The sequence below is a fragment of the Saccharopolyspora sp. NPDC002578 genome, assembly GCF_053592695.1.
Genome location: NZ_JBSFWJ010000019.1, coordinates 1 through 56,291, shown reverse-complemented (window position 1 = coordinate 56,291; position 56,291 = coordinate 1). Strand labels below are relative to the sequence as shown.

The 56,291-nt window shown below is 69.9% G+C and carries 54 protein-coding genes and 3 tRNA genes; 27 read left to right on the top strand and 30 right to left on the bottom strand.

The window, feature by feature from the left end; all coding sequences use genetic code 11:
• Window positions 1–45: 45 nt before the first annotated feature.
• The 8 genes from ACWD38_RS12225 to ACWD38_RS12190 all read right to left on the bottom strand — a co-directional run bounded on the left by ACWD38_RS12225 (window position 46) and on the right by ACWD38_RS12190 (window position 9,616).
• A complete protein-coding gene (locus ACWD38_RS12225; RefSeq protein ID WP_184475973.1) occupies window positions 46–726 on the bottom strand; it encodes a response regulator transcription factor in 681 nt (226 codons plus the stop codon).
• Complete coding sequence (locus ACWD38_RS12220; protein ID WP_184475971.1) at window positions 723–2,033, bottom strand: ATP-binding protein; 1,311 nt, start codon at window positions 2,031–2,033, stop codon at window positions 723–725. Before ACWD38_RS12220 ends, ACWD38_RS12225 begins: the two co-directional genes overlap by 4 nt.
• 270 nt (window positions 2,034–2,303) lie before the next feature.
• Window positions 2,304–3,050, bottom strand: a complete 747-nt coding sequence (locus tag ACWD38_RS12215; protein WP_184475969.1) for a phosphoglyceromutase — start codon at window positions 3,048–3,050, stop codon at window positions 2,304–2,306.
• Window positions 3,051–3,823: 773 nt separating this feature from the next.
• Window positions 3,824–4,339: a YbjN domain-containing protein gene (locus ACWD38_RS12210; RefSeq protein WP_184475967.1), complete on the bottom strand. Its 516-nt coding sequence runs from the start codon at window positions 4,337–4,339 to the stop codon at window positions 3,824–3,826.
• On the bottom strand, window positions 4,336–5,625 hold the full coding sequence (gene mshA / locus ACWD38_RS12205; protein ID WP_184475965.1) for a D-inositol-3-phosphate glycosyltransferase: 1,290 nt from the start codon (window positions 5,623–5,625) through the stop codon (window positions 4,336–4,338). The genes ACWD38_RS12210 and mshA overlap by 4 nt, the downstream gene beginning before the upstream one ends.
• Window positions 5,626–5,896: 271 nt before the next feature.
• Window positions 5,897–7,066: a L,D-transpeptidase gene (locus ACWD38_RS12200; RefSeq protein WP_343071151.1), complete on the bottom strand. Its 1,170-nt coding sequence runs from the start codon at window positions 7,064–7,066 to the stop codon at window positions 5,897–5,899.
• 297 nt (window positions 7,067–7,363) lie between these two features.
• Entirely contained in the window at window positions 7,364–8,377 is a 1,014-nt protein-coding gene (locus tag ACWD38_RS12195; protein WP_184475962.1) for a chymotrypsin family serine protease, read from the bottom strand.
• Between the two features lie 132 nt (window positions 8,378–8,509).
• Window positions 8,510–9,616, bottom strand: a complete 1,107-nt coding sequence (locus ACWD38_RS12190; RefSeq protein ID WP_184484548.1) for a UDP-N-acetylmuramate dehydrogenase — start codon at window positions 9,614–9,616, stop codon at window positions 8,510–8,512.
• A 37-nt stretch (window positions 9,617–9,653) separates the two neighbouring features.
• Between ACWD38_RS12190 and ACWD38_RS12185 the strand changes: the two genes are divergently transcribed.
• The 3 genes from ACWD38_RS12185 to purU all read left to right on the top strand — a co-directional run bounded on the left by ACWD38_RS12185 (window position 9,654) and on the right by purU (window position 12,103).
• Window positions 9,654–10,172, top strand: coding sequence for a DUF2505 domain-containing protein (locus tag ACWD38_RS12185; RefSeq protein WP_184475960.1), 519 nt, complete (start codon window positions 9,654–9,656; stop codon window positions 10,170–10,172).
• Window positions 10,173–10,207: 35 nt separating this feature from the next.
• On the top strand, window positions 10,208–11,074 hold the full coding sequence (locus ACWD38_RS12180; RefSeq protein ID WP_450124076.1) for a class I SAM-dependent methyltransferase: 867 nt from the start codon (window positions 10,208–10,210) through the stop codon (window positions 11,072–11,074).
• A 162-nt stretch (window positions 11,075–11,236) separates the two neighbouring features.
• Window positions 11,237–12,103 carry a formyltetrahydrofolate deformylase gene (purU, locus tag ACWD38_RS12175; RefSeq protein ID WP_184484543.1) on the top strand — a complete coding sequence of 289 codons (867 nt, stop codon included), beginning with the start codon at window positions 11,237–11,239 and terminating at the stop codon, window positions 12,101–12,103.
• Between the two features lie 12 nt (window positions 12,104–12,115).
• Here the strand turns inward: purU and ACWD38_RS12170 are convergent, their stop codons facing one another.
• The 6 genes from ACWD38_RS12170 to ACWD38_RS12145 form a co-directional block, all read right to left on the bottom strand.
• Window positions 12,116–12,685: a YbaK/EbsC family protein gene (locus ACWD38_RS12170; RefSeq protein ID WP_184484541.1), complete on the bottom strand. Its 570-nt coding sequence runs from the start codon at window positions 12,683–12,685 to the stop codon at window positions 12,116–12,118.
• A gap of 33 nt (window positions 12,686–12,718) precedes the next feature.
• Window positions 12,719–13,495, bottom strand: coding sequence for an alpha/beta fold hydrolase (locus ACWD38_RS12165; RefSeq protein ID WP_184484539.1), 777 nt, complete (start codon window positions 13,493–13,495; stop codon window positions 12,719–12,721).
• An 11-nt stretch (window positions 13,496–13,506) separates the two neighbouring features.
• A complete protein-coding gene (locus ACWD38_RS12160; protein ID WP_416309375.1) occupies window positions 13,507–13,824 on the bottom strand; it encodes a DUF2516 family protein in 318 nt (105 codons plus the stop codon).
• A gap of 109 nt (window positions 13,825–13,933) precedes the next feature.
• On the bottom strand, window positions 13,934–14,644 hold the full coding sequence (locus tag ACWD38_RS12155) for a hypothetical protein (protein WP_184484537.1): 711 nt from the start codon (window positions 14,642–14,644) through the stop codon (window positions 13,934–13,936).
• Between the two features lie 5 nt (window positions 14,645–14,649).
• Complete coding sequence (locus ACWD38_RS12150) at window positions 14,650–15,069, bottom strand: helix-turn-helix domain-containing protein (RefSeq protein WP_184484535.1); 420 nt, start codon at window positions 15,067–15,069, stop codon at window positions 14,650–14,652.
• Window positions 15,070–15,206: 137 nt separating this feature from the next.
• A complete protein-coding gene (locus ACWD38_RS12145; protein ID WP_184484533.1) occupies window positions 15,207–15,596 on the bottom strand; it encodes a VOC family protein in 390 nt (129 codons plus the stop codon).
• A 228-nt stretch (window positions 15,597–15,824) separates the two neighbouring features.
• Here ACWD38_RS12145 and ACWD38_RS12140 point away from each other — a divergent pair, with 228 nt between their 5' ends.
• Window positions 15,825–16,367 (top strand): CGNR zinc finger domain-containing protein, encoded by a 543-nt coding sequence (locus ACWD38_RS12140; RefSeq protein WP_184484531.1) that lies wholly within the window; start codon window positions 15,825–15,827, stop codon window positions 16,365–16,367.
• On the opposite strand, the gene ACWD38_RS12135 is transcribed toward ACWD38_RS12140, so the two are convergent.
• Window positions 16,368–17,576: a DUF445 domain-containing protein gene (locus ACWD38_RS12135; protein ID WP_184486122.1), complete on the bottom strand. Its 1,209-nt coding sequence runs from the start codon at window positions 17,574–17,576 to the stop codon at window positions 16,368–16,370. It lies immediately after the preceding gene.
• Window positions 17,577–17,780: 204 nt separating this feature from the next.
• Here ACWD38_RS12135 and ACWD38_RS12130 point away from each other — a divergent pair, with 204 nt between their 5' ends.
• Complete coding sequence (locus ACWD38_RS12130) at window positions 17,781–18,950, top strand: pyridoxal phosphate-dependent aminotransferase (RefSeq protein WP_450124075.1); 1,170 nt, start codon at window positions 17,781–17,783, stop codon at window positions 18,948–18,950.
• 105 nt (window positions 18,951–19,055) lie between these two features.
• Here the strand turns inward: ACWD38_RS12130 and ACWD38_RS12125 are convergent, their stop codons facing one another.
• The 4 genes from ACWD38_RS12125 to ACWD38_RS12110 form a co-directional block, all read right to left on the bottom strand.
• On the bottom strand, window positions 19,056–21,680 hold the full coding sequence (locus ACWD38_RS12125) for a CHAT domain-containing protein (protein WP_450124074.1): 2,625 nt from the start codon (window positions 21,678–21,680) through the stop codon (window positions 19,056–19,058).
• Entirely contained in the window at window positions 21,677–22,165 is a 489-nt protein-coding gene (locus tag ACWD38_RS12120) for a hypothetical protein (protein ID WP_450124073.1), read from the bottom strand. The genes ACWD38_RS12125 and ACWD38_RS12120 overlap by 4 nt, the downstream gene beginning before the upstream one ends.
• Window positions 22,162–22,755, bottom strand: coding sequence for an RNA polymerase sigma factor (locus ACWD38_RS12115; protein WP_221315976.1), 594 nt, complete (start codon window positions 22,753–22,755; stop codon window positions 22,162–22,164). The genes ACWD38_RS12120 and ACWD38_RS12115 overlap by 4 nt, the downstream gene beginning before the upstream one ends.
• A 73-nt stretch (window positions 22,756–22,828) precedes the next feature.
• Entirely contained in the window at window positions 22,829–23,956 is a 1,128-nt protein-coding gene (locus tag ACWD38_RS12110) for a S8 family peptidase (RefSeq protein WP_450124072.1), read from the bottom strand.
• Window positions 23,957–24,222: 266 nt separating this feature from the next.
• Between ACWD38_RS12110 and ACWD38_RS12105 the strand changes: the two genes are divergently transcribed.
• Window positions 24,223–25,092 (top strand): hypothetical protein, encoded by an 870-nt coding sequence (locus ACWD38_RS12105; RefSeq protein ID WP_450124071.1) that lies wholly within the window; start codon window positions 24,223–24,225, stop codon window positions 25,090–25,092.
• Window positions 25,093–25,342: 250 nt separating this feature from the next.
• On the opposite strand, the gene yczR is transcribed toward ACWD38_RS12105, so the two are convergent.
• Window positions 25,343–26,779, bottom strand: a complete 1,437-nt coding sequence (yczR, locus tag ACWD38_RS12100; RefSeq protein WP_450124070.1) for a MocR-like transcription factor YczR — start codon at window positions 26,777–26,779, stop codon at window positions 25,343–25,345.
• Window positions 26,780–26,840: 61 nt separating this feature from the next.
• Here yczR and yczE point away from each other — a divergent pair, with 61 nt between their 5' ends.
• The 7 genes from yczE (at window position 26,841) to ACWD38_RS12065 (ending at window position 32,654) form a co-directional block, all read left to right on the top strand.
• Window positions 26,841–27,476 carry a membrane protein YczE gene (gene yczE, locus ACWD38_RS12095; protein WP_184484521.1) on the top strand — a complete coding sequence of 212 codons (636 nt, stop codon included), beginning with the start codon at window positions 26,841–26,843 and terminating at the stop codon, window positions 27,474–27,476.
• 7 nt (window positions 27,477–27,483) lie between these two features.
• Entirely contained in the window at window positions 27,484–28,323 is an 840-nt protein-coding gene (locus ACWD38_RS12090) for a protein phosphatase 2C domain-containing protein (protein ID WP_184484519.1), read from the top strand.
• Window positions 28,324–28,635: 312 nt separating this feature from the next.
• The gene (locus tag ACWD38_RS12085) at window positions 28,636–28,857 is read left to right on the top strand and encodes a hypothetical protein (protein ID WP_184484517.1); all 222 of its coding nucleotides are present in this window, start codon (window positions 28,636–28,638) and stop codon (window positions 28,855–28,857) included.
• Window positions 28,858–29,257: 400 nt separating this feature from the next.
• Window positions 29,258–29,656 carry a hypothetical protein gene (locus ACWD38_RS12080; RefSeq protein WP_450124069.1) on the top strand — a complete coding sequence of 133 codons (399 nt, stop codon included), beginning with the start codon at window positions 29,258–29,260 and terminating at the stop codon, window positions 29,654–29,656.
• 912 nt (window positions 29,657–30,568) lie between these two features.
• Entirely contained in the window at window positions 30,569–30,835 is a 267-nt protein-coding gene (locus ACWD38_RS12075; protein WP_450124068.1) for a DUF1883 domain-containing protein, read from the top strand.
• Window positions 30,836–30,969: 134 nt separating this feature from the next.
• Entirely contained in the window at window positions 30,970–31,332 is a 363-nt protein-coding gene (locus tag ACWD38_RS12070) for an effector-associated constant component EACC1 (RefSeq protein WP_450124067.1), read from the top strand.
• On the top strand, window positions 31,329–32,654 hold the full coding sequence (locus ACWD38_RS12065) for a caspase family protein (protein WP_450124066.1): 1,326 nt from the start codon (window positions 31,329–31,331) through the stop codon (window positions 32,652–32,654). Before ACWD38_RS12070 ends, ACWD38_RS12065 begins: the two co-directional genes overlap by 4 nt.
• Window positions 32,655–32,803: 149 nt before the next feature.
• Here ACWD38_RS12065 and ACWD38_RS12060 read toward each other — a convergent pair whose 3' ends face one another.
• Together ACWD38_RS12060 and ACWD38_RS12055 are read right to left on the bottom strand one after the other, a co-directional pair.
• A complete protein-coding gene (locus ACWD38_RS12060; protein WP_450124065.1) occupies window positions 32,804–33,685 on the bottom strand; it encodes a phosphotransferase enzyme family protein in 882 nt (293 codons plus the stop codon).
• Entirely contained in the window at window positions 33,682–34,998 is a 1,317-nt protein-coding gene (locus ACWD38_RS12055; RefSeq protein ID WP_450124064.1) for an XRE family transcriptional regulator, read from the bottom strand. Before ACWD38_RS12055 ends, ACWD38_RS12060 begins: the two co-directional genes overlap by 4 nt.
• A gap of 1,223 nt (window positions 34,999–36,221) precedes the next feature.
• On the opposite strand from ACWD38_RS12055, the gene ACWD38_RS12050 reads away from it, so the two are divergent.
• Window positions 36,222–37,115, top strand: a complete 894-nt coding sequence (locus ACWD38_RS12050; RefSeq protein WP_450124063.1) for a phosphotransferase enzyme family protein — start codon at window positions 36,222–36,224, stop codon at window positions 37,113–37,115.
• Window positions 37,116–37,195: 80 nt separating this feature from the next.
• Window positions 37,196–38,644, top strand: a complete 1,449-nt coding sequence (locus ACWD38_RS12045; protein WP_450124062.1) for a pentapeptide repeat-containing protein — start codon at window positions 37,196–37,198, stop codon at window positions 38,642–38,644.
• A 31-nt stretch (window positions 38,645–38,675) separates the two neighbouring features.
• Here the strand turns inward: ACWD38_RS12045 and ACWD38_RS12040 are convergent, their stop codons facing one another.
• Window positions 38,676–40,064 (bottom strand): hypothetical protein, encoded by a 1,389-nt coding sequence (locus ACWD38_RS12040; protein WP_450124061.1) that lies wholly within the window; start codon window positions 40,062–40,064, stop codon window positions 38,676–38,678.
• A gap of 219 nt (window positions 40,065–40,283) precedes the next feature.
• Between ACWD38_RS12040 and ACWD38_RS12035 the strand changes: the two genes are divergently transcribed.
• The gene (locus ACWD38_RS12035) at window positions 40,284–40,487 is read left to right on the top strand and encodes a hypothetical protein (RefSeq protein ID WP_450124060.1); all 204 of its coding nucleotides are present in this window, start codon (window positions 40,284–40,286) and stop codon (window positions 40,485–40,487) included.
• Here the strand turns inward: ACWD38_RS12035 and ACWD38_RS12030 are convergent.
• Window positions 40,484–40,813: a helix-turn-helix domain-containing protein gene (locus ACWD38_RS12030; RefSeq protein ID WP_450124059.1), complete on the bottom strand. Its 330-nt coding sequence runs from the start codon at window positions 40,811–40,813 to the stop codon at window positions 40,484–40,486. The two genes, ACWD38_RS12035 and ACWD38_RS12030, sit on opposite strands and share 4 nt — an antisense overlap.
• Before the next feature lie 107 nt (window positions 40,814–40,920).
• Between ACWD38_RS12030 and ACWD38_RS12025 the strand changes: the two genes are divergently transcribed.
• The 10 genes from ACWD38_RS12025 to ACWD38_RS11980 all read left to right on the top strand — a co-directional run bounded on the left by ACWD38_RS12025 (window position 40,921) and on the right by ACWD38_RS11980 (window position 49,648).
• Entirely contained in the window at window positions 40,921–41,235 is a 315-nt protein-coding gene (locus ACWD38_RS12025) for a hypothetical protein (RefSeq protein WP_450124058.1), read from the top strand.
• A gap of 133 nt (window positions 41,236–41,368) precedes the next feature.
• Complete coding sequence (locus ACWD38_RS12020; RefSeq protein WP_450124057.1) at window positions 41,369–41,608, top strand: hypothetical protein; 240 nt, start codon at window positions 41,369–41,371, stop codon at window positions 41,606–41,608.
• On the top strand, window positions 41,605–42,465 hold the full coding sequence (locus tag ACWD38_RS12015) for an ABC transporter permease (protein ID WP_450124056.1): 861 nt from the start codon (window positions 41,605–41,607) through the stop codon (window positions 42,463–42,465). The genes ACWD38_RS12020 and ACWD38_RS12015 overlap by 4 nt, the downstream gene beginning before the upstream one ends.
• The gene (locus tag ACWD38_RS12010) at window positions 42,462–44,639 is read left to right on the top strand and encodes a cell division protein FtsK (RefSeq protein WP_450124055.1); all 2,178 of its coding nucleotides are present in this window, start codon (window positions 42,462–42,464) and stop codon (window positions 44,637–44,639) included. Before ACWD38_RS12015 ends, ACWD38_RS12010 begins: the two co-directional genes overlap by 4 nt.
• 140 nt (window positions 44,640–44,779) lie before the next feature.
• Window positions 44,780–45,037: a hypothetical protein gene (locus ACWD38_RS12005; RefSeq protein WP_266087158.1), complete on the top strand. Its 258-nt coding sequence runs from the start codon at window positions 44,780–44,782 to the stop codon at window positions 45,035–45,037.
• 86 nt (window positions 45,038–45,123) lie between these two features.
• Entirely contained in the window at window positions 45,124–45,723 is a 600-nt protein-coding gene (locus tag ACWD38_RS12000; RefSeq protein WP_450124054.1) for a GGDEF domain-containing protein, read from the top strand.
• Between the two features lie 11 nt (window positions 45,724–45,734).
• On the top strand, window positions 45,735–46,745 hold the full coding sequence (locus ACWD38_RS11995; RefSeq protein WP_450124053.1) for a bifunctional DNA primase/polymerase: 1,011 nt from the start codon (window positions 45,735–45,737) through the stop codon (window positions 46,743–46,745).
• 29 nt (window positions 46,746–46,774) lie between these two features.
• Entirely contained in the window at window positions 46,775–48,025 is a 1,251-nt protein-coding gene (locus ACWD38_RS11990) for a DUF3631 domain-containing protein (RefSeq protein WP_450124052.1), read from the top strand.
• Entirely contained in the window at window positions 48,022–48,321 is a 300-nt protein-coding gene (locus ACWD38_RS11985) for a helix-turn-helix domain-containing protein (RefSeq protein ID WP_450124051.1), read from the top strand. The genes ACWD38_RS11990 and ACWD38_RS11985 overlap by 4 nt, the downstream gene beginning before the upstream one ends.
• A 10-nt stretch (window positions 48,322–48,331) precedes the next feature.
• On the top strand, window positions 48,332–49,648 hold the full coding sequence (locus ACWD38_RS11980) for a tyrosine-type recombinase/integrase (RefSeq protein WP_450124050.1): 1,317 nt from the start codon (window positions 48,332–48,334) through the stop codon (window positions 49,646–49,648).
• Window positions 49,649–49,715: 67 nt separating this feature from the next.
• Here the strand turns inward: ACWD38_RS11980 and ACWD38_RS11975 are convergent.
• The 6 genes from ACWD38_RS11975 to ACWD38_RS11950 all read right to left on the bottom strand — a co-directional run bounded on the left by ACWD38_RS11975 (window position 49,716) and on the right by ACWD38_RS11950 (window position 55,368).
• Window positions 49,716–49,789: transfer RNA gene (locus ACWD38_RS11975), tRNA-Phe, on the bottom strand.
• Between the two features lie 28 nt (window positions 49,790–49,817).
• Window positions 49,818–49,894: transfer RNA gene (locus ACWD38_RS11970), tRNA-Asp, on the bottom strand.
• 16 nt (window positions 49,895–49,910) lie between these two features.
• Window positions 49,911–49,983: transfer RNA gene (locus ACWD38_RS11965), tRNA-Glu, on the bottom strand.
• A 314-nt stretch (window positions 49,984–50,297) separates the two neighbouring features.
• The gene (locus ACWD38_RS11960) at window positions 50,298–50,909 is read right to left on the bottom strand and encodes a ScbR family autoregulator-binding transcription factor (RefSeq protein WP_184484513.1); all 612 of its coding nucleotides are present in this window, start codon (window positions 50,907–50,909) and stop codon (window positions 50,298–50,300) included.
• Between the two features lie 493 nt (window positions 50,910–51,402).
• A complete protein-coding gene (locus ACWD38_RS11955; RefSeq protein WP_184484511.1) occupies window positions 51,403–51,642 on the bottom strand; it encodes a hypothetical protein in 240 nt (79 codons plus the stop codon).
• 684 nt (window positions 51,643–52,326) lie between these two features.
• Window positions 52,327–55,368: an arabinosyltransferase domain-containing protein gene (locus ACWD38_RS11950; protein ID WP_450124049.1), complete on the bottom strand. Its 3,042-nt coding sequence runs from the start codon at window positions 55,366–55,368 to the stop codon at window positions 52,327–52,329.
• 180 nt (window positions 55,369–55,548) lie between these two features.
• Between ACWD38_RS11950 and ACWD38_RS11945 the strand changes: the two genes are divergently transcribed.
• Window positions 55,549–56,034, top strand: coding sequence for a hypothetical protein (locus ACWD38_RS11945; RefSeq protein WP_184484507.1), 486 nt, complete (start codon window positions 55,549–55,551; stop codon window positions 56,032–56,034).
• The last annotated feature ends 257 nt before the right edge of the window (window positions 56,035–56,291 follow it).

Below are 56,291 nucleotides of genomic sequence, written 5' to 3'. Positions count from 1 at the left end.
GCGCCCCGTGCCGGGGTCGCTACTCGCCCCGGGCGGGCGAGGCGCTCACACCTCGAACTTGTAGCCCAGGCCGCGCACCGTGACCAGGTACTGGGGTTCGGCCGGGTCCGGCTCCAGCTTGGAGCGCAGCCGCTTCACGTGGACGTCGAGGGTCTTGGTGTCGCCGACGTAGTCCGCGCCCCACACCCGGTCGATCAGCTGCCCGCGGGTCAGCACCCGGCCCACGTTGCGCAGCAGGTATTCGAGCAGGTCGAATTCCTTGAGCGGCAAGCTGATCTCCTCGCTCGCCACCGTCACCACGTGCCGCTCCACGTCCATCCGCACCGGACCGGCCTCCAGCGCCTGCGGCTGCAGGTCCTCGGCCTCGCCGCCGCGGCGCAGCACCGCGCGCACCCGCGCGATCAGCTCCCTGGCCGAGTACGGCTTGGTGACGTAGTCGTCGGCGCCCAGTTCGAGCCCGACCACCTTGTCGATCTCGCTGTCCCGCGCCGTCACCATGATCACCGGGACGGCGGAGCGCTGCCGCAGCTGCTTGCACACGTCGGTGCCGCTCATGCCGGGCAGCATCAGGTCGAGCAGCACGATGTCCGCGCCGTTGCGGTCGAACTCGTCCAGCGCCTCCTGGCCGGTCGTTGCGACCGCCGCGGTGAACCCCTCCTTGCGCAGCAGGAACGCCAATGGGTCGGCGAAGGACTCCTCGTCCTCCACGATCAGCACCCTGGTCACCGGACTCCTCCCGTTTCGACGGTTGCGACCCCGTCCGCACTATCGGTCTCGGGCCGGGTGTCCGCCCGGCCCGGTTCGGCGGTACCCGCCGCGGCGTCCGACCGGGCCTCGCCCCCGGACTGCTCGGAGCCGGCGAGCTCCGAACCGGTCGCCGCGTTCTGCTCGCCGGTACCGCCCACCTCCGCGTCGGCACCGTGCCGAGGCACCCGGAGGGTGAACGTGGAGCCGGTTCCGAGCCTGCTCCACAACTTCACCTCGCCGCCGTGGTTGGCGGCGACGTGCTTGACGATGGCCAGCCCGAGGCCGGTCCCGCCGGTGGCCCGCGAGCGGGCCGGGTCGACGCGGAAGAACCGCTCGAACACCCGCTGCTGGTGCTGCGGGTCGATGCCGATGCCCCGGTCGGTGACGGCGATCTCCACGAAGTCGCCGACCATCCGGCGGCTGATGGACACCGGCGACCCCGGCGGGGAGTACGACACGGCGTTGTCGATGAGGTTGCTCAGCGCGGTCACCAGCAGCGTCCGGTCCCCGTCGAGCAGCAGGTCGCTGGGATCGTCGAGGGTGATCTCGATGCCCGCGGACTCGGCCGCGATGCGGGAGCGCCCCAGCGCCTCCTCGACGACGACGTCGACTTCGACGGTGGTCAGCTCGGGCAGCCGTTCGGCGCCCTGCAGCCGGGACAGCGCGATGAGCTCGGAGACGAGCGTGCCCAGCCGGGTCGACTCGTGCAGGATCTTGGTGGAGAACCGGCGGACCTCGTCGGCGTCGTCGGAGGCGTCGATCACGGCTTCCGCCAGCAGCGCGAGCGCGCCGACCGGGGTCTTGAGCTCGTGCGAGACGTTGGCCACGAAGTCCCGCCGGGTCGCCTCCAGCCGGACGGCGTCGGACTCGTCGCCCGCGTCGATCACGGTGAACCCGTCGCCGAGCGGTCGCACTTCGCCGAGCACCGCGGCCGGTCCGCGACCGCGCAGCGACGTGCGGTTCAGCGGGGACAGGTCCACGGTCACCGGTTCGCCGGTTTCCAGCGCCTCCTCGGCGGCCTTGCGGGCGCGGGGGTCGGCCTGGTTGTCCCGGACGAAGCCGAGCTCGTCGGCGCGCGGATTGTTCAGCACCACGTCGCCGAACCGGTTGAGCACGACGATGCCGTTGTTCGTCCGGTGCACGAGTCGCTGCAGCAGTTCCGCGACGGTCGGCCCCTCGGGCCGACGGCGTTCGCGGTGCCGCGCCGTCCGCGCGGCCAGGTACCCGGCCGCCACACCGATCGCCAGCAAGCCGATGATCAGGGCGGTATAGCCCAATGCGGTCACAGCAGCATCGTAAGCAGGGAGATGCGGTGCTGGACCAGCCCGCGAGCGCGATCCGTGACACCCGCGACATGAATCGGAGGGTTCTTCACCTCTGATTCACTCGAAAGTGGAGCCGGGTTCAGCTGCGGACCGTTGCCGCGCTCCCCGCGTGAACAGGGAGCGGACGTAGAACGGGCGACACCTTCGCTCAGGTGTCGCCCGGTGAGACTACGGCCGGTGATCGCCTCGCCACCGGGCGCCGCTGCGCACCGGTGGCGAGGCGATCTCGGATCAGCGCCCTTGGTTGGCCACCGCCGCCGCGGCCGAGGCGGCGGCGTCCGGGTCCAGGTACGTGCCGCCCGGGTTGGTCGGGGCCAGCTGCTCGTCGAGGTCGTAGCGCAGCGGGATGCCCGTCGGGATGTTCAGCCCGGCGATCTCCTCGTCCGAGATCCCGTCGAGGTGCTTCACCAGCGCCCGCAGCGAGTTGCCGTGCGCGGCCACGAGCACGGTCCGGCCGGCCCGCAGGTCCGGCACGATCGCGTTCTCCCAGTACGGCAGCAGCCGCGCCACGACGTCCTTGAGGCACTCGGTGCGCGGCATGTCGGCGCCGAGGTCCGCGTAGCGCGGGTCGCCTTCCTGGCTGAACTCGTCGGTCGGCTCGATCTCCGGCGGCGGCGTGTCGTAGGAGCGGCGCCAGAGCATGAACTGCTCCTCGCCGTACTCGTCCAGGGTCTGCTTCTTGTTCTTGCCCTGCAGCGCGCCGTAGTGCCGCTCGTTGAGCCGCCAGTCCCGGCGCACCGGGATCCAGTGCCGGTCGGCACCGTCCAGGGCGATGTTGGCGGTGGTGATGGCCCGGCGCAGCAGCGAGGTGTGCAGCACGTCGGGCAGCACCCCGGTTTCGCGCAGCAGCTCGCCGCCGCGGCGCGCCTCGGTCGTGCCCTTCTCGGAGAGAGGAACGTCGACCCAGCCGGTGAACAGGTTCTCGGCGTTCCAGGTGCTTTCGCCGTGTCGCAGCAGTACCAGAGTCCCGACAGTCATGGGCTCAGGCTATGACAAGCCGTCCGCGCCGCGTGCCCGGCCGCCGCGGGCGCGCCCGCGAACCTCCGGGCCCTGACGCGAGGGGCGGCGACGAGCTCGCGAGGCCCTCGGGGGGGCCACCCGATCGCACTGGACATCGTCCCCGTCCCCCGAACGACGCAGTACCAACCGGAACTGGGCCGATCGGGTCAGCCTCCACTGCTCCACGACTGAGTGACCATGCATGAAACATGAGGATTTTTCAGTTGTGCGACACAACGACCACCCCGTGGTCGATCACTCAGAGCAGTGCGCCACCGTATCGAGTGATGATCTTCGGGGGAACGCAGCCGCTGGCAGTGACCCCGCAAATCGGTTGTGGTCGTCACCCGACGGTTATCCATTCACCGTGCCACCGTGACACGAAAGTGTCGCCAGTCACAAACGTGCACACTATTCCTTGATGATTAATCCGCAGCGTTACCCCTAGTGTGGAAGATCACTCGAATGGAGTAATAGATCGGACTTGTGGCCAGTGCGTGACTCTGCGAAGTTGACACTGCTCTCGCGGATCGGCTCCCACGCACTCCCCGGTCCGGACGAGAGCAACAAAAAGAGCGTGGTTCGTCTCCCCCGTCGAACCACGCCCCGCCGGGCCCCGGGTGCCCCCCGCCCACTGGGCCCGCAGGCGGGACCTCACGCGTGGGGCGGTTCGAGCTCGCGACTCCCCCTCTCTCCCGAGCCGCCCCTCGCGTCCGCCGGTCCGACCAGCGGACGCACGCAGGAGCAGGGGATCAGGCCCGTTCTTCGTCCGCCGGCGCCAGCGGACCGTCCCGGCGCACCAGCTGCTCGAACGGCCGCAGGTTCGCCAGCGACTCGCCGCGCGACTCCCGCCAGCCCCACTCCCGGCGGATCGCGGTGCCGAACCCCAGTTCCAGCAGCGAGTTGAAATCCCCGTCCGCGGCCTCCAGCACCTGCCCGAGCACCCGGTCGATCTCCTCCGCCGTCACCGCGTGCAGGCCGATCCGGCCCACCAGGTAGATGTCCCCGGTCCCGTCGATCGTGTAGTGCACGCCGTAGAGCCGCGCGTTGCGCCGAAGCAGGTACCGGTAGACGTCCTCGTGCGCCTCGTCCGGCTGCCTGCACACGAAGGCCTCCACGACCACCGCGTGCTCGGCCACGACCAGCCAGCAGTTCGTCTGCAGCTTCTTCGTGCCCGGCAACGTCACGAAGAACCGGCCGTCGGCCTCCTGCCGGTAGTCCAGTTCGCTCGCGTCCAGCGCGGACTCGATGGTCTCCACGACGGTCACGCCGTCACCTCCAAGCTGAACTGCGAGTGGAACGCGTGCTTCGCCCGCGCGTAGGTGTCCAGCAACGCCTCCGTGGTGCGGTCCCAGGAGAACGTCTCCGCGTGCTCCACCGTCCCCGCCGCGAGCCGGGTGCGTAAACCGGCGTCGGCCACCGAGCTCAACGCGTCCGCCCACTGGTCCGTACCGTGCCCCGCGACCAGCAGCCCGGACCGGCCGTCGGCCACCGCCACCGGCAGGCCGCCGACCGCGGCCGCCACCACCGGCGTGCCGCAGGCCTGCGCCTCCAGCGCGACCAGGCCGAACGATTCGTTGTAGCTGGGCACCGTCACCACGTCCGCGGCCCGGTAGACGTCGGCCAGCGCCTCCCCGCCCTGCGGCGGCAGGAAGCGCACCACATCGGCGATGCCGAGTTCCCGCGCCAGCTCCTGCAGCGCCTCCGGGCGTTCCAGCCCGCTGCCCGACGGGCCGCCGACGACCAGCACCGCCAACCGCGGGCGCAGCTCGGGACGCCGGGCCAGCAGCTCCGCGGTCGCGCGCAGCAGCACGTCCGGTGCCTTCAACGGCTGGATGCGGCCGACGAACGCGAACACCAGCGCGTCCCGCGACAACCCGAACCGGGCGCGCGCCGCGGCCGAATCTCCCGGCGTGAACCGGCGCAGGTCCACGCCCGGCGGGATGGTCGCCACCTCCGCCGGGTCGGCGCCGTAGAGCCGGACCAGGTCGGACGCCTCCACCTCGGTGTTCGCGACGAGGCGGTCCGCCTCGGCGACCACCTGCTCCTCGCCGAGCACCCGGACCCGCGGCTCGGGGGTGTCGCCCGCGGCCAGCGCGGTGTTCTTCACCTTCGCCAGGGTGTGCGCGGTGTGCACCAGCGGCACTCCCCAGCGTTCCCTGGCCAACCAGCCGACCTGCCCGGACAGCCAGTAGTGCGAGTGCACGACGTCGTAGAACCCCGGCTCGTGCCGGGCCTCCGCGCGCAGCGCGCCCGCGGCGAACGCGCACAGCTGCGCGGGCAGCTCGTTCTTGTCCAAGCCCTCGAACGGACCGGCCACGACGTGGCGCACCGTGACGCCCGGCGCGAGCTCCGCGACCGGCGGCACCTCGGAGGACGTGGCGCGGGTGAAGATCTCCACCTCGGTGCCGAGTTCGGCCAGCCGGGTCGCGGTCTGCGCGATGTAGACGTTCATCCCGCCCGCGTCACCGGTGCCGGGCTGCTCCAGCGGCGAAGTGTGCAACGAGAACACGGCGGCGCGGCGGGGCCGCATCCGGGCGGTGCCAGAAGTCATCGACTAGCCCTATCGCAAACCTTGTCGGGGACGTCCGCGCGGACGTCCGATCCGTTTCGGACGCTGTAGAAGCTCGACGCCGGTGCGGGGGAAAACATTCCTGCGCCGCCGAGCACAGCCCGCTGACGCTACCCCGGAGCCCGCGGCGACCGGCTCGAACGCCGAGCGGCTGGTGACGCTGTTCACAGCCGGGGATCGGCACCGGGCATGAAAAAGTCCCGCGAGGGCGGATCGAACCGCCCTCGCGGGACCGGGAAAGCGCAGCGCTAGATCACAACGCGGACTTCTGCTGCCACTGCTCCCAATCGATCATCCAGTCGAAGACGTCGAAGCGCGGTTCCATCGTGGTGACCGCACCGGTGACCTCGATCGGGTCGCCGATCAGCGCGCCGTCGAAGTAGGCCTTCGCGTCCGCCTCGGACAGGTTGATGCAGCCGTGCGAGGTGTTGACCTTGCCGAGGTTGGCGCGGTTCTCCTCGTTCTCGTGGATGAACTCACCGTGGTTGGACATCCGCACGGCCCACTTCTTCTCCACGTCGGTGTAGCCGTAGCGGGGGTTGTCCATGATCTCGACGGGGTTCTTCTGCATCACCATGTAGGTGCCGTTGGGCGTGTTCAGCTCCGGATCGTGGTCCTTGCCGTAGCTGGCCGGGTAGCTCGCGATCTGCTTGCCGTCCTGCTCGACGATCATCTGGTGCGTGGACGCGTCCGCCTTGACGATCTGCGAGCGGCCGACGGAGAACTTCGTGGTCAGGTCGGAGCGCCCGTACTCGCCCTCGCCGTAGTGCACGCCGTAGAGGTTGGCGTCGACCTCGACCTGGGTTCCCGCGGGCCAGTACTCCTTCGGCCGCCAGTCCACCTGCTTGTCCGACAGCCACGCCCAGGCGCCCTCGACGGGCACGGACGGCCGCACCTGCAGCGCGCGTTCCGCGGCGGCCTTGTCGGTGACGGGCTGGTCGAACTTGACGCTGATCGGCATCGCGACGCCGACCTCGGTGTGGTCGGTCGGGTTGACGGTGGCGCGCACCGTCTTCGCCGGGGACACGGTGGTGAAGCTGCCCTGGACCGGGACGCTCTGCCCGTCGGTGCCGGTGGCCTCGCCGGACCAGGTGTAGGTCTTGCCGTAGCCGAGCTGCTCGCCGGCGGTCCAGCTGAGGCCGTCGGCTGCCAGTTCGCCCTCGACCTCCTTGCCGTCGCCGTTGGTCAGCGCGACGTCGTCGAGCTTGCCGCGTTCGACGCTGACCTTCACCGGCGCGGCCGGGTTGACGTCGCCACCGCCGCCGGGTTCGAGGTGCACCTTGGCCGCGGGCGCCTGCGCCTGCGCGCCACCCCCGGTGCCACCTCCGCCCGAGGACTGCGACCCGCAACCCGATATCAGCAGCACGGCCGCCAACGCGCCCGCCAGCGCAGTCCACAGCAGCCGTACCCGCGACCGACCCACCCTGCTCAGCACTCCTTGACCCCGATCCGTTCCGACATGGTTCTCACTACTCGAAGACGTCCGGCGACCAGAAAAGATGTCGCCGATCAACAGTGTGTCGGGTCACAGCATCGCCGCTGCGAGCGCCCCCGGGCCGCGCGAACCGCACGATCGGGCGGGACCGGCTCACTCGACAGGGCCATGACCAGGGGGAAGGGCGCTCGCCGACCGTGATCGACATCGGGCGCGCGCGGTCGCCGCGAGAACTCGATCGCGCGAACGATCACATCCGTGGGCTAACTCACCGCACATCCGCGATCACACTTGGAGCTGGCGGTGCAGCACGCACAGCTCCACGTCGAGCTCGGCCAGCACGTCCACGATGGGGCTGGCGAAGCCGGTCATCCCGCTGCGGGTGCCCGCGAACAGCAGCCCGACGACCCGGCCGTCGTGGTTGACCACCACACCGCCGGCGTCCCCGGGACGCAGGAAGCACCCGGCGGAGGCGGGGCAGTCGATGCGGATCTGCTCGCGCAGCACCCGCACGCCCAGCGCCGCGCCGTGGTCCACCCGCAGCGTCACGTCCACCGAGGTGACCACTCCGCTGGTGACACCGCTGCCGTAACCGCACTTGCGCACCGGCTCACCCGGATAGGCGGCGCACTGCCCCGTCACCGGACCGATGCCGGGAATCACCGGGGAATGGCCGACGCCCCTGCCCAAGGTGACGGCCGCCGCGTCCACCCGGCCGGACAGCGCGCCGCGGGCCAGGTCCGCGTACACGTGCCCGGTGTCCGGGTCGACCATCCGATCGCCGACCGCCCAGCCGTCGTCGAGGCAGGCCACGTCGAACGTGGTCAGGCCCATCGTCGCCACCGCGGGCGGATGCCCGACGACCAGCGCGCCCAGCGTCCCGGTGCGCCGGTACCGGCCCGCGTAGCGGGCGTCCGGCGGCGCCAGCTGCACCGAGCGGCACGGCGCCAGCCCGTCCCCGCCGGTGACCGCGCCGTCGTGCGCGAAACCGCGCCCGCGCAGCGCCACCGATTCCTCGGCGCAGGTGTGCGCGTGCTGCAGCAGCGGCTTTTCCTCGATGACGTCGGTGGGGATGCCGAGCACGTCCGGGGGGACGTGCGTGCCCGGCCACACCCGGTCGGGAGGACGTTTGCGCGCGACGGACACGACGATGCCCTGCTCACCGGTGAACCGGCCGGCGGTGCGCTTCTCACCGATGTCGACCGCGGTGACGCCTGGGAGGTCCAGCAGCTGGTCCTCGACCGCGCGCTTGATCGGCCTGATGACCGCTCTGTCCCGAAGTTCCCTGATGCTGAGCATGGCGGCCCCCTCCAGCAACCATTTAACACTCAGGGTTAATCAATAGTCACGAAGAGTCACTCTTCCGGCCGGTCAGCAGGCGGGTGAATCCGGTCGGCACCACACCGGAACCGCGCTTCGCGCCCCCACGCCTCAGAGCGAACAGTCCACCAGGACGGGCTCGGGCGCCAGTGACACGCCGAACGCCGAACGCACCCCGTCGCGGACTTCACGCGCCAGGTGGAGCAGGTCGGCGGTGCTCGCCGAGCCCCGGTTGGTCAACGCCAGGGTGTGCTTGTCGGACAGCGCCGCGCGCCCGCCGGGGCCCGCGTGGCCCTTGCCGAACCCGGCGCGGTCGATCAACCACGCGGCGGAGAGCTTCGTGCGCCCGTCCGAAGCCGGGTACTGCGGCACCCGCTCGTCCGGTCCCACGCGGGCCGCGATCAGCTCCAGCACTCCGGGCAGCTCGTCGGCCGCCACGATGGGGTTGGTGAAGAAGGAACCCGCGCTCCAGGTGTCGTGGTCCTCGGGGTCGAGCACCATGCCCTTCGTGCGCCGTAAGCGCAGCACGGCCTCGCGCACCCGGGTCACGTCGACGCGGGCGCCCGGCGTCACGTCGAGTTCGCGGGCCAGCTCGGCGTACCGGATCGGCGCCGACTCCCCGCCGTCGCGCAGCAGGTAGCGGGCGCGCAGCACCACCGCGTCCGCGGTGTGCTTGAGCACGCTGCCCCGGTAGACCAGCCCGAGGTCGTCGGCCAGCACCGTGCGGATCCGCCCGGTGTGCCGGTCCAGCAGGTCCACCGAGACGAGCATCTCGGAGATCTCCACGCCGTAGGCGCCGACGTTCTGCACCGGGGTGGCGCCGGTGAGCCCCGGGATCCCGGACAGGCACTCCAAGTTGCCCAGCCCCTGGTGGACGGTGTCGGCGACGACGTCGTCCCAGTCCTCGCCCGCTTCGACGGTGAGCTGCACGAATCCGTCGACGATGTCGTAGCGGCGACCGCGGGTGGCGATCCGCACGACCCGGCCGTCGAAGCCCCCGTCCGCGATCACGAGGTTCGAGCCGCCGCCCAGCACCAGCAGCCGCTGACCGGCCGCGTCGGATTCCCGGACCGCCTCGGCCAGCTGGTCGGGGTGTTCGGCCAGGACGAACTCGGCGGCCGGGCCGCCGAGGCGCAGCGTCGTGTGGCCGGACAGGGCGTGGGGCGTCGGCTCGCCGGTCGGCGGCGCGCCACCGCTGGTTCCTTCGGCGCCGGACATCGAGGGGTTCACGATTGCCAAAGGTAACCTTCCGCCCATGGCACGCCGCATCGAGCACCGCAGCACCTCCGAGTGGCCCGCGTCGCAGGTGCATGCGGCGCTCATCGACCTCGACTATCTGCGGGAGCGCCTCACCGAGCTCGGGGGTACCCGCAACGAGCTCGTGGAGCACGCGGTGGACGGCGACGCGGTGCGCTTCGAGGTGCGCCAAGGCGTGCGCACGGACTCGCTGCCGCCGGTGGCGCGCACCGTCGTGGGCGCGGGTGACCTGGTGATCGACCGCAGCGAGTCCTGGCGGCGCGAGGAGGACGGGCACTACACCGGCGAGATCGCGGCCGAGGTCGCCGGGGTGCCGTGCACGGTCGGCGGATCGATGTGGCTGCGCGACCTGACCGACGGCGCCGACGCCAGCGAGTTCGTCGTCGAGGGCGAGGTGCGGGTGAACGTGCCGTTCGTCGGCGGCAAGCTCGAAGACCTCGTGGCCGACCAGGTGCAGAAGCTGCTGGCGGCCGAGGAGCGGTTCACCACCGAGTGGCTGGCCCGCCGGCCCGCCTGATCTCGGATGATCTCCAACACCTGGGCGGGAACCGCATGAACCAGCCCCGCAAGCGGGCTCCCCGGCTGGCGGCCGGACGTGCCCGCGCGCTCGGCGTGCCCACCCGCGGCACCACGAACCCGAACCGGCTGCGCCGCGTGGACCGCTGGATCGCCGGCACCCCGTGGGTGGCCCGTTCGCTGTCCTCGGCCGCGGATCCGCTGGTCATCGACCTCGGGTTCGGGGCGACCCCGGTGACCACCGTCGAACTCGCGGCCCGGCTGCGCCCGGTGCGCCCGGACGCGCGGGTGTTCGGCCTCGAGATCGACCCGGATCGGGTGACCGCGGGCAAGGCCGTCGCCGACCCGCCCGCGCTGGAGTTCCGCCGCGGTGGCTTCGAACTCGCCGGGCTGGCCGCGGGCATCGGCGGCCAGGACGGCCCGGCGCTGGTGCGGGCGCTCAACGTGCTGCGCCAGTACACCGAGCCGGAGGCGTGGAAGGCCTGGGACGAGCTGCGCGGGCGCCTCGCCCCGGACGGGCTGCTGGTCGAGGGCACCTGCGACGAGATCGGGCGGCGCTGCTGCTGGGTCGCGCTGGACCGGTCGGGACCGCGGACGCTGACGCTGGCCTGCCTGCCCGGGGACCTGGAGCGGCCCTCGGACCTGGCGGAGCGGCTGCCGAAGACGCTGATCCACCGCAACGTGCCGGGGGAGAAGGTGCACGCGCTGTTCACCGACCTCGACGCCTGCTGGGCGAGGGCGGCGCCGCGCGCCCCGTTCGGACCGCGAGCGCGCTGGGCGGAGTCGGTGCGGCTGCTCGCCGCGCTCGGCTGGCCGGTGCGGGACCGGCCGCGGCGGTGGCGGCTGGGCGAGCTCACCGTGGATTGGGCCTCGGTCGCGCCCCTGCCCGGCGACGGTTCCTGAGCGACCGCACCGCCCCGGACCGGACGTCGCGCTGCCCGGCGGCGGTCACCGCGCGTCGCCGTCGTCGCTCGGCGGGCGACCACCGGAGGGGTCCGACACGCCACGACCGGTCAGGGCGGCTTCGCTGAACGCGCAGCTGGGGCAGTGCGATACTCCGCAACCGTGCCCTCTCGATTCGTCATCACCCTCGGTTGCCCGGACCGCACCGGGATCGTGGCGCGCATCGCCTCGTTCCTCGCCGAATGGGGCGGTTGGATCGTGGAAGCCGGGTACCACACCGATCCGGAGACCGGCTGGTTCTTCACCCGCCAAGAGGTGCGCGCCGACTCGTTGCCGTTCGGCGTCGCGGAGCTCCGGGAGCGCTTCGCCCGCGTCGCCGACGAGCTGGGCAGCACGAACTGGCGGGTGAGCGACACCTCCGAGCGGCGCCGGGTCGTGCTGCTGGTCTCCAAGGAAGGGCACTGCCTGCACGACCTGCTCGGGCGCGTCGCGTCCGGGGAGCTCGACGTGGACCTGCGGGCCGTCATCGGGAACCACCCGAGGTTGCGCGCGATCACCGAGGCGCACGGGGTGCCGTTCCACCACGTGCCGTTCCCCTCCGGAACCGACCAGGACGCCGAGGACGGCGCGTTCCACGAGGTCCGGGCGCTGGTCGAGGGCCACGACCCGCACGCGATCGTGCTGGCCCGGTTCATGCGGATCGTGCCGCCCGAGGTGTGCGAGGAGTGGGCGGGCCGGGCGCTGAACATCCACCACAGCTTCCTGCCCTCGTTCGCGGGCGCCCGCCCGTACCACCAGGCGTACGCGCGCGGTGTGAAGCTCGTCGGGGCGACCTGCCACTACGTCACCCCGGAGCTGGACGCGGGGCCGATCATCGAGCAGGACGTGACGCGGGTCGATCACACCGACGCGGCCACCGACATGGTCCGCAAGGGTCGCGACATCGAGAAGATCGTGCTGGCCCGCGGGCTGCGCGCGCACCTGGAGGACCGCGTCCTCGTGCACGACAAGCGCACGGTCGTGTTCTGAGCCCCGCGCCGGTCAGTCCGCCGGGATCTCCCGGCCCAAGCCGTCCAGGACCTCCGCCGCGGGCAGCGCGGACAGCAGCGCACCCGAGACGATGATCTTGGATCGGCGCAGGCCGCTTCCGACGACCAGGGCAGGAGCGGACGCCACGGCCTGATCCACCAGGACCGGCCACTGCGCGGGCAGCCCGAACGGCGTGATCCCGCCGAACTCCATCGACGTCAGCCGCACGGCCTCGTCCATCGCCGCGAACGACGCCTTGCGCACGTCGAGGCGGCGCTTGACCACGCCGTTGACGTCGGCGCGCGCCGTCGCGAGCACCAGGCACGCCGCGTACCGGACCTCCCCGCCGCGCTTGCCCGCGACGATCACGCAGTTCGCCGACAGCTCGGGCGGCGATCCGTACCGCGCGCAGAACGCCGCGGTGTCGGCGAACTCCGGGTCGATCTCGGCGACCCCGACCAGCGACGCCTCCACCGGCGGGAACGCGGTCACCGCGTCGCGCACGGGATCGGCGAGCAGCTCGGGACGGTCCGGCGCGGGGGCCACCGCGAGCGTTCCCGCGGCGAGCGACCAATCAGCCATGCACCGACGATACGAGCGCGGGCGGCTACCGCCTCAGCTGCCCAGGAAGTCGCCCAGCAGCGCCCGCAGTTCGCGCCGGTGCGTGAACATCGGAGCCACCGACGGCAGCACTTCCAGCCGGGCTCCGGGGATCGCTGCGGCGGTCCGCCGCGCGGCGGACACCGGGTGCAGCGGATCGTCGGTACCGGTCACGACCAGCACGTCCGCCCGCACCGAGCTCAACGCGGCGGCGTCGTCGAGGACCGGCCGGTCCGCCAAGGCGTGCAGCGCCGGGCCGAGCCTGCGCAGCGCGGCCACCCGGAGGTCGAGGTGTTCGCCCAGGTCCACGCCGGGAGGGAACTCACCGGCCACCCGCTCGCGCAGCGCGGCACCGCCGTCGGACTCCGCCGCGTCGACCGCCTCGGCCAGCCGCTCCAGCGCCCACGCCGAGGACACCTCGCGCGCTCCGTCCACCACGGCGGGCAGCAGCAGCGCGAGCCGTTCGAACCGGTCCGGGAGGGTCGCGACCGCCCTCGTCAGCGCACCCGTTCCCAACGAGACGCCGACCGCGCGAGTGGCGCCGGTGGCATCCGCCGCGGCCAGCACGTCCGCGGCCAGCACGCCGTGATCCCAATACCCCGCAGGCGGGTCGGCCGCCTCGCCGTGGCCCGCGAAGGTGAGCACGACGCGCGTGCCCGGCAACCCCGAGGCGGGGATGCGTGCCTCACCCGGCGTCGCGCCCAGGCCGTGCGCCACCAGCGTGATCGGCTCGCCCCTGCCGTAGGAACGCCACCGGGCACCGGAAGGAAGCGCGCCGGCAGCGGGCGCCACCGAGCCCTCGGCTACCAGGAGCTGCCCCGCTGCACGTCGGTGACCTTCGGGCGCACGTCGAGCAGGTAGACCAGGACGCCCACCAGCCCCGCCAACCAGATGATCGTGATCGGCCCGCTGGTGAACACCGCCAGCATCACCAGCCCGGCGCCGGTGATGCCCAGCCACGCGGGCTTGGACAGCTTGCCGACCGCGGTGAACGCGTCGGCCCGCTGCAGCAGCGCGTGCACGAAGGCGTACAGCCCGAGCGGCAGACCGGCCAGCCAGATGACCTTCAGAATCCAGAACTGCAGCAGCAACTCCGGCGGACCGCTGAATGACAACTCCACCACTCCACCCTACGTGTGAGCGGGACCCCGGAGTAGCCGTCCCGGGGTCCCGCTCGGTCGTACCGCGCCCGAACCCGCCGCTGCTCGCGGCCGAGTCCGCGGACGCGGCTCAGTTCTCGGACTTGCCGGTCGCCTTCTTCGCGGTGCCGGTCTTCGCTGCGCCGGTGGTCTTCGGCGCGGTCTTCGCCGCAGCGGTGCGGTTGGCGGCCTTGCGGCTGGTGCTGCGGGTCGCGGTCGCCGCGTCCGAACCGGTCTCCTCGACCGCGTCCGCCACGTCGGCCGCCGTCTCGCGGACCTTCTCGGCCGCGACGGTCGTGGTCTTCTCCGTGGTCTCCGCGGCCTTCTCACCCCAGGAGCGGGTGGTCCGGGTGACCTTGCCCAGCACGTCGTCGGCGATGACGCGCGCGTCCCCGACTGCGGTGTCCACCCGGCCCTGCACCTGCTCCAACTGGCTCCACGCCTGCTTGACCTGGGGCTGGGCCTGGATGCGCTCGAAGGTCGTCTCACCCCGGTCGGCGAGGTAGCCGTAGAGCTGCACGGCGGACTGCGTGTAGGCGTCGACGCGCTTGCGCAGCTCCGCCGGGTCGAAGCGCTCCTTGAGGTCGTGGGGCAGCTCGTTGACCCCGGTGCGCGCCGACTCCGCACCCTCGTTCAACCGGCCGCGGAGCTTGCTGAGCGTGTCGGCGATGGTCTGCGCGGCGAGGTCACCGGCGCCGAGCGCGGCGAGCAGCGGGGTGCGCGCCTGCTCGGCGGCTTCGCCGAGCGCGGGACCGGACTGCGCCTGACCGGGGGTCTTCGTGCTGTTCTCGTTCGTCGGCATGATGCTCACTCCTCATCGGGGGAATCGGTGCGGTGCTGGTCCGGCCCGTCGGCGAGGCCGTCGTGTTCGCGCCGGAACGAGGCGTAGATGTCGAGCAGGACCTGCTTCTGCCGCTCGCCCAGATCGGGGTCGGCGATGATGGCGTCCACCACCGGGCCGCCCTCGCGCTGCTCCAGGATCCCGGCCTGCACGTAGAGCGCCTCCGCGGAGATGCGCAGCGCCTTGGCGATCTGCTGGAGGATCTCCGCGCTCGGCTTGCGCAGGCCGCGCTCGATCTGGCTGAGGTAGGGGTTGGACACCCCCGCGCTCTTGGCGAGCTCGCGAAGCGAGATCTGGGCGTTGCTGCGTTGCGCCCGGATGTAACCGCCGAGGTCGCTGACCGCTTGGTTCACGGCCTTGTTGACGGTCTTGTCCACCCGCTCCATCGCCCTTGCTCCTTCCGGCTGCGTTCCACGGTAGCCACGAGTGCTAACTATTGCAAGCAGTCAGCTTGCACCTTCCGAGTGAGACGGCAGGCACTCCGCACAAAGCCGCCACCAGCACCGACACCGCTACCGGCGGATCACTGCTGCGCGCACACGCAGAACGGATGACCGTCGGGATCGGCGTAGACGCGCCAGTTCACCCCCTGCCGATCCGGTGGCTGCGGCAGCAGCCGCGCCCCGGCCCCCACAGCGCGCTCGTGCCCCTCCTCCAAGGTCGCCACCCGCACGTCGACGTGCATCATCTGCGGCCGCGTCCGGTCCGGCCAGGTCGGCGGAACGAAGTGCGGATCGAGCTGGAAGGCCAGCGGCGGACCGCCCGCCGGGTCGGCCAGCTCCACCCAGTCGGGCTCCGCCTCGGCCTCGTCGATCTCCCAGCCCAGCAAGCGCCCGTAGAACTCGGCGAGCGCACGCGGATCGGGGGTGTCGATCGCGAACGCCGCGATCGACAACGGTGCTGCGGTACTCATGGCGAGTCCTCTCCATCGGGAACGGATTCAGCGAGGCGCGAGAACGAGATCGGGCGCCGCGGGCCGAACGGCCGGAGCCGCCCTGCTCAGCGCCTTGCCGTCGCCCCCGCATCGTCACTGCGACGAGCCACATCGTGACATAACCATCGTCTGATCTACAGGGGTTAGTAACCGTCTTGCGAAGTACACGAGTTATCACCGCACGCTGCAACCGGCTAATCGCCTACGATGGTGTTCGTGAACAGCAGAGCCGTCGCTGACCGAGTCCCTGCGAACCACGCCGCGGACCAGGACGCCGAGCGCGACGTCGAGCTGGTGCTGGCCTTCCTCAACACCTGCGACGCCGAAGCCGACACGGACGTCCTGGACTCCGCCGACCAGTGGCGGGAGTGGTCCACCGGACGCGGTCTGGGAGTAGCGGGCGAACGCGGCGCGGCGCGGCGCATCCGCGACGCCATGCGCGGCGCCGTGTCCTACGACCCGTCCGCACCCGCACCCGTCGACACGATCACCTGGCCGGTGCCCGTGGTCCTGCACGACGGCGTGCCGGTGCTCGGCGGGCACGACGCGCTCGGCACCGTGCTGGCCGCGTCCGTGCACCTGGTGCACACCGGCCACTGGAACCGGATCAAGATCTGCCCGGCGGACGACTGCCTGTGGGCGTTCTACGACCGCTCGCGCAACAAGTCCCGCACGTGGTGCTCGATGCGGGTCTGCGGGAACCGGGAGAAGGCCCGCTCCTGGCGCGAACGGCACGCCACCGAGAGCTGATCACAGCAGCAGCTGGGACACCGTGTAGATCACCAGCCCGGCCAGGGCGCCCACGACGGTGCCGTTGATGCGGATGAACTGCAGGTCCCGGCCCACCTGGAGCTCGATCTTGCGGGAGGTCTCCTCCGCGTCCCAGCGCTCCACGGTGTCCGTGATCAGGGTGGTGATCTCGGTGCGGTAGTGCGACACCACGTAAACCGCCGCGCCCTCCACCCAGCCGTCCACCTTGCCGCGCAGCTCCGGCTCCGTCGCCAGCCTGCGCCCGAAACCGCGCAGGCCGTCGCGCACCCGCAGCCGCAGCTCGCTGGACGGGTCCTCCGCGGCGTCCAGCAGCATCCTCTTGGCTGTGCTCCAGGCCGAGCCGACGAGGTTCTGCACCTCCGGGTGCTCGATCACCTGCTGCTTGATCTGCTCGGCGCGCTCCATGGTCTTCGGGTCGTGCTGCAGGTCGTGGGCGAAGTCGACCAGGAACCGGTCCACGGCCTTGCGCATCTGGTGGTCCGGGTCGGTCTTCACCGCCCACGCGAACGACAGCACCTCCGCGTAGATCTTGTCGGCGACCATGCCGTCGAAGAACCGCGGCGACCAGGACGGGGCGCGCTGGCTCACCACGCGCAGCACGGTGTCGTGGTTGTCCCGCGCCCAGTCGTAGGCCCGATCGCAGATGAGGTCGACCAGCTTGTGGTGGGTGCCGTCGGCGAACACCTGCGACAGGATCCGCCCCAACGGCGGCCCCCACTGCTGGTCCAGGACCTTGCGCAGCACCGACTGCTCCAGCACGGCCTGCACGTCGTCGTCGCGCAGCACCTGCACGGCGCCGCGCACCGCGGTGGCCAGCTCCGAGGTGACCCGCTCGGCGTGGGCCTCGTCGTCGAGCCAGGTGCCGACGCGGGCGCCGATCTCGGCGCGGCCCAGCTTGTCCCGCACCACCGGCTCGGCCAGGAAGTTCTCCCCGACGAAGGCGCCGAGGTTGCGGCCCAGCGCGTCCTTGCGGGTCGGGATGATCGCGGTGTGCGGGATCGGCAGCCCCAGTGGGCGCCGGAACAGCGCCGTCACCGCGAACCAGTCCGCCAGCGCACCGACCATGCCCGCTTCGGCCGCGGCCCGGACGTAGCCGACCCACGCGGCGGCACCGGCGTTCTCCTGCCAGCGGGCGATCACGTAGATCACCGTGGCCGCGAGCAGCAGCCCGCCCGCGACGGCCTTCATCCGTCGCAGCGCCCGCCGCTTGAGCTCGTCCGAATCGGGTACCGCTGTCTGTGCCACTCCACGATTGTTGCAGCAGCGGACGGGGAGACCGGTGGGATCGTGCCGGAAACGTCCCCCGGTGACCGTTCGTCGCCTCCCGCGCACGGTGCGCCGCCGCTCGCGCCGAACCGAACAAGATCGAAAAATGCCGGTAGGGTTCCAGCCGTGCGTACTCCCGCCCTCACCTCCCGGTTGCGCCCGTTCACGTCGACGATCTTCGCCGAGATCACCGAGCTGGCCCGCAAGACGGGAGCGGTCAACCTCGGCCAAGGTTTCCCCGACACCGACGGTCCCGCGGGCATGCTCCGAGCCGCGCAGCAGGCGATCGCCGACGGGGTCAACCAGTACCCGCCCGGCGCGGGCGAACCGGATCTGCGGGCCGCGATCTCCGAGCACCGGCAGGCGCACTACGGCATCGAGTACGACCCGGACGGCGAGATCCTGGTGACCGTCGGCGCCACCGAGGCCATCACCGCCTCGATGCTGGCGCTGCTGGAACCGGGTGACGAGGTCGTGCTCATCGAGCCCTACTACGACTCGTACCCGGTGGCCGTCGCCATGGCGGGCGGGGTGCGCCGCACCGTCGGGCTCCGGCAAGGACCCGATCACCGGTTCGAGCTGGACCTGGACGCCCTGCGCGCCGCGGCCGGTCCGCGGACCCGCGCGCTGGTGCTGAACTCGCCGCACAACCCGACCGGCACGGTGCTCACCGACGCCGAGCTCCACGCGATCGCCGAGGTCTGCCGCGAGCACGACCTGATCGCCATCACCGACGAGGTCTACGAGCACCTGCTCTTCGACGGACGGGCGCACACCCCGCTGGCCACGCTGCCGGGCATGGCCGAGCGCACCGTGACGATCTCCAGCGTCGGCAAGAGCTTCAGCGCCACCGGGTGGAAGATCGGCTGGGCGTGCGGGCCCGCGGAGCTCATCGGTGCGATCCGCGCCGCGAAGCAGTTCCTCACCTTCGTCGGCGGCGCCCCGTTCCAGCCCGCCGTGGCGCACGCGCTGCGCAACGAACTGGACTGGGTCCGGGGCCTGCGCGACGACCTGCAGCGCAAGCGGGACCGGCTGTCCAAGGGCCTCACCGAGGCCGGCATGGACGTGCTGGCCTCCGAAGGCACCTACTTCATCTGCGCGGACGTCCGGCCGCTCGGGTTCACCGACGGCGCCGAGCTGTGCCGGGCGCTGCCGGAGCGGGTCGGCGTCGCGGCGATCCCCGTGCAGGTGTTCTGCGACGATCCGGAACCGGTGCGGCACCTGGTGCGCTTCGCGTTCTGCAAGCAGGACGAAGTGCTCGACGAAGCGATCCGCCGCTTGCACGGCCTCGCCTGACTCCCTCTCTGCTGACCTGGTGTGCGGGTCTCTGATCTTGTCCTTCCAGGTGAACGGCTTCGTGTCAGCGGCAACGCCACGGGCTTCCGGGTTAGTGGTGTCGAGTCAGCCTCCGTATCCCAGGCAGAGGAAGCCTGATTCGCCGTAGGTGGCTTGAGCGGTGGCGAGGGCTTCGGCCGGTGGTGCGCCGCCGCGCAGCAGGGAGTGCAGCGCGAGCATCACGTCCGCGGTGCGCTCGTCGGGCACGGGGACGACGCTGGCGATCACGGTCGCCGTGCCGCGCCCGAGCAAGGTGGCGGCCAGACCGGTGAGCTGACCTGCGCGGCCCACCACCGAACGCCCTGCCTCGCACGCCGAGAGCACCACGGTGCGCGGTCCGCGCCGCAGCCGGTCCAGGTCGTAGCCGTAGAGCGGACCGTCCGCGAGGTCCAGGCAGGACAGCAGCGGCTGGTCGTCCCGGAACCGGCCGTGCGCGGCGATGTGCGCGATCCGGGCTCCGTCCACGGCGTCCAGCACCCGCTCCGCACGGGCGTCGATCCCCGACAGCAAGCGCCCGCCACCGGCCGCGTGCAGGGCGGCGACCTCGCGCTCGGCGTGCTCCAGCCCCGGACCGGACACCCACACCGGTTCGCCCGGAGACCGGTCCAGCCCGGCATCCGCCCGGCCGCGCAGCCAGGTCCGCAACGACGGCGCCACCGTCACGCCCCGGCCCCGGCAGGCGGGCAACGCCGCCCACGGCACCGCGTGCAGCGGTCCGGTCGGCACCACCACCAGCCGCCGTCCCGGAGGCAGCGCCGCGAGCACCGGCGCCAGCAGTTGCCGCTGCACGGCCGCCGCCGCCTCGGCGGCACCTCCCGCGTAGACGGCGCCCACCCGGCCGTCGCCCGACTCGGCCTGCCGTGCCAGCAGGTAGCGCAGCCGCTGGGTTTCGAGCACCGCCGTCGCCTCGGCCCCGAGGTCGTGCAGCCGCGGCCGGCCGTCGACGACGGAGACCGCGTGCAGCTCCCCGTCGTGCGCGAACAGGCTGAGCAGCACGTCGTCGCCCAACGCGCTCAGCACCTCGTCGACCCCGGCCACCTGAGCCTCGCCCGCCGAACCCCCGGCGACCAGCAGCGCCCGGTCCCGCACCTGTCGTTCCAGGACACCGATCTCGGACAGCGCGGTCCGCAGCCTGGAACCGTCGGCCGCGGTCGCACCGGACACCGCCGATCGCAGCCGGACCAGCGCCGACCCCAGCTCGGGATCGTCGGGAGGGCGCACCGCTCTCCGGTGCGCCGACCCGAGCCGGTACCGCTCGACCCAGCGCAGCACCAGTCGCGGGTCCTCCGAACGCAGGGCCGCACCGATCGCGACCCCACCGAGCTCCTCGGCGAGGCCGAACGCCTCGATCCGCGGTTCCCAGGCGGCGATTCCGCTCGCGTAGCTCTCCACCGCGCGCAGTCCGCGGCGGCAGCTGTCGAACAGCCTGCCGTCGTCGCCCGCGTCCGCCGCGAGCAGCGCCTCCCCGAGCCAGCCCACGGCGAGCTGCCGGGTGGAACCCGGAACCTGACCACGGCCGGTCGCGGCCAGCTCCAGCAAGGTCCGGGCCGTGACCCGCCTGCCCAGCCGGGTCGCTTCGCGCCCCGCCGCGAGCCACAGCTCGGCGGCGGCCGTGGTCCAGCCGTGCGCCGCGCACGCGTGGCCCGCCCGCTTCGCCGCGGCCAGCGAATACCGCGACACCTGCCCCGCCCGCAGCCGCGCCTGGCACTCGGTGGCGACCGCGAGCGCGGCCCACGAACGCCGCCGCTGCGAGCGGAACAACCTGGCGGCGCGCCGCGCCGGACCGATCGCCGCCTCCGGAGCACCCGCGCGCAGCGCGCATCCGGCGAGCGTCAACCAGGTATCGCCGAGCCGTGCCTCCCTGCCGAGCCGCCGCAACCGATCCGCCGCCCGGTGCAGTTCGCCCCTGGCCTGCTCGTGCAGCCCGGCCTCCGCCAGTGCTTCGGCCCGGTCGATGCGGACCTCCGGGTGCTCGTCCGGATCGACCCCCGCGGCCCGCGCCTCGTCGAACAACCGCAACGCACGCGGCAAGTCCCCGGCCCGCAGCGCCACGCAACCCCGGTTGTGCCTGCACAGCGCGGCACGGCCGTCCCGGCCGTCGGCACCGAACAGCTGCTCCGCCACCGCGAGGTCGGACTCCGCCGCGTCCAGGCCGTTGCGGTACAGGTGCGCCAAGCCCCGCGCGACGTAGGCGTTCGCGGCCCACTGGTGGTCGCGGTGTTCGAGCAACCGCGGTAACGCCGCGGAGAGCGCCACCTCCGCCTCCGCCAAGAGGTCCTGGTGGCACAGCAGCACTCCGCGCAGGCACTCGGCCCGGACCGCGTCCAACCCGGTGAGCTGCTCCGACGCCTCCGCCAACTGCCGCCACGCGGTGTCCGGGTCGCCCCGGTTCAGCTCGATCCACGCCGAGGTCAGCAGCACCTGCGCGGCCCGCTCCCCGAGCCGCGCGCACCGCGCCGCCGACAACGCGAGGCGCACGTGCTGCCGCGCCTCCGCGGACCGGCCCCGCTCCACGGCCGCCAGCGCGCAGATGTGCCGCGCCAACACCCGCAGTTCCCGATCCCCGGCGTGCGCGAGCCAGTGCTCCGCGGCCCGAACCGCGCCGTCCGGGTCGGCGCCCACCTGCTCCCGCCACCGCACGGCGGCCGCGATCGGATCCGCGACCGGCGCCAGCACCACCCCGGCGCTCAACAGACCAGCCAATCCGCCACGGCGGGCGTCGAGCCCACCTGCCGGAACACCACGCCCAGCGGACCCGCCGGAACGTCGGTCGCGCGGAACGCGCCGAACTCGTCGAGCTCCGCGACGCACTCACCACCGGGATGCCGCAGCAGCACGTCCCCTTCCGGCCGCCCCTGTCCGGAGCGGCTGATCACCATGCCGGACGCCCGGAACAACCCCTGCACCATCGGCACCAGGTCCAGCTCCACGATCCGGCCCGGCATCAGGAACGTCAGCACTCGCGGCTCGGGATCACCCGGCCCGGACGCGGACGACCGCACCGGAGCGGGCGCGTCGGCAGAGTCGCCGACCAGCTCCAGCGCCGCCGCGTCGGCCCGACCGCGCGCCAGCCCCGCCGCCGCGTACGCCGCGGTGCGCACCTGCCCGGGTGGTGGATCGCAGAGCTGGAACAGGTCGCGCAGCACGCGCAGCTCGGCGGGCATCCGCGGGCTCATCCCGCTGCCTCCTCGACGCACCCGCCGGTGGCCAGGCGCTCCCGCAACGCGGCGAGGCAGCGGCCCTTCTTCGGGCCGATGCTGCCCCTCGGCATGCCGAGCGCCTGGCTCACCTGCGCGTAGCTGGCGTCCGGGGCCACCGCCACCACCCGCAGCAACTGCTGGCAGCGCCGGGACATCCCGGCGAACGCCTGCCACATCCGGGACACCGCGACCGAACGCAACGCGCTCACCTCCGGGCCGTCGGCGTGATCGGGAATGTCGAACATGCCGGTGTCCCAATCGACCGGCGACTCCCGGTGCCGGGCCTTCGACAACCGCACCGCCTCCCGCCGCGCGGTCGTGGCCAACCAGCCCGGCAACGCCCGTGGATCGCGCAGGTTGCCCAAGTTCTCCGCCAGCGACAGCCAGGTCACCTGGCACACGTCCTCCGCGTCGGCCGCCGTCGGCGAATACGCCCTCGCAGCGGCCCACACCACCGCGGTGTTGCGGTCCACCAGCTCCCGCCAGGCCGCCGCCTCACCGGTCGCGGCGCGTTCCAGCAGATCCGGCGCACCGCCCGGCTCCGAGTTCTCGTGCACGGCGTGCATCTCGCCCCCTCCCCTCATGATCGGGTCACGAGTAAGAGGCGCGAGGACCCCGAACAGATTCATCGCGGGCCGATTAACCCCCGAACGGGTAACGCCGAACGGCGGCGCGCACCGCCTCCCGCACATCGCGACCGTCCCGGAAGGCCGCGGCCACCCCCGCCGCGACCTGCGGCGCTGCGAACGACGTCCCGCTCCAGCGCGCGAATCCGTACCGCCGGGCGCCACCGGTTCCCGGCAGCAGCCGGACGTGGCTGCTCACCACGTCCACCCCCGGCGCGCACGCGTCGACCCAGTCACCCGAGTTCGAGAACCCGGCGAGCGCGCCGTCCGATCCCGTCGCCGCGACACCCACCACCTCCGGCAACGCCGCGGGCCAGAACGGGCGGGACGAACCGTGGTTGCCGGCGGCGGCCACCACCGCGGTGCCGCCGAAGCACTCCAGCTCGGCACGCAGCGCGGGCGGGCACCGATCGCTCGCGGTGTGGCATCCGGCGGTCAGCAGCACCACGTCGATCCGCTCGCCTCGCGCGCCGGATTCCCGCCGCAGCGCCCGCAATCCGGCGACGACGGTCAGATCATCGGTGAACCCCAGCGAGGACAGCACCCGGCGCGGCCGGATCGTGACGCCCGGAGCGTGCCGCAGCAGCACGCCCGAGACGAAGGTGCCGTGCCCCGCCTGCCGGTCCTGATCGTTGTCGTCGTCCGCGTCGAGCACTTCCGGCACCGCTTCGAACCAGTCCCGGTCCGCGAACCACGGATGCGGATCGCACCCCGTGTCGAGGACCGCGACGGTGACGTCCCACCGCTGCCGGACGGGCTCCGCCACGGGTGCCGCCGGACCCGGATCGGCACCGGTCCCGAACATCACCGGAGTGCCGAACATCGTCGTCGAACCGACGTGCACGTGGTTGGCGCTGACCTCCGGCACCTCACCCGCGATGTCGAGGCAGCGGTCCCGTTCGGAGGTCCGCAGCCGGACACGCGCCAGCTGCAGGTCGTCGTCGTGCTCGACGCGGTCCACCCAGCGCCGGAACCGGGACAGCGCCGGGTCCAGCGATCCGCGCGGGGCGATGAGCTCACCCCGGCGGACCAGGCATTCCCCCGGACCGCCGGGATCGTGCACCAGCAGGTCGTGCCCGTAGCGGGCCCAGTGCGCACCGAGCTCCGCGAGCGTCACGCTGGTCCCCACCGTTGGATCCACAGGAGACACTGTGCGATCAGTCACTATGATCGTCCACTTGGGGCATGCTGTCGGGTGAAATCCGACGGCACACCAGTGGCACCGAGCCAGGGAGATTCGCCGCAACCGGTGGTATGACACCGCCTATCCGGGTGGTTGATACCGAGAAGGGCTGCCACCCATCCTATGGCGGAGGGACCATTGATCCCTCGTGCTCGGCGCGATCCGACCGACAGGCGGTGGTGAGGGTGACCGGTAGCTGCGCGCAGCGCAGACACTGGTCCCTCGTGCGCGCGTGGACCGCGCGGAGCCTCGCCGTCGCCGGGATCACCGGCGGCGCTTGGCTGCTGGGAGCCGGTCTCGCCACGGCGGCGCCGAGCGCACCGCAGGTGCACCTCTCGACGGTCCCCGCGGTCGCCGTCACGGCACCCGCCGTCGAAACGGAACCGGAATCCGACGGCGGCGACGAGACCCGGCCCGGTTCCGCCGCGGAGCCCGGCAGCGCTTCGGTCACCGCCGCGGAGACGAACACCGCCCACGACGAACCGACCGCCGCGAACGACGCCGGACGGCAGCTCGAAGTCGCCGAACTCGTCGGCGGCATCGCTTCCGACGTCCACTCCCGGCTCGGCCCGGTCGGCGACCCCGAGGTCACCGACCCCGTCGAGTCCTCGCTCACCGAACCCGACGCCGACCCACCGCGCCCCGCGGAACGACACCCGGGCACCGACGCTCCGCGGCGTTCCGATCACGACGGTGGAGCTCCTCGGCCGACCGCACCGCGGCTCTCCGAGCCCGCACTCCCGCCGGCTCCCGCAGCGGGACCGATCGCAGTGGAATCCGAGCACCTCGCCGACGGCACCGGAACCGACCACGCCAGCCGAGACCGCGGCTCACCGGCACCCCACGCGCACGGCGACCGCGGGCACCCGACCACGTCGACCCCGCAGCCGGTGCCGCCTGCCTGCCCACCGACCGCACCCGTCGCCACCGCGACCGCCGCACCCACCGGCCCGGGCCACGGCCTGCGCTGGACGCACGCCATCCTGCCGACGCAGCCCTGCCTGCCCGGCCCCGTGCGGGCCGCGGGCGGCCACGTCGAAACGGTCGCGCTGCGCGGCATCGCGCTGATCGAGCCGTCCGCCTCACCTGACTGATCCGAACGGATCGCACCGGCCCGCGGGCTCGCGTGCGAACACGCCCACCGCAGTCTCCGGTCCAGCCGACTGCGCCCGGCAGGACCGGTATCGGGGGCGACTCTCGGCATGCGTGCACAGGAACCTTGACCTGTCCTGATCACCGTCCGAGCGCCCCGGTCCCGGTGTCGCGCTGCCCCTGCGGCGCCGGGACCACACCCGAGGTCGCCTTCCGGCACGACGAGGGGCCGTGCCGGAAGGCGGTCCGGGGTCAGCTGATCGCCATGTCCCACGGGCACGGGTCGGGCGCACCGTCGAACCCGGCCGCCGCCAGCGCCAACCGGCGCACCGCCTCGCGCTGCTGCTCCACCGGCAGCGTGTACGGGAGCCGCAGGTACCGCTCCATCGTTCCCCGCACCGCGAACCGGGATCCCGGCACCAGCCGCAGCCCGTGCTGCTCGGCGGCGACCGCGAGCCTGCTGCTCACCGGGACGCCCAGGTCGCACCACAGCGCCAGGCCGCCGTCGGGCACCCGGAACGTCCAGGTGGGCAACTGCTCGGCGAGCTCCGCGATCAACGCCTCCCGCAGCTCGGCCACGTGCGCTCGCCGCCGCCGCAGCACCGGCTCGGGGTCGGCCAGCAGCTCGGCGAGCAACAACTGCTCCAGGACGGGACTGCCCAGGTCCACCGCGGCCCGGTCCAGCAGCAACCGCTGCACCAGGTCCTCCGAGGCCCGGACCCAGCCGAGCCGCAGCCCGCCCCAGAAGGACTTCCCCGCGGACCCGATCGTGATCACCCGGTCCTCACCGAACGCCGCCACCGGTGGCGGCGGAGTCCCGCCGGTGAGGTCCAGGTCGATCAGGGTCTCGTCGACGACCGCCGTGGTGCGGGTGCGGCGCAGCACCGCGACCAGCCGTTCCCGGTCCTGCGCGGTCATCCGGATGCCGGTGGGGTTCTGGAAGTCCGGGATCAGGTAGGCGAGCTTCGGCATCGCCTGCTGCAACGTCGCCGCCATCAGGTCGAGGTCCCACCCCTGCGCCAGCATCGGCACCGCGACCGCATCGGCCCCCACGCCGCGAATGGCCTGCAGCGGGTTCGGATAGGTCGGGTGCTCGACCAGCACCCGCTCACCTGGGGACACGAGCGCGCGCAGCACCAGCGCGAACCCGTGCTGAGCGCCGTTGGTGACGAGGATCTGCTGCGGCGAGGTCGGCAGCCCGCGTCGCGTGTGGCTCTCCGCGATGCGTTCGCGCAGTTCGGGAAGGCCGAACGCCTGGTAGCCGTGGCCGCCGAGGTGCTCAGGGAACCGGCAGCGCGCCCGGTCCAGCGCTTCGGTGAGCTCCGGCGGCGCGGGCAGCGTGGCCTGCGCGAGGTTGATCAGATCCGGGGTCGCGGGCTGCCAGCCGCCGGGATCGGTGTTCGCCCGGTCCCCCGGCAGCCGCACCCACGAACCGGAGCCCTGCCTGCTCGCGGCGAACCCCTCCTCCCGCAGCAGGTCGAGCGCCCGCACGACGAGGGTGCGGCTCACGCCGATCGCCTCGGCGAACTCGCGTTCCGCGGGCAGCCGGGTCCCGGGCGGGAGCCTGCCGTCGAGCACCAGCCGCCGCACCGCCTGGTGCAGCCCGGTGGACGTGGCCCGGCCGGAGTTCCAGGTGCCGAGCAACTCCGCAATGCCACGGGCGCCGATTCGTCCTACTACGCGAGACATGAGTCCAATAGTTTCAGATTGGCACTCGAAAACAAGGCCAATCAGTCGGTACTACGGACACATGGCTGCAACACCACCCAAGGTGGATCTTTCCTCGGTACCCGTCACCGTCCGCCCGACCACCCGCCTGGCCCAGTTGTTCGCCGGCCTGGCGCTGTACGGCACGAGCATGGCGTTGATGGTCCGCGCGGAGATCGGCCTGTCGCCGTGGGACGTGCTCCACGACGGCCTCACCCATCGCTTGGACTGGAGCTTCGGCGCGATCACCGCGCTCACCAGCGTCATCGTGCTCGCCCTCTGGGTGCCGCTGCGGCAACGACCGGGCATCGGAACGGTGGCGAACGTCGTGGTCATCGCGCTGTCGGTGGACGTGGTGCTCGGGTTGGTGCCACCGGCGCAGTGGCTCCCGTGGCAGCTGACGCTGATCGTGTCCGGGGTCGTGCTCAACGGGCTGGCCACCGCGATCTACGTCGGCGCCCGCCTCGGCCCGGGACCGAGGGACGGCCTCATGACCGGCCTGCACGCGCGGACCGGCTGGTCGGTGCGGCTGGTGCGGACCGGGATCGAGATCGGCGTGCTGGCGGTCGGCTGGGGACTCGGCGGCAGCGTGGGCCTCGGAACCGTGCTGTACGCGACGTCGATCGGAGCGATCACCCAGCTGTTCCTGCCCTTCGTGACCGTGCGCGGCACCCGATAATCGGGGCATGGCGAATGTCGAGGTGGCCGAACGGGCGGGAGATCGGCTGACCCCACCGGACTCGGCGGCGAAGCCGAGCGAAGACGTGGTGCTGGTACTGCCGAACGCGGTGGCGGTGCTCGACGGCGCGACCTCCCTGCACCCCGGAACGCGCAGCGGCGGCTGGTACGCGGCCAGGCTCGCGGAGGCGCTGGAGCCCCGGCTGGCGGAGCCGGGAGCCGACCTGGCCGACGTGCTCGCGAACGCCATCGCCGAGCTGGTGGCGGCCTTCGACCTGCGCCCCGGAGCATCCCCGTCCAGCACGGCCTCCCTGCTGCGCTGGGACGACGAGCACGTGGACGCCCTGGTGCTCGCCGACAGCCCGATCGTGCTGAGCACCACCGAGGGGCTCCGGCCGGTGCTCGACGAACAGCTGGCGTCGCTGCGCTCCCGCCCCGGTACCGGATACCGCGACCGGCTCCGCTCCGGCGCGGGATTCGGCACCGGGCACCGGGACGCGCTGGGCACGTCGATGGACCGCACCTCGCGCTGGCGCAACGTCGACGGAGGCTTCTGGGTGGCCGAGGCCGTCCCGGAGGCCGCAGCGCACGCGGCCCGCCTCCGGCTGGCCCGACGCGATGTCACGGCGGCCATGGTGATGACCGACGGCGTGTCCTGCGGCGTGCAGGACTACGGGATCTACCCGGACTGGGCGGCGATGCTGGACGTGGCACTGCGGGACGGACCGGAGGTCGTGCTCGACCAGGTCAGGGCCGCGGAGCTGTCGGATCCGGACGGGGTTCGCTGGCCTCGACCGAAGCGCCACGACGATCAGGCGCTGGCGTTGGTGCGATCGGCCGACACGTGAGTGGCCAGGTCGGACCCGGCTCACCCCGATCCCGCGAAAAAAGATCTCTGCAGCTAGAGACAATCCGCATCCCGCCCAAGTAACCTGAGAAGTGTCCACCTGACCCCCAGGGGTGGACTTCACGCCCCCGCACTCCCGGTGACCCCCAGGCCGGTTGAGCGCGGGGGCGTCCTACGTTCGGGTGTAATTTGTTTTCCTACGCAACCGAGTTCCGCTTCACTCGTTTGAGTGGGCAAGGGAACCTGCCGCCGCCGCCCGCGGTCGAACCCGATGGCCGTACTCACGACTCCGCACTATGGGGAGGGATCGCCCGTGGACCTGCACACCCGGATCGAACTGTTCGGTGGGCCCGAAGACGGGCGGGAGATCACCCTGCCCACCGGCGCCGCGGGCGGACCGCTGTCCCCGCTACCCGTGCCGCGCGACGGCGAGGAACCCATGGCCGCGTACGTCAAGGACCACCAGCGCCCGCACGGCGTGTGGATCTACAAGTACACGCTGACCCCCTCGCTGCAGCAGTCCCCCGTGCAGTGACCCCCGCCTGACCCGGATCCGCGGCACGCACCGGGCCCGACGCCGAGCAGCCCTCGTCATCCGACGAGGGCTGCGTTCATCGCGCGAACGACACCATCAGCTGACAAACGCCCCCCGCCCCGCGATCCGGTGGGGCTTGCTTGTGCCAGCTCGGCTGCCTACACCCCGCCTTCTAGCGGAGCACCCACGCCGCCCCCGCCTAACCAGCAGTGGCAGCACCACGAAGTCCCGACCCTGGGTACCGAAGCGACGTTGCAACCAAAGTAGGGCGTGCACGCTACGAAGGAATGCAGCGGCACCTGCGATCTGCGGATTCACCAGTTGTGGCCGCGCCCTTATCTTGGTCATGCCAGACCTGGTGACTCGGCACGCTCGAAGAAATACTGAGGGGATCATATAAATGAAAAGCATGTTCCGGGATGCACCCATCGGTGCCATGACCGTAGCCGTTGACGTTCAGACCAACAAGCATTCCCATCACCTGACAACCGACGGGTCGACATTTGTTCGGACCCCTCAACAGAGGAACCACATGCGTGCATGGGTCTCGCGTCTCGCGGTCACAGCGAGTGCGATTCTCGGCTTGGCAGGCGTCGCCCTGGCCGCACCCGCTGGGGCGGCGCCCTTGTCCAGCACCTCCGCCTCATCGACGATGAGCGGATGGGAGTACGCCGGCTTCTACGACACGAAGAGCCAGTGCCAGGGCGGCGGCGAAATCTACCTGAATCACGGCTACTCGGACTACCGCTGCACGTACCAGCTTTCGAACGGGCAGTTCCTCCTCGAAATCCTGGACTGACAAAGCAGCAGCGGAGGATCACCGAGATCGGCCGCGTTCTGGAGTCTGTCAGTTGATAGCTGCGAGGCAATGTCCTACGCCGTTCGTTCTTCACGCAACCGCAAGCAGGCGAGCTGGTTCACGAGGACTCCATGGCGAAGCGCCAAAGGCATTGCTGATCGGCAAGCTGACCGCATAAGCAACACCAGCTCCAAGCGCCTGGATCAGGGACGCCCCCTAGCGTCCCTGCGTGATCCCCGGCCACCGGCCTCCCGTTTCGGTCCCAGCCGCCGAGCACCAGCCACATACCCGGTGCTCGGCGGCCAGCACGCGGTAGGTCAAGCAGCCCCGCGGGAGCGGGACACTTCGAAGACCCTCGGCTGACCGGAAGGCCACTTGCAGAAGGTCTCGCACGGTGGTGAGTCGTCCACTCCGGACGCTGACGGTGACTGCACAACGCTCGTCACACCGCGGCGACCACGCTCCTGGCGCTGGGCGCCTGGACCGGACGTCCATGGGTCTCATGGGATCGGCCGACCCCGATGATGAAGAAGCGCGACATGCACGTCACCGACGAGATCCGGCGGGACGTGGCCTCACAGCTCACCGGCTTGTGCTGTGGCCGAGACTGAGACGTCCAACTGAGACCAAGAAGCCCCACCGGAACCCGGTGGGGCTTGCTTGTGCCAGCTCAAGAGCGGTGGCCAGGGGCGGGGTCGAACCGCCGACCTTCCGCTTTTCAGGTCGGCGACCGTCCGTCCGGGGGTGTTCAGCGCGCGCGTAGGCACTGGTCAGAAGACTGTGCACGCCCAGCTGAACCATCCTGAACGCTGACGAATGAGACCAAGTCTGAGACCACGAAGACCCCACAACGAGCCTCCAATGGACGGTTGTCCCAACACGAGGCCCCCATGATCCGCTATGAAGTGAAGCATGGAACACCTCTGGTGGGATCTCGGACTCTGCGCCGCTGGCACCGGTGTGGAAGTGGAGCTGCGCGGCGTGGAGGCCTTCGTCCGACTCCTCGACGCCGACAGCTATCAGGACTACCTCGATGAGGACGACTACACCTACTACGGCGGTGTCTGGCGAACCAGCCCGCTCGTCCTCGAAGTGCCTTACGACGACCACTGGTACCTCGTTGTCGATGGCTACGAAGGGCGGATCAAGGTCCTTCAGGTCACCACGACCCCCGGCTGACTAAGACGAGGCGGAACAGGGACGACGTGAGCCGGATAAAGCTACAACCCGGACTTGACGTGCAATCAGGATGGGTAGGGTAGTTCCGGAGGTTGTCCTGGTTTTCACGTGGAATAAAGGAATACGGTATATTCATGAGTACGATAATCGAGGTGCGTACGGTTACGGACGCGAACAACGAGTCCATTCGTTCCGTGCTCAAGACGTTGCGTAGGGACCCGGAACTGCGGCTGCGCGCTGCGGAGCTGGTGCCGGTTTCCGGCGATTTGGACGACATGGGCGCTGCGGATGAAATTCTGCGGCTCGTCCTCGACCCGCAGCTGACAGCCGCTTTAGCCGGCGCGTTGGCATCCTGGCTAGCCACACGCAGCCGACGCATCGAGCTGCATTTCAAGAAGGGCGACCACGAGCTCACCGTCGAAGCCGACCGGTCGAAGGATGCCGACGCGCTGCTCCGCGAAATCCAGGAGTTCATGACGAGGGAGATCGATCAATGAGGCTGCCGCACCTCGCGCAGTCAAGGATCGCGCTGATCGGGAGTACGCACTTCCCCGACGACCACCAGCTGCACGACCTGCCGGCTGTTGCGAACAACCTCCAGTCGTTGCGCGACATCTTCGTCGACCCGACGTTCCTGGGGATCCCGGCACAGAACTGCCAGTCGCTCTACGACCCCGTGACTGCTCAGGAAGTCGATGAATGGCTTGTCCCCCTCGCTCAGGAAGCCGACGACGTGCTGCTGGTCTACTACGCCGGACACGGAGTGCTAGGCGAGGACGATGAGCTCTACCTGACGGTCCGGGACTCCGCACAGGAACACATCTACCGCAGCGGGGTCCCGCTCGCCTGGGTGAAAAACGCCATCCTCAACAGCCCCGCCAAATCGCGGATCCTCATCCTCGACTGCTGCTTCAGCGGCAACGCCTTCTCCCGCATGGGCGCCTCAGCAAGCGCCGCACTACGGCAGGTCGACATCGAGGGGACCCACGTGCTGACCGCCACGGGTCCCGGCTACACCGCGAAAACCCCCGATGATCAACCACTGACCGCGTTCACCGGTCAGCTGGTCGAGCTGCTGAACTCCGGTATAGCCAGCGGGCCGCAGTATCTGTCAATCGGATACTTGTTCCCATTCCTTGAGGGCAACCTCGTCTCCCTGGGGCTGCCGCGCCCGCACCAGCAGACCAAGGGGACAGCCAGCCATCTCGGCATCGCCCGCAATATGGCCTTCGATATCACGGCTGGGAACCCGGGCAGCGACGACGTTTTCCCGCCGTCGGCAGTCCTCGAACGTACGCGCTCCCGCCCCTCGAGTTCGGTGTCGTCTCGAGACCGTGTGACACAGCTGCGCGAGCTCTATCCTAGGTATTCGCCTCGAGCCTACGACAGGTTGGCAGCGTTCTTCGCGGCCGAAGGGCGTCCGCAAGACGTGAAGTACGTACGTGCGGCCAAAGCCCGACACCTCTACAAAGACTCGCCCGTCTCGCAACGGATCGTAGGCTGGTTCCTCCGCGTGCTCGTCGGTTACGGATACCACCCGTTCAGACTGGTCGGGTGGTACACCACCGCTCTACTTCTCGGGGCGATATGGTTCTCCTACCATGAACTTCAGCCGGTAAATGAGGAAGATAATCCGGTTTGGAACCCGACCAAGATGACGATGAGCCTCCTCTTTCCGATGTTCAACCTCGCATCAGGCGGCGTATGGCGCCCCGACGGGCACAGTCAGTGGATATCTGTATTACTCCAATTGGCGGGCTGGGTCTTCGCGGCGGCAGCAGTTGCCGGAATCGTAAAGCGCCAGAAGGACCGGGACTGAAACGATGAGCCGCCAAACTTTCCCTCTCCTGCAAAGATTTACCCTCGGCAAGAGCAGCACTGATATATCCCTCATTTGCGCAATTGCATGCACTCATTCTCGCGCATCGAAACTCGAATGGCTCACTGGAAAGGCACGCCGACTCACAATCATGGCACCATGTGCCATCCGCCCCATGGGCGCGGCCCGCTGCACCCCCGCAAACATGCGATCCGATGTGCGGCCTGGGCACGCCCAGACGGGCTCGCCTCGCCAAGTTGTGCCGCTGCGGTAGTCATGCGGAGTTCACGGATGCCGCGGAAGACTTCGAAGCCACCCCAGGTGGTGACGTCGTAGCCGTAGGTTCGGCAGTAAGCGGTCCACTGCTCGGTGGTGAGCCAGCCGGTGGTGACGTGGGCGACGGCGGTGGAGACGAGGTCCCATTCCGGTGGGCCGTAGGCGCAGCGTTCGAAGTCCATGAGGATCGGGCCGCCTGCGGTTGTGGCGACGTTGCCGCGCCAGGCGTCGCCGTGGACCAGGCGCCATGGGATACCGGCAGGGAGTTCCTGGTAGGCGTCTTGTAGTTCGGCCAGGTGCTTGCGCAGCCAGTCCCGGTCCTGGGGGTCGAGCCAGGTGGCGCCGTCGATGCGTTCGGCTACACGCACGAACGGCGCCAGCCCCGGCAGGTCCATCCCGTCCGGCAGATCAAGGCTGTGGAGTTCGCACAGTAGCCCGGCTACGTCGGTCGTGCTGCCTTGCTCGTGCGGCGGAAGCTCGTACCAGAACGTCACTGCCCGCTCCCCCACCACAACCGGCGCGTCCTGCCCTTCCCACGGGCGCACCGCTGGAACCTGGGTGTCCGCCAACCATCGGGTCACCCGTAGTTCCTTGGCCGCCGCGGAGACCTGGCCGGGCCGGGAGATGCGGGCGACCACACTGCCGGGCAGTCGGTAGAGGTCGTTCTCCCCTGCCCGGATCAGCTCTGCGGCCCCGTCGTCCAAGCCGACCTGCTCGCACGCCCGACTCAGTACGGCAGCCGTCTCGGTGCTCATACGGTCGCAACCGCCGCTTCGATCCGGCCACGCAGCGCGGTCACCTCTCCGACGTGCCGGTGAGCGCGTGCGTACCCGCTCAGCGCCCGGAGGTCGTCGGCGGCCCGGCGGGACTTCAGCGGGGTAGCAGCTTCCAACGCCCCGCCTCCGAGGGTGGCTGCTTCGAGCGGGTCGCCGGTGACCATGACGAGGGAAGCGAGCTTGGTCTGACTGATCGCGCGCGACCGGGCCGCGCCTTCTCCGTGCTGCCGGACCGCTGTCTCCAGCCGGGTAGTTGCGTCAGTGACGAAACGTCCCTGGATGGCCAGCTCCCACAAAGCGTGGCCCGTATCCCCCGCATGTTGGGCTCCGTCGTAGTACGCCATCCACGGCGGATCGTTCGACGATTCGGCCCGGGCGAAAGCGTCGTCCGCGTTGCCCACTGCCATCACTGTGTCCTGCGAGCGGCGAAGCTTGCCGAGCGCTCGGGCGCGGGCGGTGTGCAACATCGCCTGCTCAGTGCCGGTGAGCCGATCGGACCGCACCAAGGCCATCTCTGCGAAGGTCAAGCCCGAATCCGGATCGCCGCACCAGATCGCTTGTCGCGCCATCGATGAGAGGATCTTGGCCCGCAGGTGCCAGTCCCCCGCCTCTTCCGCGCACGAGAGCGCGAACCGGAACATCCGGCGCGCATCGTCGTGGGCGTAGGCGTCGAACGCCATGAACCCGGTGACGTGCCCGAGGTAGCCCACCGCGGACAGTAACTCGCCCCGAGTCCGCTCGGAGCATCGGGCGTTGAGCAGCTGCACCGCGAACCGAAGTTGCGCCATCACCGCTTCACGGACGAATCCACCGCCGTAGCGGGCATCCCAGGTGCCGAAGGTCTGCGCTGCCGCCCGAACCTCGGCGACCTCTGCCGCCCCCACCACCGACGGAACCGGAGTCGGCTCGCTGAAGGCGAACATGTCGATGACGTGCGCACCGCCGACCGCCGCGCCGACTCCGACGGTCCGCAAGAACGTTTGCCGGTTCACACCCGCTTCTCGTGGCGGCTCCCGCCGGGGCCGGCGGAACCCCAACTCGCTGTCAGTCTCAACGCTGAGCACGGCGCGCAGTGCGGCGCGGCGCTGCTCGTCCTGTGGCCAGCGGATCTTGCCCTGTTCCAGCTTGCCGATGTAGTTGGCGTCGATCTCCGCGACGTTCGTAGCGCCGTGTTCGTAGATCCAGGCGTTGACGAGCTCGGCGAGCTCTTGGCGCGTCAACGGTTCCCCGGACGCGTTCGGCGACTCGACGCGCTCCCGAGCGCGACGCAGCGGTTCATTGGCCTCGGGCATGGCCGACCCCTCATCCACGGTTGGAGGCTCGCACCTCCAAACAGTAACCGTGATCACCAAGCCCGAAGCTCCCTCAATCCTCCCCGAGCGCTCCCCTTGACAGCCCGGTTATCCGACGTCCCGGACCAGACACCTTCCGCGCCACTGTGGACACAGCGCGAGCAGTGACGCCGCGTCGTGCGGCTCTCGCCCGATGCAGGGGAGGTAGTCGGTCCATGTCATTCGAAGAACACCGGTCCACCGACGCGAGACCGGAGAACACGTTTCAACCGGTCAGCTACCGGTTCCGGTATCTGCGTGGAGTCGTCGGCGAGTCCCAGCGAGTCGTCCACCTGGCCGTGTTCGCCGATCGGGACTCGGTCTGGTCGCTGTGCCACCGGGAGTTCGTGCTCGGCGACGTCGAGCAGGTCGAGCGCTGCGGGATGCCATGCATTCCTTGCGCAGGACGTGCAGCCACGGCGGCAGCAGGCTTCTCCCCCGCGCTCCAATCGGGTGTGCTCCCCGCTGAAGGGGGCGATCCGCGATGACGGCCGCCGCCGTGCTGCTGTTCTTGCTGGCAATCGGGCTGGGAGCACTCGCGTGGCCTCCCGAGCACCCGCAGGAATCGGTCTCCCCTCGGCGCGGAGCCCGCTGATGGACACCCCGCTGATCTGGATCGCGAGCACCGCGGAATCGGAATGGCACGCCGCCGCCCGTTGGGAGTGGCACGGTGCCAGGCCGGTAGCCGTGTGCGGCCACGTCGTGCCGGGAAAGGTGCACGGCCGCCGCAGCGTCCTGCCCCCGTTAGAGGTGGGGCGCGAGTCGTGCGCTGCGTGCCTCGCAGCGCTGGAAGTCGAATTCGGACACCTCGGCTCCCAGCTCTCACCCCCGCCAGAGCCCGGGGCAACAGCGGAGATCGAGTCCCCGGAAGCGACGACCGCCCGCAACGTCGAGCTGAACCGGGCGCTTCGACTGGACCCGTCCTGGCCAGCCACCGACTTCGACGCTTCCGACTACGGCAGCAGACCTCAGCGAGAACACCGGTTAGCTGCCTGAGCACGTCCCCGCAGCTGAGAGCACCGGGCCACCACGTCCCCTCTCAGCCTCCCAAGCGCCGGTCGGCGGTGCAGGCCCCGATACCGCACCGCCGGCCGGTTTCCACCAGACCACCAGGTCCAGGCGCCGCGTAGGCAGCCGCCACGACTCCCCGTAGCCTGAGACGAGCCGAAGAGGAGCAGCGCTTGATGGAGAACGCGACGTTCACGCCGCAGACCACCCGCCAAGTCCTGGAAACCGCCAGCGAAGCCGCCGGAGTCGACGCGCGCGGTGCTGAGCTGGTCCGCATGGGCGAGAACGCCATGTTCCGGCTCGCCGATGCTCCGATCATCGCCAGGGTCGGTCGCTCCGTCCCCGCCGGCCACAAGGAAACGCGGATCGCGAGCTGGCTCGCCTCCCACCAGTTCCCCGCCGTCCGGCTCGCCCCCGTCGATCGCGAGTTCGTCCCCGTCGGCGACCTGGTGGTGACCTTCTGGGAGTTCATCGAGGAGAGCGAGCAGCCGATCACCTCCGGCGAGCTGGGCGACGTGCTGCGGCGGCTGCACTCCATCCCCGAACCATCGGACCTCTCGCTGCCGTTCTTCGAGCCCATGCCGAAGGTGGAGAGCCGACTCCAGAACATCGGCTCCGCCCTACCCGACGACGACCGGGCCTTCCTCAGCAACCGTAAGAAGGAACTCGACGAGCAGTTCGCCGACCTCACCTTCGAGCTCGGCTTCGGCCCGGTCCACGGCGACTACCACAAGGGCAACCTCATGCGGGACCAGAACGGCACCGTCCGGGTCATCGACCTCGAAGACTTCTGCTGGGGACCACGCGAATGGGATGCCTGTGTCGAAGCTGTCCGCTACCAAGCCATGGGCTGGGTCAGCGACGAGGAATATGCCACCTATACCGCCGCCTACGGCTTCGACCCCCTGCAGTGGTACGGATATCCGATCATCCAAGCCATTCGCGAACTAAACATGACCACGTGGCTGGCTCAGCAACTCGGGCAGTCCCACGCTATCGACGACGAAGTTCAAAAAAGAGTATCAGACCTTGCGAATGATGCACGACCCCGACAATGGAGAGCACTTTAACTTCCCAGGAAGTTGCAACTTTGGGGCACCTCACTGGTGGACCCGTTGAAAATGTGCACGCACTCGGGTAAAAAAATCTCATGCGTTTACTCCGCCGACCGGCCAACCCATCAGATCCGATCCGCGTGGGACTCGGCGGCAGCATTGCTATAGTTTTGATCGTCTCGTTGATCACGGCATTCGGATCGGGCGTCTCGCTATGGTGGTTCATAGGCCTCCCCCGCCTCGTTACCAACGAACAACTATCACCGAAAGACAGTTTTGACCTAATCAAGGTCGCCCTAACCGTGGTAGGCGGCATCGGCGGCGTAGTCGCACTAGTCGTCGCCTACCGCAAGCAAAAACTTGGAGAATCAGCGGAACGTCGCCTTGAATCCGCAGAGTACCGAGAAGATGTCAGGCTTTTTTCTGAAGAGTTTTCAAGAGCAACTGAACAGATCGGATCCGACAAAGCCCCGGTTCGAATCGCGGGCATGTATGTACTAGAACGGCTCGCAGATAGCAATATCGACCAGCAACAAACTATTGCAAATGTTCTCTGCGCATACCTGCGAATGCCTAGCACTGCAAGCGAGAACAACGACGACAAAAGCGAATTGGAAGTACGCCTAACCGTTCAGCGAATCCTGGAAAAACACTTGCAGCCAGGAGAAGACCTCCTCAATACCCCTGACACTTTCTGGCCAGACATTGAGCTCGACCTCACAGGGGCCTCATTATATGACTTTTCACTGACGAAGTGCCTCATCAAGGAATGCTCTTTTGTGAACGCCACCTTTACAGGGAGGTCACTTTTCAGCAAAACCACCGTCGAAAAATTCGCCTCGTTTCGCGAAGCAAGGTTTAAATCTGACGCCTGGTTTGCGCAAGTCAATTTCAAAGACAAGTCATTTTTCGCCAGAAGCATATTCGATGGCTTCGCCTGGTTTTCCAATGCAGAATTCTACGGCGATTGCTCTTTTGTGGAAGCCGAAATTAAAAAGGCAGTCTTTTCAAGCGCCGTGTTCTGGGCCGAATGCAAGTTCAAGGATTCACACTTTGACAAAGTAGCCATGTTCCGCGACGCGCGCTTCCGCGGCCCATTAAGCTTCGAGAATTGTGTATTCCACCAAGGAGCCTGGCTCAACCTGTCAAATTTTGAATCCGAAGCGAACTTCACAAAAATTGAAGCAAGCGGAGGATTGGATCTAATGAATGCGCATTTCGCCGGGAATGTTCACTTCGACGATTCGACACTAGAAGACCACGTACTCTTCGCTGATGCGACCTTCGCGGGCGAGACGAGCTCATTCTCGGGTGCCATACTTAGCAACGGGGCCAGCTTTCACCAGTCGACCTTCGAGGGGCTCGCCAACTTCAAAGAAGCCAAGTTGAAATCCGCCATGTTCCTAGAAACCACCTTCACTGGCGGCGTCGACTTTCAGGATTGCGAATTCTCGAAGGGCGTGCTATTCGATAGGATTACGATTGCTTCCAATTCCCCCGAGGGAACGATATGGATCTGGCCTGATGACGCAAGTCAAGTTTGATTCACGAACTCGACTAACACAATATTTACGCTTACCTCTTTATGCCAGGCAGGATCAATTGATTCCCTGCATACTCCTCGAATTCTGTGATGGCAGAGACTGCGGTGCTTCGACGTAGCCGGTCACGGAATTCATCGAGGTAGGAGTAAACGCGGTAGGATTTTAGACCCGCTGCGATATCGACAACTTGACGGGCGACCATCACGGCTTGCTCGACCTCGTTGGACTGGAGATACGAGGTGGCCAGGACGGTGCGGCAGAAGGAGAGGCTGCGGACGTAGAGGCTTTCGGAGGACTCGATGGACTTGGCGGCATGTTCGGTGGCTAGGTCGGGTTTGTCGAGGTCGCGGAAGCAGTGGGCGAACTCGGCGTTCAGCTCCGCGAGGTCGAAGTAGCGAATCCAGTCCGGGTCGTCTTCGGGGTTGCTGGCGCTGAGCCACTTCTCGGCTTCCAGCATCGCCGTGGTGGCTTCCTGCTCGTTGCCCTGGGAGGACAGGGCGCGGGCCTCCATCGAGTGGAACAGCGCCATCGCCGTCGGCGTCGCCTGACCGCGCGCTCCCTGGGACGCCGCGCGGGCCAAGTGGACGGCCTGCTCGTAGTAGCCGAGGAAGTTCGCCTGGTGGCTCATGCCCGCGAGGATGCGGCCCGCCAGCGCGCGGTCCCCCGACGCCCGCGCGAGGCGGAACGCATGGTGCAAGTAGCGCTGTGCGAGAGCGTGCTGACCGGTGTCGTAGCAGGTCCACCCGGCCAGCCGGGTCAGCGCAGCGACCTCCTGGAAGTACCTGCGGCCGAGCTCGTTGTCCGGCGTGACGTGCGGCAGCAGCGGGAGTACTTCGCTTTCGAGGTACTGCGCTACCAACGGCTTCGGGCGACCGCCTCCGTAGCGGTAGTCATAGCCCGCGAACATCGCGGTCGCGTCGTGCACCGCCTGGACGTCGAACTCGCTGATCGGCCGCGGCTCCACCGGCCGCGAGCGCTCGCCGTCGCTGCCGAACATCCACTTGACCAGGAGCGAACTCCACGCGGCCGGAACGACCAGCAGCTTGTCCGACTGCCCGGACGGGCGCAGCTCGAACGAAGCGAGCTGCGTCAGCGACGTGATCGAGTCGCTGATCGTCTCCGGGTATTCGAGCGTGTCGTCCACGTTCTCGGCCGACACTTCGCCGTAGCCAACGTCGTCCATCGTGACCGGGCGGCCGAGCACGTGGCTGAGGACCTTGACCAGTACGTGGCAGGTGCGTGCCTTCGGCCGCCTGGTCGCGCCGCTCAGCCACTTCTCGACGTTGGTGTGGGACGGGGCGATCGGCTCGGAACCGTCGAGCTTGCTCAAGTCGCTCATGCGCTTGGCAAGGCCCTTGTTCGTCAGGCCCGCTTCGCTCATCAGCGCAGCTAGGCGCCGGTTCGGTTCCCGCTCAGCCATGATCCGAATGCCTCCGCCGAGTAGTAAAACATGCGGGCCAACCGGAAAGGGGCACACGCGACTTGTGGCGTGTGCCCCCTCTGTGCCAATGCGCCCCCGTGTGTGCGCTGCCGTAACGGCGCCCGAACACGGACTCTTGAGCCATGGCAACGGAAACGGAAACCGGGAGCGATCAGACGCCCCGTCACTTCGCGACCACCGCGACGAAAGGACACAACCATGGCCAAGCAGACGTTCCCCATGCCCGGCTCGAACGGCGGCGGGGTGCTGCCGAAGGTGCTCGGCACGCTGATGACGTTGGCGGTCGCGACGCTGGTAGTACAGGACCCGGTCGGCGCCGCGAACCTGGCGAGGCAGCTCGCGGGGTTCCTCGGATCGGTGGTGACCGGGATGGCGACGTTCTTGCAGAACGTCCTGAGCTAGCTCAACCGCTGTTCCAGCTGCTCGACCCGCTTCCGCAGCGCGCGCAGTTCGGCGCGGATCGCCTGGAGATCGTCACTGCCAGCGTCCGGAGTGGACGTCTCGCCACCGCGCAGCACCTTCTGCAAGTGGTCTTCCGGCCAGCCGAGGGCCTTCGAGATGCGGCTCAGCGTCCGCGGGTTGCGCCGGCGGGTGCTCAGCACGTGCACGAGTTCGCGCACCGTCGTCAACGAGACCTCGGCCTGCGCCGCGAGATCGGTCATCGTCGTGCCTCGTTCGTCCAGCCGCTCGCCGATGGCTTGGCCGACCGCACGCCAGTCCTCGTTCAAGGGGCCTCCCGCCCGTCGTGACCTGCGGCAAGCCTAGCTGAGCCGATCACTTCACTGCCAAATCACTGGTGAACCCGTTGACAATCCACTATCAATTCACTACCAATATGAGCGTGAAACGACACCATGGAGGCATCATGCACGAGCTTGACCTCGACGTTCCGAGCGCTGCCGATCTGGCCTCGATCGAAGCCGAGTTGCCCGAGTGGGACCGGCTGCGGGTGCGGGACTACTGGGATGCCGTGATCGCGGAGGAGTTGGGAGCGCCGCAGCCTCCCGCAGCGCCTTCCGGCAGCTCGAACTTGAGTTCCGGCGATCGGGTGCGAGCGCGGCGCCACCTGCGGCGGGCCAACAACACCGTTCTGCGACGTGTCACCGCCGCGGTTGAGGACCCGAAGGTCCTGCACGACGAGGCCGCGTGATCGGCCTCGGCCGAACGGCCGTCGTCTACGACGTCTGCACCTTCAGCTAGTGGTGCCCCCGGCCCGGCCGATCCCGCCAAGAACCGCCGGGCCGGGGCTCCCGACCAATCCCTGATCAACCAGGAGGAATCCGATGCTAGTGCGCCTGTTCAGGTTCGTGAGCCCGTCCGTACGGGTGACGTTCCGGGTGCTGCGAGAGCTGGTCCTTCCGATCGCTCTGCTGATCGCGTTGTCGCTGGCCTCCGGGCTGGTGCGCACGGCCGCGCTGTGCGCGTTCGCCGTGGTCGCGTTGCTGCGCGGCGCCATCCTCACCGTCGACTACTTGGCCGAGCGCACACCGGCGCCGCGGCTGGGTGGGGCGGTGGCCCGATGACCACCGCCAAGAGCGCCTTCCCCGTCCCGATCGACGAACTGATTCCGCAAGCCCGGCAACTGGCCACCGACCTCGGCGAGGTGCCGTCGCGGAACCGGCTGATGTCGGAACTGCGGATCGGGGCGAAGAAGGCCAACACGGTCCTCGAACTGCTCGGCAAGCCTGAGGCGGGGGGCGAGGAGGCGAGTCCGGTCCGGCTGCACCTGGTCGCCGAGACCGAGCCGGAGGACTCCGGTCAGACCCCGGTCCAGCCCCTCCCGGAGGACGACGAAGACCAGCTGAGCCCGGAGCCGGAACCCACCGAGCCCGCTTCCGTGAGGAGTCGCGGACCGGAGACACCGGGCACTCACACGGAAGCCGTTCCTGCCGAGCACGAGCAGGTCAGCAAGATCGTGAGCCCGGAGCTGCCTCCCGTGGCCAGGCCGGTTCCGCGGTGGCCGGTGTTGTTGCTGGCGTTGCCCGCGTTCGTGGCGATCTGGTCCGGCTGGGTCGGCCTCGGCGGACTCACCGGGTTCGGGATCGTGCACCCGCTGCCCGGGATCGGACCCAGGTTCGAGCTCAACACCGCGATCACGCTCCCCATCGGAGTCGAGACCTACGCCGCCTACGCACTGCGGGTCTGGCTCTCCGGACAGGTCCCGCACCGGGCACGCCGCTTCGCCCGCATCTCTGCGCTGGGCTCGCTGGGGCTCGGCGCACTCGGACAAATCGCCTACCACCTCATGACCGCCGCAGGCATGACCTCAGCTCCCTGGTGGATCACCACCCTGGTCGCCTGCCTGCCCGTCGCCGTTCTCGGCATGGGCGCGGCCCTCACCCACCTACTGCACACCGACCCCGCGGAGGTGACCCCATGACCCACCACGACGGTGAGCACCAGGACCAGCCCGAGCAGCAGACCGCCCGCGTGCTGCACCTGCACTCCGAGAGGGTCGAAGCTCCCAACTCCCGGCAGCCCGGAACCCAGGAGCCGGAGGTGGTCGAGGGCGAGATCGTCGAGCCGGAGACCGTCGACCAGCCCGAGCAGAAATCCGAGACCACGTCGCCGCTGATGCGACCGGAGAAGCGGCTGCCGATCCTCCCCGCTTGGGCCAAGGACCCGCAGGAATTCCGAGCTACCGCTCGGTGGGCGCTCGGCTACAGCGGACACACCGCCGGGTACCACGCGGTGCGCTGCCCGCTCTACCTCGGACGCATCCTCGCGCGAGTTCCGCAAGGAACCCTCCGGCTGCTGCGCGCCTTGCTCAACTGGGTCACCGACGCCGAAGGACGTCCGGTCCGGTACGCCTCTGCCCGACGAGAGGACGCCGCCGAGTACCTGAAGCTCTCCCAGCAGCGGGACGGCCGAGTCCGGGCCAGAGCTGTGATCGCCACCGGCCTCGGCGCTGCGAGCGTCGTAGCGATCTTCCTGGTGCGGGAGCTGCTGCCGGAGATCGCGCAGTGGGTCTTCGTCACCGCTGCTCTCGCCGGTCTGGGCTGGTTGGGAGCGCCTTCTGACAAGCCGATCGCGTCGCGGGCGGTGGAGTCCACCAAGGTCCCCAAGCTCACCTCCGGTGCGGTGGAAACGGCGCTGGCATCCCTGGGGATCTCGCTGATCAACCAGGCGTTGGGCAAGGGCGGAACCGGAGTGGGGTTCCCCCGGCCGATCGCCCGTGACGGGAAGGGGTGGCGGGCGGACATCGACCTGCCGCCGGGTGTCACGCCCGGCGACATCATGGAGCGCCGCGCCAAGCTCGCCTCCGGACTGCGCCGCCCGTTGGGGTGCGTGTGGCCGGAACCCGACAACACCGAACACGCCGGACGCCTCGTGCTCTGGGTAGGCGATCAGGACATGCGCAAGGCCACCCAACCCGCCTGGGCACTGCGCAAGGGCAACCGGGTCGATCTGTTCCAGTCCCAGCCCTTCGGCACCGACCAGCGCGGCCGGTGGGTCGACCTCCGGCTGATGTTCACCTCCGTCGCGATCGGCGCGATTCCACGGATGGGTAAGACGTTCGCGCTGCGCGAGCTGCTGCTCATCGCCGCACTCGACCCCCGCGCCGAACTGCACACCTACGACCTCAAAGGCACCGGCGACCTCGACCCCCTGGAACCCGTCACCCACGTGCACGGAGTGGGTGACGAGCCCGAGGAGATCGACCAGGCCGTGACCGACCTCCGCGGACTGCGCGACGAGCTGCGGCGGCGGGCGAAGCTCATCCGCGATCTGGCGAAGAAGGGCCAGGCACCGGAGAACAAGGTCACCCCCGACCTGGCCAGCAAGAAGACCTTCCGCCTGCACCCCATCGTCATCGGCGTCGACGAATGCCAGGTGTGGTTCGAACACCCCGACTACGGCGAAGAACTCGAAGCCATCTGCACCGACCTGGTCAAACGCGGCCCCGCACTGGGCATCATCTTGATGCTCGCCACCCAACGCCCCGACGCGAAGTCCCTGCCCACGGGAATCTCCGCGAACGTCTCCACCCGGTTCTGCCTGAAAGTCCAGGGACAAACCGAGAACGACATGGTGTTGGGCACCTCCAAGTACAAGCAGGGCGTACGGGCCACCACGTTCGCGTGGGACGACAAAGGCATCGGCTACCTCGTCGGCGAAGGCTCCGAGGCTCAGATCGTGCGCACCGTCGCCGGGCTCGACGGACCAGCCTCGGAGAAGGTCGTGGCCTACGCCCGGAACCTCCGTGAACAGGCCGGAACGCTGACCGGCCACGCCATCGGCGAACGCCTGGAGTCCGAACAGGACACCCGCCGGGACACCCTGCTCGAAGACGTCCTCACCGTGGTGCCGGAGACCGAGAAGAAGGTCTGGAACGAACGCGTCATCGCCCGCCTCTACGAACTCCGCCCCGACACCTACAGCACCTACCGGGAAGCCGCCGACCTCACCGCCGCACTCAAGCGCCACGGCATCCGCACCGGGCAGGTCTGGGGCACCAGCGATGAGGGCAAAGGCGCCAGCCGCATCGGCATCACCCGCGCCGACATCACCGAAGAAGTTGCGGAGCGTAACCGTCACCGCGACGCCGGATAGCCCGCCGCAGGGCTCTAGCCCTAGACGGTGCCACCTCTAGACCTAGAGACCCCGCTAGACACCCACCCATTTCCCACCAGCGCCCTAGCCCCTAGAGGCGCCTGGGCCGACGCGTGCCAAAAACCGCCAGGAGGCCGTCCATGACCCCCACCGACTCGGCAACCGCGTTCCTGTTCGCCGCCCTGCTGGTCATCACTCTCGGTTACGCGGCGAGCTGCAAGATCTGGCCATTCAAGGCCTGCCGGACCTGCGGCGGCACGGGCAAGCTCCGCTCCCCGTTCATCCGGGCCATCCGCCACTGCCCGCGCTGCCGCGCCACCGGGCTGCGCCCGCGGATCGGGCTGAAGGCGTGGAACGCCTACCGGCGCCTGCACCACAGCAACCGCCGCAACCGCTGACGAAGACCGCGGCCCCGCCCGGCTTCCTCTGGCCGGAGTCCGGCCGGGCGGGACCACTTCACCCCCTTGCGCAGGAGGCGCACCTGATGTTCGCAGAGATCACCTTGCCGCTGGCTACCGCTGGTTGGGCGGCAATCGCCACCGCCACGGCCGTCACGCTCCACCGACGTCTCCACACCGACGAACTGACCGGCATCGGCAACCGTTCGGCCCTACGCCGCCACGCACGCCGCACCCGTCAATCGGGACTGGTCGGAGTGCTGCTGATCGACCTCGACCGTTTCAAGGTCATCAACGATACCCACGGGCACGACTTCGGCAACGAGGTCTTGGCCGCCGTCGCCGCCCGCCTCGCGGAGAACACCGCTCCGGGTGAGCGAGCCGTCCGGCTGCACGGGGACGAGTTCGCCGTCCACCTCGGGCGGACCACCCGCACACACGCCGTGCGCCGGGCCAACGAGATCACAGCCGCTCTCGCCGAACCCCTCGACGTACGCGGCCATCAGATCACCGCGCTCGGCAGCGTCGGGCTCACCGTCGCCGCAGCCGGCACTCCGCTCGGTGACCTGCTCGGCGCGGCCGATCGCCGCATGTACCGGGCCAAACACGCCCGCCGGATGCCCGCGCTCCGCACGGGCAGACCTCGGCGCACCCGCGATCTGCCGCCACCCGACCACGCCGCATGAAGGAGGAGACCATGACGACTTCCCTCGAACTCGCCACCTGGCTCGCGCGCCACGAGCTGCACGTCTTTCCCTTGCGGCCGAACAGCAAGCGCCCGTTCGGCAACTGCTCCCGATGCAGGGCCGAGCTGTGCATCCCGGCGGAATGCGGGTGCCTGGCAGCCGAGCGTCCGTGCCACGGCTGCCTCTCGGCGACCACCGACCTGGACCTGATCCGGCGCTGGTGGTCGCGGATTCCACGAGCGAACGTCGCGATCAGTACCGGTGCGTCCGGACTCGTGGTGCTCGACCTGGACCGCAAGCCCAAGCCAGCCGCACCCGCCGCACACGACGTGCCCACCTCGGTCGCGGACGGGTTGGAAGCACTGCACGCCATCACCGCGGCCGAAGACGTGGCCTGGCCGGAGACGCTGACCGTCGAGACCCCCAGCGAAGGACGTCACCTGTACTTCCGCGCCCCTGGCGAGCTGGAAGTCAGCAGCGATGCCACCGGCCGGGTCGGCCACCAGATCGACATCCGGGCACAAGGCGGCTACGTGGTCGCACCGGGCTGCGGGATCACCGCACCACCCGAAGACCTCTTCGGCCGCTACGAGCGAGTGTCGTTCGGGATCGAGATCGCCCCACTGCCCGCGTGGCTGAGGCCGCGGGTCGTTCCTCCGGCTTTGGAGGTCAAGCCGGTGGAAGCTCCCAACCTTCCGGCCGGTCCGATCGGAGACCACGCGCCCGGCTACTGGCGCCGGGTCTGGGATGCCGAGCTGCACAAGGTCGAAACCCGCGAAGGGGAGCGGTGGCGACTCGTCTACGCCTCTGCCCGGCGGCTGGCGAATCTCGCCGTCCACGACGCCGCGCCATGGTCCGAACACGACGCCGTTGAAGCCCTGGTGGCCTCCGCGATCCGCCGCCGCCAGCGCACCGGCAAACCGCTCGAAGAAGCCACCGCCCGCCGCAACGCCGCACGCGGCTGGCAACGCGGAAGCCACGACGGCCCGGAATCCCTGCTCGGCCTCGGCCGCACCGCATGACCACTCCCGACTCCACCGGAGACAGCCCGATGACATCCCAGCCCGCCCGCACCGGCGCCGCACTGCTCGACGAACTCCACGCAGCCCTGACCCGCTACGTGATCCTGCCCAGCCCGCACGCCACCGACGCCGTGACGTTGTGGATCGCCGCCAGCCATGCACAACCCGCTTGGGCGCACGCCCCACGCCTGGTGATCCGCGCACCCGAAAAGCGCTGCGGGAAGTCCCGCCTGCTCGACGTCGTAGAAGCGACCTGCCACGACCCGTTCCTGACCGTCAACGCCAGCCCCGCCGCCGTCTACCGATCAATCACCGAAGACCCGCCCACCATGCTCGTCGACGAGGCAGACACCATCTTCGGCCCGAACGCCGACGGCAACGAAGACCTGCGCGGCCTGCTCAACGCCGGACACCAACGCAACCGCCCGGCCAAGCGCTACGACGCCACCAACAATCGCGTCGAGTCGATCCCCACGTTCGCTATGGCCGCGCTCGCGGGAATCGGCACCATGCCCGACACCATCGAAGACCGCGCCGTCATCATCCGGATGCGCCGCCGAGCACCCGGCGAATCAGTGCTTCCCTACCGGCACCGCCGTGACCGGCCGGTTCTCCTGGAACTCGCCGAGCGGGTCGGGAACTGGCTCCGTAGCGATCTCCCGACCCTCGAACGCGCGGTGCCGCCGATGCCCGTCGAGGACCGCGCCGCCGACACCTGGGAACCGCTGATCGCCGTCGCCGATCACGCGGGCGGCGACTGGCCGGACCGAGCGCGGCAAGCAGCCCGAACGCTCATCGCTGAGACCCAGGGCGACAACGAGGGAACCTTGCGCACCCGGCTGCTGGTGGACTGCCGCACCGGCTTCGGCGATCACAACGAGATCGCCAGCGCCGAACTCATCCGCCACCTCAACGCCGACCCAGAAGCCCCCTGGCGCGACTACGGCTCCCAAGGACTCACCCAAGCCAAGCTCGCCCGGCTGCTCGGAGAGTTCGACATCCGTTCCGGCAACGTCCGCTTCCCCGACGGAAGCCAATCCAAGGGCTACCGCCGAAGCGACTTCCTCGACGCCTGGAACCGCTACTGCTCGCCCTCCGGGGATGAGCCGTCCCGGACGTCCCAAGCGTCGCCGCCCAGTTCAGAGCGGGACGCCTCGCACCACTGGGACGGATCGAAGCGTCCCGCCGAACCCAGCCGTCCCAGCCTGACCAGCGTCGGGACGACCGGGACACCTGGGACGGACACCCCCGCCGACACCAACGAAAGGGGCGCAGCGTGACCGACCGAGCCACCGAGATCGCCAGCACGCTCGCCAAGCTCGCCGCGCTGCTCGCCGAAGAGGAGAAGCCCGAGCCGCGAGCCGAGGTCCGTTCCCTGCCGACCCGCGTGCTCCTCACCGTCGAGGAAGCCGCCGAACAGCTCGGCATCGGCCGCACCACCACCTACGCCCTGGTGCGCTCCGGCGAAATCGAATCCGTCCGCATCGGCCGACTCCGCCGCATCCCCAAGGAGGCCATCGATCAGTACGCCGCACGACTCATCCAAGACCAGCCCGACCAGCAGCGCGCAGCCTAAGGAGGTTCGAGTGGAGAACAAGACCAGGGGCGCCAACGGCCGTTCGAGCATCTACCTGGGCAAAGACGGCTACTGGCACGGCCGGGTCACCATGGGTGTCGGTGACGACGGCAAGACGATTCGGCGGCACATCCAGCGCAAAGAAAGGAACGAGGTCGTCGCCGAGATCGGCAAGCTCGAACGTTCCCGGGCCGAAGGGCGGATCGATCAGCCAAGTCGCTCCCGGTTCAAGTGCGTCGAGGACCTGCTGACCTACTGGGTGGAGGAGATCGCGCCGCTGACCGTCCGGTACAAGACGCTTCGCGGGTACCGCACGGCCATCTTCAAGCACCTGAACCCCGGCATCGGCGCGCACCGGATCGACCGCATCCAACAGCATCCCGAGTACTTCGAGAAGCTGTACCGGAAGCTCCTCCAAGCCGGGTTCAAGCCAGCCACCGTGCACCAAGTGCACCGGACGGCTCGGACCGCGTTCGGCGAAGCGCTTCGACGCGGCTACATCAACCGCAATCCCGTCTCGCTCGCCAAGGCGCCGAGGATCGAGGAAGAGGAGATCGAGCCGCTTGAGCCGGACGAGGTTCAGCAGGTCATCAAGGCAGCCTTGGAACGGCGGAACGGAGTCCGGTACGTCGTCGCGCTCGCCTTGGGAATCCGGCAAGGCGAAGCACTCGGCCTCAAGTGGCCCCGGCTCGACCGCCGGAAGAAGGCCCTGAAGATCCGGGAAGCGATCCAGCGCCGGACTTGGGAGCACGGGTGCTCCGACCCGCACGCGTGCGGCGCGAAGTACCACAAGGTCAAGCCTTGCCCGGAGCAGTGCAAGCGGCACACCCGCGCTTGCCCGCAACCGTGCCCGGCGGACTGCACCGACCATGCCCGCTGGTGCCCCCAGCGCCGCAGCGGCGGGCTCGTCCTGGTCGAGCTGAAGTCCTCCGCGGGCCGACGCTCCATCGGACTGCCCGACGAGCTGTTCGGCATGCTCTTGCGGCACGAGGAGCAGCAGCAGGCCGAATGCGAGCTAGCCGGTAGCGAGTGGCACGAAGGCGGGTTCATCTTCGCCCAGCCCAACGGCAAGCCGCTCGATCCGCGGCGGGACCTCGACGAGTGGAAGGAGCTGCTGACCGAAGCCGGGGTACGGGAAGCTCGGCTGCACGACGCACGTCACACCGCAGCGACCACGCTCCTCGTCCTCGGAGTCCCGGACCGGACCGTGATGGACCTGATGGGCTGGTCGACCCCGACGATGAAGAAGCGCTACATGCACGTCACCGACGAGATCCGGCGAGACGTTGCCCAGCAGCTCAACGCGCTGCTCTGGAACGACAACTGAGACGACATTTGAGACGAAGCAAGCCCCACCGGAATCCGGTGGGGCTTGCTTTCGCAGCTCAAGAGCGTGGCCAGGGGCGGGGTCGAACCGCCGACCTTCCGCTTTTCAGGCGGACGCTCGTACCAACTGAGCTACCTGGCCATGGCGGCCGGCTCTCAGCCGAACGCTCTGGCGACCCAGACGGGACTTGAACCCGCGACCTCCGCCGTGACAGGGCGGCGCGCTAACCAACTGCGCCACTGGGCCATGTTCTGTTGTTGCGTACCCCCAACGGGATTCGAACCCGCGCTACCGCCTTGAAAGGGCGGCGTCCTAGGCCGCTAGACGATGGGGGCTTGGCCGATTCGACACCGACCCGGCCTTACCTCCAACCGGCTTTTCCCTTTCGGGGCGCCCCGTTGGCAGTGATGAAAGCTTACGACACGCCTCAAGGGGCCTCGCACCGGGGGGTGCTTAAGCGGCGCGGGCCCGCTCCACGCTCGCTCCTGCGAGCGCGACCACGGACGAGTGTAGCCACCTGACCAGCTTTTTTCACTCGGTCGGCACCTCGGTCCGGCGGGGCGCGACGGAGCGGAGCGGCGACGGAAACAGGGGCGCAGGCTCGCCCGGGAGGACTTCGGGGCGAAAAACGATCTTTGTGACGGCGGTCTCAGCTTGGGCGCGGGGCGGCGGCGGGGACCGAGGGGTTGTTTCGTAACCAGTCGGCGGTGGCGATGCCGCCGAGGATGAGCCGCCAGATCTCGCCGGTCTGCTGGGCCGCGCCGATCGCGCGGCTCGCGCTGAGCACGCGGACGCCGACGAGCGTGGCGTAGAGGACACGAGTGGCGGCCACGGGATCGACTTCGGGGCGCAGCAGGCCGTTCTCCGCGGAGCTCCGCAGCAGCCCGGTGAGCAGTTGCTCCCAGCGGGCGACGGTGTCCTGGTCCCGCATCGCGAGCCGGGCGCCGGCGCGGACGACCACGTCGTGCTCCAGGATCCGGACCACTTCGTCGACGAGTTCGACGGCGGTGGACAGCGGATCGAGGCCCCGGGACGTCCAGCGCTGCCAGATCTTGGCCCACACCTGGGCCTGGAAGCGCACGAGCGCGGCCGCGACGGCGTCCTTGGACGGGAAGTGGAAGTAGAACGCGCCCTTCGTGACACCGCTTCGGCGGAGGATCGCGCTCAGCGGCGTGGCGTCGAAGCCGACGCGGTCGAACTCCTCGGCAGCAGCGATGACGATGGCACGGCGGGTGACTTGCGCCCGACGCTGCTGGGGCATGGCACGGCTCCGGCGGCTGGAGTGTCGGCCATGCTCAGCGCGAGATCTCGGCGTAACTAGATCCGGTGACACGGCCCACGAAAGGATGATCAACTACGCCACGCGAAGTTACCCCGCCGCCCCTGCACGTGCCCATCCGCCGTTCCCGTGTCCCGTCGGTGATCTTGCTGGAACCGACCGGTGACCTGGAGGGAACGCAAAAGAAACCGCACGGTATGTTTTCACCGAGCCCGCCGCTGGGCTCGACGTCTTCCCGCGAGGCGAGCCACCGGGGGGTGCCCGCCCTCGCGGGAAGACAGCCCTGCTTCGACGGCACCCGGCCCTGACCGCGGCGCCGCCGCCGGCTCGCCGTCCGGACACCGGTACGCCGGTGCCCAGCGATGTCGCCGCCGATCACCGGGCCGCCGCCCGCCCGCACCGGACACCGCTCGCAGCCGCTCCGGACCAGTGCCGACCCGGATGCGGTGATCGGCTCCGATCACGGCCGGGCGACTCACTGCGTGACCGGCGGCTCGCCGTCCTCGTCCGGGACCAGTCCGAGCATGTCCAGCAGCAGCCGGCAGTCCTCGGCGTCCTCCGAACTGCGCGCCACCGCGACCCGCGCCCGGTGCACCTGCTCGTCGGTGATCCCGGAGGGCTCGCCGCTGCGCGGCGCAGGCACCACCGAGGCTGATCGGCTAGCGGTTTCTTCCTGCTGCGACAAGAACTTCCGTACGTCCAGCGACCCGTACATGGTGCCTCCCCGGCTCGGGTTTCGGCCGCAGGTTATCCACAGCTTGTACACAGCCGCAGCCCCCCACAGAGTGATTCGCTTGAGACGCTGCGTAATCGTTCGGGCTGATTCGATCCACTTCGGACCGGCCGACCGTCCAAGCCGAACCTGATGTCTCGTCCACTCTGGAAAGCCGCCGTCGTCGATCGCCCGGTCCTGCCGGGAGGACCGGCCGGTGAGCACGGATCATCGCAGCTCGTGAGGCCACGGCCCAAGCTCCGGCGATCACGCGTGGAGAGCGCCCGTCGCGTCGCGCGGGGCTAGGGGCGGGGTGCCGCGGACGTGCCGGTGGAGCTCTCGGGCACGGGCTCCTCCCGCCCCAGCGCGGGTGGGGATTGCTCTTTCCGGGTGGATCGAGCAGGTGGGCGTGATCGCGGAGGGCGGCGGCCCGCTCGCCCTCGTCCAACGGTGGCCGGATGCTCACCTTCGAGTGAAGCTCGCTGACGTTTGGGCGATTCAGGTGACAACGGGTAGCAACGTTTCCTGGCTGTCCCTCCCAAAAATGGGAAAGCCATGCCACAATCGTGAAGCTGATCCACCCCCGGTCAGCGACTGTGGAGATCCCCTCCGACCCCCGCGCTCCTCCCCCTGGCGTGGGGGTCCTCCGCTGTCCGGGGTACCTCGTTCCCGGGTCCCGGGCACCGATCAGCCGCTCGGCCTCGCCGCGCTGCCCGGGTAGCCCAGCGGAGTGCGGTCGCCTTTCCAGCCCCAGCGCCGTTCGGTGCTGGTCGCGGTGTCGTAGGCGTCGCGCCGCATCGGGTAGGCGACGCGGACGAGCTCGCCCCAGTCCGCGTCCTGCGGTCGCCGCTGGGCCCCCAGCAGCCGCGTCGCGACGGTGCCTTCGACGCCGACCTCGCGGATTCCGGCGAAGCTGCCGCCGATCTCCCGCACGAACGGGGCCTGCCCGGCGAAACCGAGGTCGTCGGGCGGCGTCAGCAGCGTCGTCGGCGCCTGCGCGAGACCGCCCGCGACCCGCGGTGACCTGCGCTCGCACGGGAAGTCCCACACCATCGCCCAGTCCACGTAGACAGCGCCCCCGAGCGAAGCCCGCAGCGGTGCCACGTCCCGCAGCCGCGGCCCGGTGGTGGCGAGCCAGCCGCCGTCGTCGGTGGTGGCGTCGGCGGCGAGGACGCGCACGGTGTTCGCGCCCACGGGCACCTCGGCGGCGCCGAGGAGCACCTCCCGCCACTCGGGGCGGTCCTGCGGCGCGTCCTCGACGACGCGGTCGCTGGGGTAGGTGCGGCGTTCGTCGTCGTCCTTCCAGGAGTCGTCGAGCACCCGCTGCCCGATCGGCCGCGAGTCCCGGCCGAACTCCAGCACGAGCCGGTTGCCGTCGCCGGTGCGCCCGGCCACCGACAGCGCGAGCTCCTGATCCGCCCGCGGCGGCGGCAGCGCGAACCAGCGGCTGGTGAGCTCGCCCGTCGCGGCACCGCCGCCGTCGAGGCTGCCCCACAGGTAGGTGGCGCTGCCGGTGCCCGGCGGGGCGGGCGGCGCCTGGAACTTCGGGAATCCGCCGCGTTCGACGAAGCCGCGGGACCGGTCGCCGCCGCCCGCGACGGGCCGCAGCGGTCCGCCGGGAGCATCGCGGGTGGTCACGATCCGGTCGGCGATGCCGCAGTCGCCGCCGGTCAGGTGCCCGATGTTCTGCGCGCCGACCGAGTAGCCGCCGAGCTGCCGGAACGGGGCGACGACGAACGACACCAGCAGCACCGCCACACCGAGCACGACGGCCGTCACGCCCAGCACCGCGGGCATCCGGCCGAGCACCGCCCGCCAGCGCCGCCTGCCGAACAGCAGCACGACCCCGGTGAGCGCGATCCACGACAGCGGGCCGTCGAACGGCGCGAACGGGGCCTGCGCGCGCGGCACCCCGAAGTCCGAGTGCAGGAACCACTCGTTGCGACCCGCGAACGCCACGCTGATCCCCACCACGAGCAGCACGGTCCCGACCAGGCCGACGAGCTCGTCGCGTGCCGCCACCAGCAGCACCACCGACACCGTCAGCGCGAGCGCGCCGAGACCGGCGAGCGCGCCGAAGTAGTGCGTCCACTTCGACGGGGTCAGCCACAACATCCCCAGTCCCAGCGCGAACGCCACCGGCGCCACGTGCGCGGCGCGCAGGCCGGGCAGCGCCCGGTTTCCGCGCGCGAGCAGCAGCACCGAGCAGGCCAGCAGCGGCAACGTGATCAGCACCGGCAACCGGCGGCCGAGGCCGCCCTGCTCGTCGTCGAAGCCGAGCAGGTACTCGTAGCGGCGGATCTCCTCGAACCACGGCACGTTCGGCCCGTAGAACCGGTGCAGCTCGGTGGCTCGGCTGACGCCGTACCAGGACTGGTCGGCGAACATCGCCACCAGCCCGACCGCCCCGACGCAGGCCAGCAGCGCGATCGCTCCGCACGGCGAGCCCCCGGCGCGCAGCGTCCGCCAGATCCGCGGGGCCAGCAGGAGCAGCGGGGCGGCCGCGGTGACGCCGACCGGGTTGACCGCGACGGTGAGCCCCGCCGCCAGCGCGCCGCAGCCGAGCAGCAGCAACCGGCCCTCCCGCCGGGTGCCGCGCAGCACGCAGGTCAGCACGACGGTGGCGCCGAACGCGACGAACGGCTCGGGGCGCACTCCGAGGTCGAACGGCAGCCACCAGAGCAGCAGCGCACCGGCGAGCAGCGCGCGCACCCGGCCGAGGCGGGCGTGGCCGGGCAGCAGCACGGGCAGCGCGCCGCGGCTCAGCAGCAGCCAGGTGAGGAACCCCGCCAGCAGGCTCGGCAACCGCAGCACCAGCGGGTTCGCGTGCAGCGAGATCAGCGGCTCGACGAGGAAGAGCACCGCGGTGAACGGGGATTCGGCCGCGTTCTCCCAGCGGTAGTAGTTCGTGAACGCGCCGGAGTGCAGCGCGTTGCGCACGATGCCCTCGGTGAAGCCGTCGTCGGGGGTGCGGGGGCCGAGGACCGCCCAGATCAGCAGGGTGACGAGCACGCCGAGGTCCAGCGGCCAGGAGCCGATCCGCCGACTTCCGGTGGCTCCGGCCGGCGCGTGCTGATCGGGGTCCGCGCCTCCGTCGGGGAGGGGCTCGTCGGCCGGCCGGTCCCCGCGCCCGCGGCGCCGGTCGGCGCGGGCGAGCAAGGTGAGCGCGGCCGCCGCGAGGGCGAGCTGCGCGCCGATCAGCGCGATCTTCGCGCCGGTGGGCGAGTTCTCGAACCAGGTGCTGGTGCGGGCGTGCACCGCCAAGCCTCGGGCCTGCTCGGCGGGGAGGTCCGTGGTGAACGCGAAGACCTCCCGCACCCGGTCACCGGGCAGCACCGCGGTGTCCGCGCCGATCCGCACCGTGCTCCCGGCGCCGGTGGCGTCGAGCCGCACCGCGCAGTCACCGGCGGGGATCGGTCCGCGGTGCACCTGCCTGCCACCGATCTGCACCAGCAGATCACCGTCCGCGGCGACCACCGCGAAGCCCGTGGACGGCGCGCCGGGACGGGTGCTCGCGACCAACGTCGTCGGCCCCGGTTCCCGTTGCCCTGCGCGCACGACCGGGCACGGCACGTCGACGTGCGTCTCGGCGGGGGCGTAGGGCACGAAAAAAGCCGTGGTCGATTCCGGGGCGGCTCCCGCTTGCGGCCACGTCACGGTGGTCTGGTCGGCGAGCACCGGAGCGAACGGCAGCAGCAGCGCGGCGAGCACGCCGAGAACGCCGATCACCAGCGACGATCGCGAACGAAGCGGACGCGGCGCGGAACTCGCGCGCAGGAGCGAGGGCGGCTGGTTCACCCGTGGAGACTCCCATTCCGGCCACCCGCGGGGGCGCGGTACGTCCGACACGCCGCCATGAATGCGGACACAGCACTCCATGTTTCGCAACAAAACCGTTATCGTGTGCGCGTGGCTCTAGGACGAATCAAGACCGGACGCCGGCAGCAGGATCAGCGGGGCAAGTCCGCCAACCAGCAGCAGGCCAACGAGCCGGATCACGAACTCGACTCGTACCTCGCGGCCCTGGCCCCGAAGGACGACCTCGAAACCACCGGCACCGGCCGCGGTTTCGGCGGGGCGGAGGTCCACCAGCTGCGGTTGCCGCTGATGGCCAACGAGCAGCTCAAGGAGCTCGCCGCCCGGCAAGGCACCTCCCCCGGTGCGCTGGCTCGGGACTGGGTGATGCAGCACCTGTCGCAGGCCGCCGAACCGGAACCGGCACTGCCGGAACCGCCGCGCGGCCCGGTGCAGCAGCACGGACAGCTCGACGGCACGCCCGCGTGGCCGCAGCAGGAAGCGGGTTACGGGCAGCAGCCCGGCTACGACCCGTACGCCTACGCCTACGGCGGCGAAACCGACGCCGAGATCACGGTCCCGCGCGAACGCATCCGCTGATCCCCTGCCGCGCGCCGCGGCGTGCGGCCGACCCCCCGACCAACCCCCGACATCGACCACAACCCCGAAAACCCCGGCTCTGCCGGCAGAGGCGCCCCCCGACCGCCTCTGCCGGCAGTTTTCTTTCTGGGGCTTAGCCGGTCGTTCTGCTTGGGTGGTCCAGTGGCGGAACCTCAGTCGGTCTCTCGCTGCGGGATCTTTTTCCCAAGTGGCTCCGCCACGAGGGAAAAAGCTGTCCTCGCGAGAGACCGACTGAG

Excerpts from the sequence above, each read along its gene's own strand:
- ACWD38_RS12215 (WP_184475969.1), bottom strand. The coding sequence starts at position 3,050 with ATGACTGTCGGGACTCTGGTACTGCTGCGACACGGCGAAAGCACCTGG.
- mshA (WP_184475965.1), bottom strand. The coding sequence starts at position 5,625 with ATGACTTCTGGCACCGCCCGGATGCGGCCCCGCCGCGCCGCCGTGTTC.
- ACWD38_RS12195 (WP_184475962.1), bottom strand. The coding sequence starts at position 8,377 with ATGCTCAGCATCAGGGAACTTCGGGACAGAGCGGTCATCAGGCCGATC.
- ACWD38_RS12190 (WP_184484548.1), bottom strand. The coding sequence starts at position 9,616 with ATGTCCGGCGCCGAAGGAACCAGCGGTGGCGCGCCGCCGACCGGCGAG.
- ACWD38_RS12185 (WP_184475960.1), top strand. The coding sequence starts at position 9,654 with ATGGCACGCCGCATCGAGCACCGCAGCACCTCCGAGTGGCCCGCGTCG.
- ACWD38_RS12180 (WP_450124076.1), top strand. The coding sequence starts at position 10,208 with ATGAACCAGCCCCGCAAGCGGGCTCCCCGGCTGGCGGCCGGACGTGCC.
- ACWD38_RS12170 (WP_184484541.1), bottom strand. The coding sequence starts at position 12,685 with ATGGCTGATTGGTCGCTCGCCGCGGGAACGCTCGCGGTGGCCCCCGCG.
- ACWD38_RS12155 (WP_184484537.1), bottom strand. The coding sequence starts at position 14,644 with ATGCCGACGAACGAGAACAGCACGAAGACCCCCGGTCAGGCGCAGTCC.
- ACWD38_RS12150 (WP_184484535.1), bottom strand. The coding sequence starts at position 15,069 with ATGGAGCGGGTGGACAAGACCGTCAACAAGGCCGTGAACCAAGCGGTC.
- ACWD38_RS12145 (WP_184484533.1), bottom strand. The coding sequence starts at position 15,596 with ATGAGTACCGCAGCACCGTTGTCGATCGCGGCGTTCGCGATCGACACC.
- ACWD38_RS12140 (WP_184484531.1), top strand. The coding sequence starts at position 15,825 with ATGGTGTTCGTGAACAGCAGAGCCGTCGCTGACCGAGTCCCTGCGAAC.
- ACWD38_RS12135 (WP_184486122.1), bottom strand. The coding sequence starts at position 17,576 with ATGAAGGCCGTCGCGGGCGGGCTGCTGCTCGCGGCCACGGTGATCTAC.
- ACWD38_RS12120 (WP_450124073.1), bottom strand. The coding sequence starts at position 22,165 with ATGAGCCCGCGGATGCCCGCCGAGCTGCGCGTGCTGCGCGACCTGTTC.
- ACWD38_RS12115 (WP_221315976.1), bottom strand. The coding sequence starts at position 22,755 with ATGCACGCCGTGCACGAGAACTCGGAGCCGGGCGGTGCGCCGGATCTG.
- yczR (WP_450124070.1), bottom strand. The coding sequence starts at position 26,779 with ATGTCTCGCGTAGTAGGACGAATCGGCGCCCGTGGCATTGCGGAGTTG.
- yczE (WP_184484521.1), top strand. The coding sequence starts at position 26,841 with ATGGCTGCAACACCACCCAAGGTGGATCTTTCCTCGGTACCCGTCACC.
- ACWD38_RS12090 (WP_184484519.1), top strand. The coding sequence starts at position 27,484 with ATGGCGAATGTCGAGGTGGCCGAACGGGCGGGAGATCGGCTGACCCCA.
- ACWD38_RS12080 (WP_450124069.1), top strand. The coding sequence starts at position 29,258 with ATGAAAAGCATGTTCCGGGATGCACCCATCGGTGCCATGACCGTAGCC.
- ACWD38_RS12075 (WP_450124068.1), top strand. The coding sequence starts at position 30,569 with ATGGAACACCTCTGGTGGGATCTCGGACTCTGCGCCGCTGGCACCGGT.
- ACWD38_RS12070 (WP_450124067.1), top strand. The coding sequence starts at position 30,970 with ATGAGTACGATAATCGAGGTGCGTACGGTTACGGACGCGAACAACGAG.
- ACWD38_RS12065 (WP_450124066.1), top strand. The coding sequence starts at position 31,329 with ATGAGGCTGCCGCACCTCGCGCAGTCAAGGATCGCGCTGATCGGGAGT.
- ACWD38_RS12060 (WP_450124065.1), bottom strand. The coding sequence starts at position 33,685 with ATGAGCACCGAGACGGCTGCCGTACTGAGTCGGGCGTGCGAGCAGGTC.
- ACWD38_RS12055 (WP_450124064.1), bottom strand. The coding sequence starts at position 34,998 with ATGCCCGAGGCCAATGAACCGCTGCGTCGCGCTCGGGAGCGCGTCGAG.
- ACWD38_RS12050 (WP_450124063.1), top strand. The coding sequence starts at position 36,222 with ATGGAGAACGCGACGTTCACGCCGCAGACCACCCGCCAAGTCCTGGAA.
- ACWD38_RS12045 (WP_450124062.1), top strand. The coding sequence starts at position 37,196 with ATGCGTTTACTCCGCCGACCGGCCAACCCATCAGATCCGATCCGCGTG.
- ACWD38_RS12040 (WP_450124061.1), bottom strand. The coding sequence starts at position 40,064 with ATGGCTGAGCGGGAACCGAACCGGCGCCTAGCTGCGCTGATGAGCGAA.
- ACWD38_RS12035 (WP_450124060.1), top strand. The coding sequence starts at position 40,284 with ATGGCCAAGCAGACGTTCCCCATGCCCGGCTCGAACGGCGGCGGGGTG.
- ACWD38_RS12025 (WP_450124058.1), top strand. The coding sequence starts at position 40,921 with ATGAGCGTGAAACGACACCATGGAGGCATCATGCACGAGCTTGACCTC.
- ACWD38_RS12020 (WP_450124057.1), top strand. The coding sequence starts at position 41,369 with ATGCTAGTGCGCCTGTTCAGGTTCGTGAGCCCGTCCGTACGGGTGACG.
- ACWD38_RS12015 (WP_450124056.1), top strand. The coding sequence starts at position 41,605 with ATGACCACCGCCAAGAGCGCCTTCCCCGTCCCGATCGACGAACTGATT.
- ACWD38_RS12010 (WP_450124055.1), top strand. The coding sequence starts at position 42,462 with ATGACCCACCACGACGGTGAGCACCAGGACCAGCCCGAGCAGCAGACC.
- ACWD38_RS12005 (WP_266087158.1), top strand. The coding sequence starts at position 44,780 with ATGACCCCCACCGACTCGGCAACCGCGTTCCTGTTCGCCGCCCTGCTG.
- ACWD38_RS12000 (WP_450124054.1), top strand. The coding sequence starts at position 45,124 with ATGTTCGCAGAGATCACCTTGCCGCTGGCTACCGCTGGTTGGGCGGCA.
- ACWD38_RS11995 (WP_450124053.1), top strand. The coding sequence starts at position 45,735 with ATGACGACTTCCCTCGAACTCGCCACCTGGCTCGCGCGCCACGAGCTG.
- ACWD38_RS11990 (WP_450124052.1), top strand. The coding sequence starts at position 46,775 with ATGACATCCCAGCCCGCCCGCACCGGCGCCGCACTGCTCGACGAACTC.
- ACWD38_RS11960 (WP_184484513.1), bottom strand. The coding sequence starts at position 50,909 with ATGCCCCAGCAGCGTCGGGCGCAAGTCACCCGCCGTGCCATCGTCATC.
- ACWD38_RS11955 (WP_184484511.1), bottom strand. The coding sequence starts at position 51,642 with ATGTACGGGTCGCTGGACGTACGGAAGTTCTTGTCGCAGCAGGAAGAA.